The organism is Virgibacillus sp. LDC1 (genome assembly GCF_025792345.1).
In the GTDB taxonomy this organism is placed as follows: Bacteria; Bacillota; Bacilli; order Paenibacillales; family Paenibacillaceae; genus Paenibacillus_AQ; species Paenibacillus_AQ lautus.
The window spans coordinates 519,045-576,715 of sequence record NZ_JAOXLZ010000001.1 but is presented as its reverse complement, the minus strand read 5'-3'; the positions used below and the strand labels follow the sequence as shown (position 1 = coordinate 576,715).

The 57,671-nt window shown below is 50.0% G+C and carries 53 protein-coding genes (2 of these 53 cut by a window edge); 15 read left to right on the top strand and 38 right to left on the bottom strand.

Features of this window, described 5'->3' with window-relative positions; genetic code table 11:
- The 8 genes from nirB to OHJ21_RS02610 form a co-directional block, all read right to left on the bottom strand.
- A protein-coding gene (nirB, locus tag OHJ21_RS02645; protein ID WP_394056955.1) for a nitrite reductase large subunit NirB crosses the window boundary here: on the bottom strand, positions 1–571 show its start. The gene continues 1,868 nt to the left of window position 1, outside the view; 571 of the gene's 2,439 nt are visible here — the first part of the coding sequence; its start codon is at positions 569–571; its stop codon lies beyond the left edge, outside the window.
- Between the two features lie 181 nt (positions 572–752).
- Positions 753–1,430, bottom strand: coding sequence for a hypothetical protein (locus OHJ21_RS02640; protein ID WP_100536203.1), 678 nt, complete (start codon positions 1,428–1,430; stop codon positions 753–755).
- A 182-nt stretch (positions 1,431–1,612) separates the two neighbouring features.
- Positions 1,613–1,933: a winged helix-turn-helix transcriptional regulator gene (locus tag OHJ21_RS02635; RefSeq protein ID WP_071223811.1), complete on the bottom strand. Its 321-nt coding sequence runs from the start codon at positions 1,931–1,933 to the stop codon at positions 1,613–1,615.
- Positions 1,934–2,079: 146 nt separating this feature from the next.
- On the bottom strand, positions 2,080–2,748 hold the full coding sequence (locus OHJ21_RS02630; RefSeq protein WP_486019279.1) for a uracil-DNA glycosylase: 669 nt from the start codon (positions 2,746–2,748) through the stop codon (positions 2,080–2,082).
- A 176-nt stretch (positions 2,749–2,924) separates the two neighbouring features.
- Positions 2,925–3,647 carry a ThuA domain-containing protein gene (locus OHJ21_RS02625; protein ID WP_100536201.1) on the bottom strand — a complete coding sequence of 241 codons (723 nt, stop codon included), beginning with the start codon at positions 3,645–3,647 and terminating at the stop codon, positions 2,925–2,927.
- A 46-nt stretch (positions 3,648–3,693) separates the two neighbouring features.
- Positions 3,694–4,662, bottom strand: coding sequence for a sugar phosphate isomerase/epimerase family protein (locus OHJ21_RS02620; RefSeq protein WP_100536200.1), 969 nt, complete (start codon positions 4,660–4,662; stop codon positions 3,694–3,696).
- A 45-nt stretch (positions 4,663–4,707) separates the two neighbouring features.
- Positions 4,708–5,793, bottom strand: coding sequence for a Gfo/Idh/MocA family protein (locus OHJ21_RS02615; protein ID WP_100536199.1), 1,086 nt, complete (start codon positions 5,791–5,793; stop codon positions 4,708–4,710).
- Between the two features lie 172 nt (positions 5,794–5,965).
- Positions 5,966–7,066 (bottom strand): Gfo/Idh/MocA family protein, encoded by a 1,101-nt coding sequence (locus OHJ21_RS02610; RefSeq protein ID WP_100536198.1) that lies wholly within the window; start codon positions 7,064–7,066, stop codon positions 5,966–5,968.
- A 140-nt stretch (positions 7,067–7,206) separates the two neighbouring features.
- Here OHJ21_RS02610 and OHJ21_RS02605 point away from each other — a divergent pair, with 140 nt between their 5' ends.
- Positions 7,207–8,025, top strand: a complete 819-nt coding sequence (locus tag OHJ21_RS02605; protein ID WP_100536197.1) for an AraC family transcriptional regulator — start codon at positions 7,207–7,209, stop codon at positions 8,023–8,025.
- A gap of 100 nt (positions 8,026–8,125) precedes the next feature.
- Here the strand turns inward: OHJ21_RS02605 and OHJ21_RS02600 are convergent, their stop codons facing one another.
- Together OHJ21_RS02600 and OHJ21_RS02595 are read right to left on the bottom strand one after the other, a co-directional pair.
- A complete protein-coding gene (locus tag OHJ21_RS02600; RefSeq protein ID WP_100536196.1) occupies positions 8,126–8,440 on the bottom strand; it encodes a hypothetical protein in 315 nt (104 codons plus the stop codon).
- 91 nt (positions 8,441–8,531) lie between these two features.
- Complete coding sequence (locus OHJ21_RS02595) at positions 8,532–9,233, bottom strand: TerC family protein (protein WP_100536195.1); 702 nt, start codon at positions 9,231–9,233, stop codon at positions 8,532–8,534.
- Between the two features lie 518 nt (positions 9,234–9,751).
- On the opposite strand from OHJ21_RS02595, the gene OHJ21_RS02590 reads away from it, so the two are divergent.
- The 3 genes from OHJ21_RS02590 to OHJ21_RS02580 all read left to right on the top strand — a co-directional run bounded on the left by OHJ21_RS02590 (position 9,752) and on the right by OHJ21_RS02580 (position 11,737).
- Positions 9,752–10,363, top strand: coding sequence for a TVP38/TMEM64 family protein (locus OHJ21_RS02590; RefSeq protein ID WP_100536194.1), 612 nt, complete (start codon positions 9,752–9,754; stop codon positions 10,361–10,363).
- Positions 10,364–10,453: 90 nt separating this feature from the next.
- The gene (gene msrA, locus OHJ21_RS02585) at positions 10,454–11,419 is read left to right on the top strand and encodes a peptide-methionine (S)-S-oxide reductase MsrA (protein ID WP_100536193.1); all 966 of its coding nucleotides are present in this window, start codon (positions 10,454–10,456) and stop codon (positions 11,417–11,419) included.
- Between the two features lie 135 nt (positions 11,420–11,554).
- Positions 11,555–11,737, top strand: a complete 183-nt coding sequence (locus tag OHJ21_RS02580; RefSeq protein WP_071223800.1) for a DUF2188 domain-containing protein — start codon at positions 11,555–11,557, stop codon at positions 11,735–11,737.
- A gap of 66 nt (positions 11,738–11,803) precedes the next feature.
- Here OHJ21_RS02580 and OHJ21_RS02575 read toward each other — a convergent pair whose 3' ends face one another.
- A complete protein-coding gene (locus tag OHJ21_RS02575) occupies positions 11,804–12,496 on the bottom strand; it encodes a YitT family protein (protein WP_100536192.1) in 693 nt (230 codons plus the stop codon).
- Positions 12,497–12,990: 494 nt separating this feature from the next.
- On the opposite strand from OHJ21_RS02575, the gene hmpA reads away from it, so the two are divergent.
- The gene (hmpA, locus tag OHJ21_RS02570; protein WP_100536191.1) at positions 12,991–14,196 is read left to right on the top strand and encodes an NO-inducible flavohemoprotein; all 1,206 of its coding nucleotides are present in this window, start codon (positions 12,991–12,993) and stop codon (positions 14,194–14,196) included.
- 178 nt (positions 14,197–14,374) lie between these two features.
- Here the strand turns inward: hmpA and OHJ21_RS02565 are convergent, their stop codons facing one another.
- Positions 14,375–14,884: a Crp/Fnr family transcriptional regulator gene (locus tag OHJ21_RS02565; RefSeq protein ID WP_100536190.1), complete on the bottom strand. Its 510-nt coding sequence runs from the start codon at positions 14,882–14,884 to the stop codon at positions 14,375–14,377.
- 179 nt (positions 14,885–15,063) lie between these two features.
- Between OHJ21_RS02565 and OHJ21_RS02560 the strand changes: the two genes are divergently transcribed.
- The gene (locus tag OHJ21_RS02560) at positions 15,064–15,450 is read left to right on the top strand and encodes a YhjD family protein (protein WP_100536189.1); all 387 of its coding nucleotides are present in this window, start codon (positions 15,064–15,066) and stop codon (positions 15,448–15,450) included.
- A gap of 29 nt (positions 15,451–15,479) precedes the next feature.
- The gene (locus OHJ21_RS02555) at positions 15,480–17,627 is read left to right on the top strand and encodes a YhgE/Pip domain-containing protein (protein ID WP_100536188.1); all 2,148 of its coding nucleotides are present in this window, start codon (positions 15,480–15,482) and stop codon (positions 17,625–17,627) included.
- A gap of 130 nt (positions 17,628–17,757) precedes the next feature.
- Here the strand turns inward: OHJ21_RS02555 and OHJ21_RS02550 are convergent, their stop codons facing one another.
- The 12 genes from OHJ21_RS02550 to OHJ21_RS02495 all read right to left on the bottom strand — a co-directional run bounded on the left by OHJ21_RS02550 (position 17,758) and on the right by OHJ21_RS02495 (position 35,290).
- Positions 17,758–18,846 carry a glycosyl hydrolase family 18 protein gene (locus OHJ21_RS02550; RefSeq protein ID WP_486019278.1) on the bottom strand — a complete coding sequence of 363 codons (1,089 nt, stop codon included), beginning with the start codon at positions 18,844–18,846 and terminating at the stop codon, positions 17,758–17,760.
- Between the two features lie 29 nt (positions 18,847–18,875).
- Positions 18,876–20,633: a polysaccharide deacetylase family protein gene (locus OHJ21_RS02545; protein WP_326112257.1), complete on the bottom strand. Its 1,758-nt coding sequence runs from the start codon at positions 20,631–20,633 to the stop codon at positions 18,876–18,878.
- Between the two features lie 32 nt (positions 20,634–20,665).
- Complete coding sequence (locus OHJ21_RS02540; protein WP_486019277.1) at positions 20,666–22,537, bottom strand: glycosyltransferase family 2 protein; 1,872 nt, start codon at positions 22,535–22,537, stop codon at positions 20,666–20,668.
- Between the two features lie 19 nt (positions 22,538–22,556).
- A complete protein-coding gene (locus OHJ21_RS02535; protein WP_486019276.1) occupies positions 22,557–23,870 on the bottom strand; it encodes a nucleotide sugar dehydrogenase in 1,314 nt (437 codons plus the stop codon).
- Positions 23,871–25,358 (bottom strand): polysaccharide deacetylase family protein, encoded by a 1,488-nt coding sequence (locus OHJ21_RS02530; RefSeq protein WP_486019275.1) that lies wholly within the window; start codon positions 25,356–25,358, stop codon positions 23,871–23,873. It lies immediately after the preceding gene.
- Positions 25,359–25,783: 425 nt separating this feature from the next.
- Positions 25,784–26,692: a hypothetical protein gene (locus OHJ21_RS02525; protein WP_486019274.1), complete on the bottom strand. Its 909-nt coding sequence runs from the start codon at positions 26,690–26,692 to the stop codon at positions 25,784–25,786.
- 17 nt (positions 26,693–26,709) lie between these two features.
- Positions 26,710–28,071 (bottom strand): nucleotide sugar dehydrogenase, encoded by a 1,362-nt coding sequence (locus OHJ21_RS02520; protein WP_100536181.1) that lies wholly within the window; start codon positions 28,069–28,071, stop codon positions 26,710–26,712.
- A gap of 177 nt (positions 28,072–28,248) precedes the next feature.
- Positions 28,249–29,055 carry a response regulator transcription factor gene (locus OHJ21_RS02515; RefSeq protein WP_486019273.1) on the bottom strand — a complete coding sequence of 269 codons (807 nt, stop codon included), beginning with the start codon at positions 29,053–29,055 and terminating at the stop codon, positions 28,249–28,251.
- A 61-nt stretch (positions 29,056–29,116) separates the two neighbouring features.
- Positions 29,117–30,505, bottom strand: coding sequence for a glycosyltransferase family 2 protein (locus OHJ21_RS02510; RefSeq protein ID WP_207797444.1), 1,389 nt, complete (start codon positions 30,503–30,505; stop codon positions 29,117–29,119).
- Between the two features lie 22 nt (positions 30,506–30,527).
- The gene (locus OHJ21_RS02505) at positions 30,528–31,721 is read right to left on the bottom strand and encodes a HEAT repeat domain-containing protein (protein WP_100536179.1); all 1,194 of its coding nucleotides are present in this window, start codon (positions 31,719–31,721) and stop codon (positions 30,528–30,530) included.
- Positions 31,722–31,739: 18 nt separating this feature from the next.
- Entirely contained in the window at positions 31,740–33,998 is a 2,259-nt protein-coding gene (locus OHJ21_RS02500; RefSeq protein WP_486019272.1) for a hypothetical protein, read from the bottom strand.
- 770 nt (positions 33,999–34,768) lie between these two features.
- Positions 34,769–35,290, bottom strand: coding sequence for an HPP family protein (locus tag OHJ21_RS02495; RefSeq protein WP_100536177.1), 522 nt, complete (start codon positions 35,288–35,290; stop codon positions 34,769–34,771).
- Between the two features lie 148 nt (positions 35,291–35,438).
- Between OHJ21_RS02495 and OHJ21_RS02490 the strand changes: the two genes are divergently transcribed.
- Positions 35,439–36,395, top strand: coding sequence for a GntR family transcriptional regulator (locus tag OHJ21_RS02490; RefSeq protein WP_100536176.1), 957 nt, complete (start codon positions 35,439–35,441; stop codon positions 36,393–36,395).
- A gap of 152 nt (positions 36,396–36,547) precedes the next feature.
- Here the strand turns inward: OHJ21_RS02490 and OHJ21_RS02485 are convergent, their stop codons facing one another.
- The 6 genes from OHJ21_RS02485 to OHJ21_RS02460 are packed head-to-tail and all read right to left on the bottom strand — an operon-like array spanning position 36,548 to position 40,787.
- A complete protein-coding gene (locus OHJ21_RS02485) occupies positions 36,548–37,570 on the bottom strand; it encodes a potassium channel family protein (RefSeq protein WP_100536175.1) in 1,023 nt (340 codons plus the stop codon).
- A gap of 36 nt (positions 37,571–37,606) precedes the next feature.
- On the bottom strand, positions 37,607–37,999 hold the full coding sequence (locus tag OHJ21_RS02480; protein WP_100536174.1) for a DUF350 domain-containing protein: 393 nt from the start codon (positions 37,997–37,999) through the stop codon (positions 37,607–37,609).
- Positions 37,996–38,670, bottom strand: a complete 675-nt coding sequence (locus OHJ21_RS02475; protein ID WP_100536173.1) for a hypothetical protein — start codon at positions 38,668–38,670, stop codon at positions 37,996–37,998. The genes OHJ21_RS02480 and OHJ21_RS02475 overlap by 4 nt, the downstream gene beginning before the upstream one ends.
- A complete protein-coding gene (locus tag OHJ21_RS02470) occupies positions 38,671–39,870 on the bottom strand; it encodes a glutathionylspermidine synthase family protein (protein ID WP_100536172.1) in 1,200 nt (399 codons plus the stop codon).
- Positions 39,867–40,547, bottom strand: coding sequence for a hypothetical protein (locus OHJ21_RS02465; RefSeq protein WP_100536171.1), 681 nt, complete (start codon positions 40,545–40,547; stop codon positions 39,867–39,869). The genes OHJ21_RS02470 and OHJ21_RS02465 overlap by 4 nt, the downstream gene beginning before the upstream one ends.
- Positions 40,548–40,571: 24 nt before the next feature.
- On the bottom strand, positions 40,572–40,787 hold the full coding sequence (locus OHJ21_RS02460) for a hypothetical protein (RefSeq protein WP_100536170.1): 216 nt from the start codon (positions 40,785–40,787) through the stop codon (positions 40,572–40,574).
- A 330-nt stretch (positions 40,788–41,117) separates the two neighbouring features.
- Here OHJ21_RS02460 and OHJ21_RS02455 point away from each other — a divergent pair, with 330 nt between their 5' ends.
- Positions 41,118–42,056 carry an NAD(P)-dependent oxidoreductase gene (locus OHJ21_RS02455; protein ID WP_100536169.1) on the top strand — a complete coding sequence of 313 codons (939 nt, stop codon included), beginning with the start codon at positions 41,118–41,120 and terminating at the stop codon, positions 42,054–42,056.
- A 162-nt stretch (positions 42,057–42,218) separates the two neighbouring features.
- On the opposite strand, the gene OHJ21_RS02450 is transcribed toward OHJ21_RS02455, so the two are convergent.
- The 3 genes from OHJ21_RS02450 to OHJ21_RS02440 all read right to left on the bottom strand — a co-directional run bounded on the left by OHJ21_RS02450 (position 42,219) and on the right by OHJ21_RS02440 (position 44,002).
- Positions 42,219–42,458, bottom strand: a complete 240-nt coding sequence (locus OHJ21_RS02450; protein ID WP_486019271.1) for a glutaredoxin family protein — start codon at positions 42,456–42,458, stop codon at positions 42,219–42,221.
- A 23-nt stretch (positions 42,459–42,481) separates the two neighbouring features.
- A complete protein-coding gene (locus OHJ21_RS02445; RefSeq protein ID WP_486019270.1) occupies positions 42,482–43,354 on the bottom strand; it encodes a hypothetical protein in 873 nt (290 codons plus the stop codon).
- Positions 43,355–43,549: 195 nt separating this feature from the next.
- Positions 43,550–44,002 carry an IS110 family transposase gene (locus tag OHJ21_RS02440; protein ID WP_486019269.1) on the bottom strand — a complete coding sequence of 151 codons (453 nt, stop codon included), beginning with the start codon at positions 44,000–44,002 and terminating at the stop codon, positions 43,550–43,552.
- 60 nt (positions 44,003–44,062) lie between these two features.
- Between OHJ21_RS02440 and OHJ21_RS02435 the strand changes: the two genes are divergently transcribed.
- The 3 genes from OHJ21_RS02435 to OHJ21_RS02425 all read left to right on the top strand — a co-directional run bounded on the left by OHJ21_RS02435 (position 44,063) and on the right by OHJ21_RS02425 (position 48,108).
- Positions 44,063–45,007: a helix-turn-helix domain-containing protein gene (locus tag OHJ21_RS02435; protein WP_394056973.1), complete on the top strand. Its 945-nt coding sequence runs from the start codon at positions 44,063–44,065 to the stop codon at positions 45,005–45,007.
- A gap of 230 nt (positions 45,008–45,237) precedes the next feature.
- Complete coding sequence (locus tag OHJ21_RS02430) at positions 45,238–46,767, top strand: serine hydrolase domain-containing protein (RefSeq protein WP_486019268.1); 1,530 nt, start codon at positions 45,238–45,240, stop codon at positions 46,765–46,767.
- A gap of 123 nt (positions 46,768–46,890) precedes the next feature.
- Entirely contained in the window at positions 46,891–48,108 is a 1,218-nt protein-coding gene (locus OHJ21_RS02425; RefSeq protein ID WP_486019267.1) for an MFS transporter, read from the top strand.
- A gap of 613 nt (positions 48,109–48,721) precedes the next feature.
- Here the strand turns inward: OHJ21_RS02425 and OHJ21_RS02420 are convergent.
- Entirely contained in the window at positions 48,722–50,353 is a 1,632-nt protein-coding gene (locus OHJ21_RS02420; protein ID WP_486019266.1) for a cobyric acid synthase, read from the bottom strand.
- Positions 50,354–50,538: 185 nt separating this feature from the next.
- Here OHJ21_RS02420 and OHJ21_RS02415 point away from each other — a divergent pair, with 185 nt between their 5' ends.
- The 3 genes from OHJ21_RS02415 to OHJ21_RS02405 all read left to right on the top strand — a co-directional run bounded on the left by OHJ21_RS02415 (position 50,539) and on the right by OHJ21_RS02405 (position 53,089).
- Positions 50,539–51,207 (top strand): Crp/Fnr family transcriptional regulator, encoded by a 669-nt coding sequence (locus tag OHJ21_RS02415; protein ID WP_486019265.1) that lies wholly within the window; start codon positions 50,539–50,541, stop codon positions 51,205–51,207.
- 86 nt (positions 51,208–51,293) lie between these two features.
- Positions 51,294–51,857 carry a redoxin domain-containing protein gene (locus OHJ21_RS02410; protein WP_486019264.1) on the top strand — a complete coding sequence of 188 codons (564 nt, stop codon included), beginning with the start codon at positions 51,294–51,296 and terminating at the stop codon, positions 51,855–51,857.
- Between the two features lie 257 nt (positions 51,858–52,114).
- Complete coding sequence (locus OHJ21_RS02405) at positions 52,115–53,089, top strand: hypothetical protein (protein ID WP_486019263.1); 975 nt, start codon at positions 52,115–52,117, stop codon at positions 53,087–53,089.
- Here OHJ21_RS02405 and OHJ21_RS02400 read toward each other — a convergent pair.
- The 4 genes from OHJ21_RS02400 to OHJ21_RS02385 all read right to left on the bottom strand — a co-directional run.
- On the bottom strand, positions 53,084–54,169 hold the full coding sequence (locus tag OHJ21_RS02400; protein WP_486019262.1) for a Gfo/Idh/MocA family protein: 1,086 nt from the start codon (positions 54,167–54,169) through the stop codon (positions 53,084–53,086). The genes OHJ21_RS02405 and OHJ21_RS02400 overlap by 6 nt on opposite strands.
- A 29-nt stretch (positions 54,170–54,198) precedes the next feature.
- Positions 54,199–54,933, bottom strand: a complete 735-nt coding sequence (locus tag OHJ21_RS02395; protein ID WP_100536158.1) for a ThuA domain-containing protein — start codon at positions 54,931–54,933, stop codon at positions 54,199–54,201.
- Positions 54,934–55,266: 333 nt separating this feature from the next.
- Positions 55,267–56,886 carry an extracellular solute-binding protein gene (locus OHJ21_RS02390; RefSeq protein WP_100536157.1) on the bottom strand — a complete coding sequence of 540 codons (1,620 nt, stop codon included), beginning with the start codon at positions 56,884–56,886 and terminating at the stop codon, positions 55,267–55,269.
- A 43-nt stretch (positions 56,887–56,929) separates the two neighbouring features.
- Positions 56,930–57,671, bottom strand: the 3' portion of a protein-coding gene (locus tag OHJ21_RS02385; protein WP_100536156.1) for a carbohydrate ABC transporter permease. It continues 179 nt past the right edge of the window; only the last 742 of its 921 coding nucleotides appear in the window; its start codon lies off the right edge, out of view — the gene reads right to left on this strand; the stop codon is at positions 56,930–56,932.

Here is a 57,671-nt window from a genome sequence, read left to right as displayed (position 1 = left end):
CCATCGAGTCCAACTGGCTCTCCATTAAATCCTGCATGAGATGAACTACCGTCACCTCCATGCCCAGGCTGACCAATCCCTTGGCCGCTTCCAGTCCCAGAAGTCCCCCGCCAATGACAGCCGCTTTCTTGTATGCGTTAGCGGCTTGAAGCATCTGCGTGCAATCGGCAATGTTTCGAAAACCAATAACGCCTTCTTTGTCACTTCCCGGTACGGGTAAAATAAAGGGCTTCGAGCCCGTAGCTATCATGACTTTGTCATAAGGCACCGTCAATCCGTTGTCGGCTGTCACGACCTTGCGCTCTCCATCAATGGCAGTTACAGTGGCACCCGTGTGCAAAGTGATATGGTTATCCTCGTACCATTTCCAATCATTCAATACAATGTCATCCAAGGTTTTGCTGCCTTCCAGCACATACGACAGCATGATGCGGTTATAATTCGGATGAGGCTCTTGTCCAATGACGGTGATGTCAAAATTCCCCCCCAATTTAATGATTTGCTCGACCGTACTAATCCCGGCAATACCGTTGCCAATGACAACTAACTTTTCTCTCTTTATATTGGACATCGTTTGATTCCTCCCCAACACATTTATCTAGTGATCGTGGTATTCCGTTCCTTTCACATAAATTATATCGTCTGACGTCATTAATTTTTGTGATATATTTCACATAAATCGTTAAAATTTTAAACAAATATACAAAATAACCCTGTCCGCATCGGAACAAGGTTATGATGAAAAATGCTCTCTATATAATATCGGCTTCCATATAGGCTCGTTCGCCGTTAGGAACCTTCAAATAAGGACGAATCCCGGCAAACCCCTTCGCGTCCAAGTTCACCCCGGTCATCCAGTTCCCCTCCAATAAGCCACGATCCGATTGCATAATGACGGCAGGTGCCTGAATATGCTCCTGATACAGAACAATGTCGGCCTGAATGGTCTTAAAGGCCTTTCCTTGTTCCACCAACGGTACGGCGCTGATATACGTAGGCACAAAATAATTCGCGATCACATCCAGCTCTTCCCCGTCAAAAAACGGCTCACTGCCAAGGATGGGATGCAGCATCGCGATTTTCTCATAGAGTGACCAGATGATCATCTGCAGGAATCTTCCCGTTCGTCCTATATTCTGCCCGGTGGACGCATTCAATCTATCGGTTTCATAACCAATGAACTTCCATCCGCCGGGGGCTTTGACCCATTTCTGAAACATGCCTGCAGCATCGGCACTGCTTGGGTAAACGGATTCTGCAGATCCCGGGCTTGTTCCAGACACAGCTAGCCACAGGGAGTCCGGCACATACTGGCTCAGCATCCGCTTGGTTTTCTCAAAAATTTGAAGCACTTTTAATGAAGCGTTTTCAAGTTCTGAGATGTCCTCTTGTCCATAATGGAAACGGGAGATATACGTTCGCTTGGTCATGGGCTCGCCTCCTTGATATGCTGCTGGGTTTTTCACATTATATAGCAGCTGCGTCCGCTTGGTGCATGTCCACCTATTCTTGCCGTAAAGAAACAGGAATCATACTTCCATTTAGAAAAAAAACCCTGAAATGAGGATGTCTCATGCCAGGGTTTAATCATCAAGGGGAGTCTTAAGATGACTCATCTTTCGACCCATTGTTCTGCCCAGGATGCAATTTGCTCCATCACCGGACGCAGTGCTTTGCCTTTTTCAGTCAGTTCATATTCAATACGTACCGGTGTTTCCGGATAGACATGACGAATCAAAATGCCTTCACATTCCAAATCCTTCATCCGCTCAGAGAGCATTTTATCGCTCATGGACGGAATCAAATTCGAAATATCCTTAAAGCGCTTAGGCCCGCTCATCAACGTTTGAATAATCAAACCGTTCCACCGTTTGCCCAGAAAAGAAAATGCAGATTCAAAACGGGGACACATCGTAACATTTGTAACTTCCATATCCCTTCACCTCTTTACGAAGTCACCTTGTTTATAGAAACTCATAAGCTTAATCAAAATCTAGAAAACTTACGAATTGTAAGTATGTTTCATTTTAGCACATTTCCGAGAAACTGAAAACCACCTAGCCCCTTTTTCCCATAAAATCAGCGTTTGTGCCATAATATACGAGCCAAAATATCCAAATCTTCCTCGATCAAAGTGGATAATTTCCTATTATACAGTACGGCCGCTGGATGGAACAGAGGGAATATCTTATAGGTTTCCACTGAGAACATATAGCCCCCACCGGGATTCTCCGGATCTGCTGCTTGCTGGACCGGGCCCTCCATCAGTTTGCCGTGCAGCGATGTCACCGTTTCATGGCTTCCGATTAACCGGTGCAGCGCCGTATTTCCCATGGGTGCGATAATGTGCGGGCGAACCCATCGAATCTCTTCATCAAGCAAAGGTGCATGGGCCAATATTTCCGCCTTCGTCGGTGTCCGATTGGAGCGGCTGATGACACGCTCGCCCGTGGACCTCACGATTAGCTTTTCCTTATAGGGCCTGCTTCTCATGGCACTGGTAATATAGACTTGCTCCCGGGTCAGGTTCAGGCGTTCCAGGTAGGCATTCATCTCTTGTCCGGCCTGCCCTACAAAAGGTAAGCCTTCCAGAACTTCATGGGCGCCGGGGGCTTCCCCAATAAACATAATCTTGGCGAAGCGGACTCCTCTCCCCAGCAGGAAGCCCTCAACGGGTTGATGGACAAGCTTGGCCTGGCATATGGCGATGGTTGCGGGATCTACAGGTGCGCTTTGTACTTCACTCATGTGTACAGCCCCCCTTCTTGTATATCATACAATACCCCATACTTAGGTATATTCTATCCCTAGCCGGCAAAAACATTTCGGTGAACATTCACCGCCAACGATAAAACGAGCCGCTCAAGGATTGCCCCCTGAACGACTCGTTAACTCATTGCTTCTTAAAAAACGCTGCTCGTAGCTTAGACTAAAACGGGAAGCGCACGAACCGGCTGACTGTTGCCGAAGGTTTGCTTACCTGCCGTGGAATAAGCCCAGTTAATCGCATTCGTGATCACTTTCAGCACTTCGGGGTTGTAGTAGGTTGGATAGGTCTCATGCCCCGGACGGAAGTAGAAAATGTTCCCATGACCGCGCTTGAACGTGCAACCGCTGCGGAATACTTCGCCGCCTTCAAAATTGCTGACAAATACCAGCTCATCTGGGGCTGGAATATCAAAGAACTCCCCGTACATTTCCTCGTGCTCAATGATGATCGGCCCCGTAATTCCGGCCGCAATCGGATGCGTCGGATTCACGCTCCAAATAATTTCCTGTTCTCCTGCTTCGCGCCACTTCAAATCGCAGCTTGTGCCCATCAATGCTTTGAACGGCTTGGAAAAATGTCCGGAATGAAGAACAATCAGACCCATCCCATCCTGCACGCGCTTAACGACCTTGCTTACGATTTCGTCACTTACCTGGTCATGAGCCATATGCCCCCACCACAACAGCACATCGGTTGAATCCAGTACATCATCCGTCAATCCATGCTCCGGCTGATCAAGCGTTGCCGTTCTGATAACGAAATCCGGATTTTGCAGACCCTCCGCCAAAGCAGTGTGAATCCCCGCCGGATAAACGCTGCGAACCTCATCATGGATTTTCTCGTGTACGAATTCATTCCAAATGGTTACGTTAAGCATGTTGCTGTTCCCCCTAATTGCTTATTTCGGCTATTCCTCTACGCTGTTAGACCCACCACATTTCTCCGAGCGGCTCTTCGATCAGCACTTGCTGAAGGTTTTGCACCGCTTTGGAGAAGCCTTCTTCTATGGACATCAATCCATCTTCATGTTCAATGCTTACGACATAATCATATCCAACCAGACGAAGGGCACTCATCATATCCGCCCATTCCTTCACATCATGTCCGTAGCCTACGCTGCGGAATTGCCAAGCGCGATCCAGCATGTTGGCATAAGACTGCATATCGGTCAGACCGTGTTTGTTCACGTTGATCGGGTCAATGCTTGTATCCTTCGCATGGAAGTGGTGGATTGCCCCTTCGCGACCCAAAATTTGAATCGCTTGAACAGGATCGATCCCTTGCCACCACATATGGCTCGGATCCAGGTTGGCACCAATCACTTCGCCTGCGGCTTCACGCAAACGGAGCAGCGTGCCTGGCGTATGAACGGAGAAGCCGCCGTGCAATTCCAAACCAATCTTCACATTGCGATCTGCGGCAAATTTACCCCATTCGGTCCAGTAAGGAATGACCTTGTTATCCCACTGCCAAGTCAGAATCTCTTGGTAGTCGTTAGGCCAAGGTGCAACCGGCCAGTTCGGGTATTTAGCATCCTCATGGTCGCCCGGGCAGCCGGAGAATGTATTAACAACAGGTACTTCAAGCTTCTCGGCAAGTTCTACCGTTTTTACGTACGTGTCATGGAACTCTTTCGCGATTGCCTTTTGCGGATGAAGCGGGTTGCCGTGGCAGCTCAGTGCGCTAATGATCAACCCACGGGATTCTACCGCATTTTTGAAGTTTTTCAGCGCGGTTTCATTCTCCAGCAGCTCGGCCGGGTTGCAATGCGCGTTTCCCGGATAACCGCCTGTTCCGATCTCAACCGCTTTAAGTCCCTTGGATGCCACGTAGTCCAATGCATCCTCCAATTTACGTCCGCTCAGCAATACCATAAATACGCCTAATTTCATTGTATACCTCCTGGTTTATCTAAGTATTAGTTGTGATTGTAAGATTTAGTTATCGAAGTAAACCGCTTTTCCGGTCTTCGCCGATTCATAGATCGCTTCCAGAATTTGCGTTACCACAAACGCTTGCTCCGGCTTAACCACAGGGTCCTTATCCTCAATTATAGCCTCCAGCCACATTCTGGCTTCACGGTCCGCATCATTTTCCTTGGAACCGGAATAGAACGCTACGCCGCCGGCATTCAAATCCACTTTGGTTTCATACAATCTGCTCATTTTCTCGCCGTTAATACGCAAACCGTCCTTCATGTCAGCTCCGCCTTCGGTACCCGCCAGCACGGCTTTGGCTTCGCCCGTCTCAACGACGTTAAGGGCCCAGCTGGATTCCAGAATAATCGTTGCGCCGTTCTCCATCGTGATGAACCCGAATGCCGAATCCTCTACCTTGAACTCCTTCGGATCCCAAGGACCGAACGCATTCGCCGCATTCTCGCGTTGACCAAGTTTATGGAACGTGGATCCAAGCACGCTCTTCGGCTTGTAGTTGTCCATCAGCCACAAGGTCAAATCCAGTGCATGGGTACCGATATCGATCAACGGACCTCCGCCTTGCTTCTCTTCGTCAAGGAATACGCCCCAGGTCGGAACGGCACGGCGGCGAACAGCCAGCGCTTTACCGTAGTAGATCTCGCCCAGATCGCCTTCCTCACAGACGCCTTTCAGATACATGCTATCATCCCGGAAACGGTTGTTGTAACCGATGGTAAGTTTTTTCCCTGTACGCTTTGCGGCGTCCAGCATGGCTTTGGCTTCGGAAACGGTCTTCGCCATAGGCTTTTCGCACATCACGTGCTTGCCGGCTTCCAAGGATGCAACCGTAATCTCGGAGTGCGAATCGTTCGGCGTACATACATGGATAACATCGATGCTGCCGTCTTGCAGCAATTCTCTGAAATCCGTGTAAACTTTTGCGCCTTCAACCCCGTATTCGGCAGCCGCCTTCTGCGCACGCTCTTCTACGATGTCGCAAAAAGCGACCAATTCGGCCTGTGCCTGCTTCTTCAAGCTCGGCATATGCTTGCCGTTGGCGATTCCCCCGCAACCGATAATTCCGATCTTCAACGATTTCGACATGTCCATTTCCTCCCCATAGGCATTTGATCATTTTGGATGCTCTCCAAATATTAGTGCAACGCTTTCATGCGGACCATTTCCAAGAACTCACAATCCTGTCAGATCCGTCAGAAGCTGGTTTGCATGTCGTTCATAACCAGTGTACAAGAATATGAACCGGGCTGCCAGTTCGCTATTCCGGCATGTCTGCCTGCTGCGGCGCCGGAAGTTTGCCATAGCGGTATGTGCTTTGCAGAACGATATGTCGGCCCTCCAGCGAAGACTGCTGGAACGACTGCATAATCTCCAGCACGTGGTAAGCCAGACGGGCACTCACGCGATGGTCCTTCTGCTCATGAATCGATTGAATCATATCGTTGATGCCCAAGCCCCGCTCGTTCGTCCCGCATTCAAACGCAGGGTCAAGCAGCTCCCATTCCTCGGAGCCGTGCTTCCGGAGCTTCACTTCGCCGTTAAAGTAGTTCGGATCCCCGAGGCTTAAGCTCCCTTGCGTGCCATAGATCTCGATCCAAGGCAGGTTCGATCCGCCAAAGATATCAAAACTTGTGATCATGGTTGCAATGGCACCGTTCTCAAAATCCAGCGTCCCTGCTAAATGCGTTGGGGTCTGCACCGTGATCGGTTTTCCTTGGAGCGGGCCGGAGCCGATTACGCGGTCCGGAATCTGGATGCCTGTGGATGCGCTGATCCGGCTTGCAGGACCAAGCAGCTCTACCAGGGCCGATACATAATAAGGACCCATATCCATCATTGGACCTCCGCCCGACGCGTAAAAAAATTCAGGATTAGGGTGCCATGCTTCCGGTCCAGAACCCATCATGAACGCCGTTGCGGCAACAGGTCTGCCAATAAGACCGGATTCAATCGCGGCTTTGGCCGTCTGTACGCCGGAGCCCAAAAACGTATCGGGTGCGCAGCCGACGCGAAGTCCTTTTTGATCTGCCATATTTAGCACGCGGCGAGCTTCATCAAGGGTAATAGCCAGCGGCTTTTCACTGTAAACATGCTTCCCTGCCTCCAGGGAGGCGATATCCACATTGGCGTGGCTGGCCGGAATGGTCAGATTAATAATAAACTCAATGTCAGTCTGTGCAAGCATCTCTTCAACCGTGTACACGTTCGGGATGTTGAACTCTTCAGCCTTCTTCTTCGCGTTGTCCGGAATAAGGTCAGCACATGCCACGACTTCAACCCAAGGGCTGTTCTTTAAGTTCGTGAAGTATACGCCGCTGATCGTTCCGCAGCCAATTATACCTGCTTTCATTTTTTTCATCGCTGTCACTCCTTGAGCCTTAAAATGTGCTCGGACTAGTACCATGGTATTCTTTTATGCTTTCGTTTAAAATGAAGAATATGATTAAAACATGAACAATCTGGTCATTATTTTCTTATTCTTCAAAGGGGACTTTAGCAATGGATTCAAATCTTTCCAACCAAGTCGTAGCAGCGGATTTCTCATTTCATCGTAAACCTTTCAAGATGTCCCTGGCTGACGGTTTCGACACCTACTTGATGCGATGGCAGACCGATGGCAAGTGCCGCGCGAAAATTGATGACGAGCTGTCACTCGTGGAGGCAGGGGATCTGTTGATCTTCACGCCAGGACAACCCTATGAACTCCGAATAGATGACGAATATAACGCTTTGGGTGAATTAACCATCGAAAGCGGAGATTACCATATTTTTTTCAAGGGTCCCTGGGCTGACGCGTGGTGGAATTCCAAGAAACGCCCAACCAAAATTCGGGTCCCACTGGAAGAGCGTTACCTGAGTCTGTTTCGGCAAATTCTGCTGGAGCAGCGCCGCGTATCGGATCCTTATCCGGAGATTTCGGATTACACGGTACGGATTCTATGCCTCGAAGTGGATCGCCTGTTATCGGAGCAGCCATCGACCACGCCCAAGACGTATCTAGCCTACCGCATGAAAAATTACATTGAAGAGAATGCCTCCTCGATGTTCAAGCTGGAGGATGTCGCCGCCCATGTCGGCATCAGTGTTTCCCGGGCAGTCCATCTGTTCAAAGAAGCTTTTGGCACCACCATCATGCAATACACCATGGACGTTCGCCTGAGCATGGCCAAGGAACGGATTGTGTTCAGCCCTCTCTCGCTGGAGGATGTCGCCGAAACTTCCGGCTTTGCCAACTATACTTATTTTCACCGCGTTTTCCGCTCCCGATTCGGCGTTTCGCCTAAACAATTCCGCATGGCCAGCCGAACGTCAAATTGATCGGACCATTTGCGCAGTAAAAAAGCGGGTCGACCAAGGTTTTTCCTTGATCGACCCGCTTCTCTCTTGAATCACATGTAAGATATTCCATGATTCCATATTACTTCTTATCCGAGCCTAGCGTGGCCGCTGCCTCGGCTACAACGATAGCCAAGTCTTCATTTCCGAATAACGACAGGACACCAAGCAGGGTCTGATCCGGTATTTCACCAGCTTCTTCCTTGGGCACCGTTAGTTCCAGCACCCGCGCCAGCCGCTCATTGTCCGGCTGATTCGGATATGCCTTACGGTACAGTTCCACTGGGTCCAGTCCGTGATTCACACACCACTGGGCAAACACGAGGATCATCATATCCTCGTCCTGGCGGTACGACTCCGCAATCCGTTCTTCTACGGATTTTTCCGTAAATTCCATGTGTTACCCCTCCTCATGCGAAAAGGGCTTCGGAGCTCTCTTCGTTCATGAAGACATTATACCGTTTACTTGCGCTCAGACAAAGTCTAACCTAGTCGACCATCTTGACCTGTACCGGATTGCTCTTCGCTTTTTGGTCATTCTTTTTCTTCATCCAAGTTCCAAGACTGATGATAATGGCAATAACGAGAATTTCAAAACCGTACTTCAGAACGCCATTGGCGAACCAGCTGTGAATCATCGGCTCTTCCACAATCATCTTCGATGCGGTCCAGGCTAATACCGCAGCACCGATGGTGATGATAATTGGAAAGCGATCCGTCAACTTCAGGATAATGGTACTGCCCCACACCATAATTGGTACCGAAATCGCAAGTCCGATAATAACCAGCATGAAGCTTTCACCAGCAGCGCCAGCTACAGCAAGCACGTTATCCAGTCCCATCATCGCATCCGCGATAATAATCGTACGGATTGCCGCCCACATTTGGTTGCCAGCGGAAATTTCATGCTGCTTCTCATCCACCATCAGCTTGTAGGCAATCCACAACAGTGCAAAGCCACCGATCAAGCGCAAGCCAGGGATCATTAAGAGCTGTACAACGAGGAGGGTGGCCACGATACGAATGACAATCGCACCGACGGTCCCCCACAGGATGACCTTCTTCTGGTCCTCCTTCTGGACATTACGAGCGGCAAGCCCGATAACAATCGCGTTATCGCCTGCCAACACAAGGTCAATAAGGACAATCGATAGCAGTGCCATCCAAAAATCCATCGACATCAAATCCATGCATCTCCCATCCTTTCTTCATTTTCTTTAGGTTTCTACCTACCGATGTCCTCCATCCAAAAAAAACGCTGTTCCCTTAGTTTATAAGGTCTACAGCGTTTTTTGGGCGCAAAAATAGACCTCCACCTCATTCATAAATAAATCAGGCAAAGGTCTCGCTAAACAACATACTCGTTGCCAATAAAGCCGGGGATGGTTAATCCCGTAATGACGACTTTACTTACGATATAGAATTTATAAGTGATCAGCGGAACCCATGAAATTCTATATCGCAAGAAAACCTACCTTGAATCGCGGTCACTCATCCATGAAAAGGCCACGATATAGGTTTTCTTATGAAGCTACTCCCCTTTGGGAACTATTCGGTTGGACATATTATAACATATGAAAAATCGCTTGTATATTCAATTTTTCCCACCCGAAATCGAATGCTCAGCTGTCCGAAAGATGGGCAGCATTGCTGTTTTTTTGCTATTATGGTGCTATTCTGGTTGACTTTCGCAAAGTGAGGATTCTTTATGAAGAGATGGATCATACCCGCAATTTATACAACAGCATTGACGCTGGCTTTTGCATACAGACAAGAAATCATGGACTGGCTTGGAGGAAATCCCCCACTCTACCTGATGATCGTGCTGGCAACCCTGCTTGCCTTATTTCCCATTGCCCCCTACAAAGTCATCATCGCTATTCTCGGCTATGCATATGGCACCGTTTGGGCTGCAGCCATTTCGTGGTTTGGAACAACGATAGCCGCCGTCATCCTGTATGCGGCTGTACGCGCCTTATACCAGGAGCCCGGCAGGCGACTGCTCGGCAAATACGCGGCTATCCATAGGTTCACAGCCGTGGTGGAACGGCGCCCCTTTCAGTCGATCCTGCTTGCGCGCTTACTGCCCATCATACCGCAAATGGCCGTCAATATTTATGCAGGCGTCGCCTCCATTCCATTCTGGACGTACACAACCGCTTCAGCCATCGGTAAAATCCCCGCAATTCTCCTGTATGCCTGGCTGGGCAGCGGATTTGCCGATCATCCGCTTCTCTTTGCAGGAATCGCTGGCGGACTCATGCTGGTTACCGCTCTGTGCCTGGCCGCTATCCGGTGGTATAAAGGGAGACCAGCTTAAATGAGCATCATTTTGGTTTCTTTGACCAAAATGATTATAATATAGAGTAAGACTTACATTTAAATTGTTATAACGATGGAGGGATAATAGATGAATAATCGTTCAACCCCAAGTGAATTGGCTACCTTTGCGGGAGGCTGCTTCTGGTGTATGGTCTCTCCTTTTGATGAGCTGCCGGGTATTCTGAAGGTCGTTTCCGGCTATACGGGCGGTCATAAGGAAAATCCCACCTATGAAGAGGTATGCTCTGATACAACGGGTCATTACGAGGCCGTTCAAATCACGTATAACCCGGAAGTGTTCCCTTACGAAAAGCTGCTTGAGCTCTTCTGGCAGCAAATCGATCCAACGGATGAGGGCGGACAATTCCATGACCGGGGTACATCTTACCGAACCGCTATTTTTTACCATACGGACGAGCAGCGCGAGCTTGCTGAACAATCCAAGCAAGCAGTAGCTGCCAGCGGACGATTCGACGGACCGATCGTAACGCCCATCATTCCGGCCAGCACTTTCTATGAAGCTGAAGAATATCATCAGGATTATCACAAGAAAAATCCGAGCCATTACAAACGCTACCGCAAAGGTTCAGGACGCGAGGATTTCATTGAGCAGCATTGGTCGGAGCCGATGGATCCAGCCGAGCTTAAACAGCGCCTGACTCCGATCCAATATGAAGTGACCCAGAATAACGCAACCGAGCCTCCGTTCCACAATCAGTTCTGGGATCATCACGGGGAAGGCATTTACGTGGACATCGTATCCGGCGAGCCGCTTTTCAGCTCAACGGACAAATATGATGCCGGCTGCGGATGGCCGAGCTTCACCCGTCCGATACGCGAATACAACATCAAGGAAAAAATGGATCTCACCCATATGATGGTCCGCACCGAGGTAAGGAGCAAAAAAGGCGACTCGCACCTCGGCCATGTATTTGACGACGGTCCTGGGCCGAACGGCCTTCGATACTGCATCAATTCCGCCGCACTGCGGTTTGTACCGAAAGAAGAGATGCAAAAGGAAGGCTACGGCGAGTATTTGCAGCTGTTTGAATAAATCGAAGTTTCCAAGTACATTGTCCTCCGGGGGACAATGTACTTTTTTTGTGCCATTGAAACCGTTTATTCAATTTGGTTGCACGGGGTAATATACATTACATACGAATAACAGATGAAGTGGAGGGATCGTTACATGCCTTGGAGTAAACATGATTATCCGCCATCCATGAAAAATCTGGAGCCGCGGGTGAGGAATAAAGCCGTGGAAATTGCCAATGCCCTGCTTGAGGAAGATTACGATGAAGGACGCGCCATCGCCATTGCCACCGCCAAGGCTCAGGAATGGGATGAAAATCATCCCAAGGACGAGAAGTGAATCCAACATAAGCATACGAAAGAAGCTCACCCTGCATGCGGGTGAGCTTCTCTTAGTTGGACCGGATTATGATCGGCCGCTAACGGTATGCTGCGCTGTCTTCGGAGTAACCGGAGTGCTTGGGGCACGGACCGCTTTCCGAATCGGTTTCTTTTCCGTTTTCTCGGTACCGTACGTCACTGTGATGGTGATCACTTGCCCGGCAATCGATACGGCTAATATAGTATATAAGGTTTCAACCAATGGCATGTAGAATAGCGATAATAGCAGTACTACGGCATCCATCAGGAAAAATACCGTCCCTACCTTAAGCCCGCTCCACTCGCTGAACAGCACGGAGATCACGTCGTCACCGCCTGTCGCCCCGCCGAAACGGAGCACGATGCCTGCACCAAAGCCCGTCAATAAACCGGACAGCAGCGCGGCTGCCAGCAAGTTATGATTCAGATCGATAACAAGCGTGGAATACCGCTCGATCAATGCGTAGAACAAGGTGAACATGCTCGCCGCAACAACGGTATTGATAATAAACTTCCGACCTTTGATAAACAAGGCAATCAGCAGAACCGGAATGTCCATGAGGATCATACTTAATGCAGGCGGAATATCAAGCGCATATTTGCCAAGCAGCGCAAGGCCGACAAAGCCGCCTTCGGTTAAATGATTGTGAAAATTAATGTGATAATACGTAAAAGCCATTAAAAACGTTCCGAACAACATCGCCGACATGGTGATAATTGTGTTTTGTCTTTTCCTCATACAGGATCCCTCTTGTCGTAGTAGATTGGTCAGACATAGGCCAATCTCTACCTAGAGGCAACCTGGAGGAGTTCATCCTTCGAACCATAGTTCCCATCCTTTCGCAGAGACCGTCCTTGTCTTCAGACGTCCGACTTCGCTCTACGAAGGAAGCTATGTGTATGAGAGATCATAACGTTTCCAAATCGTCCTTTGGGGATTCGTCCTTCGGGGACACATGGTATCCTGATCCTTTCTCGTTTTAGTTAGACTGCTTACCTTATTATAACACAGTTGGCACGCGAGCTAAACAGCTGGCTAGAATGAACTGGAATCTATATATGGAATATGTAAAAAAACTCGCTTTAAGAACTCCCCTCCATAAACTTTCCACCATTAATACGTTGTTCACATATTCGCTAAATCCGATGTGACCAAAATCACAATTGCCCTTTCTTCCCTTGTCTATACTTAAATCGAACACGAATTCGACTTATGAATCAGGGGGAGTCTGCATGTTAAGCCAGCATACGATTGAAGTCGTTAAATCCACCGTTCCTGTTCTTGAAACGCATGGAACGGCAATCACGACTGCATTTTACCAAAAATTGTTTCATCATCATCCGGAGCTTCTTAACATATTCAACCATGCGAATCAACGAGAAGGAAAACAGCCCTTTGCTCTTGCCAATGCCGTGTACGCCGCAGCAGCCCATATCGATCGTCTTGAAGCGATCGTCCCGGTTGTTAAGCAGATCGGACACAAGCACCGGGCGTTAAACATTTTGCCCGAGCACTATCCGATCGTTGGCGAAACGCTGCTCGCCGCCATGAAGGAGGTGCTAGGTGACGCCGCATCGCCCGAAATTATCGAGGCCTGGGGCGAAGCTTACGGCGCCATTGCCGATGTCTTCATTGGCATTGAAGCTGATATGTACCATAAAGCCGCGAACGAAGCCGGCGGCTGGAGCGGATACCGCAATTTCGTAATTGACCGGAAGGTGGAAGAAAGCTCCGTCATCACTTCCTTTTATTTGGTCCCGCAGGACGGCGGCGAGATTGCCGATTATCAACCCGGTCAATACATCACGCTCCGGGTAAAACCTGAAGGTGAAACCTATTATCATAATCGTCATTATAGTCTCTCGTCCGCACCGGGCCAACCTTACTACAGAATCACGGTCAAGCGTGAGGATGAACTGGAAGGAAAGCCTGCCGGCATCGTCTCCACTTGGCTGCACCGTCATGCCGAGGTCGGGACCGTTCTCGAGGTCACTCCTCCGGCCGGTTCCTTTACGCTGGATACGGACACCGATCTTCCGCTTGTCTTGATCAGCGGCGGCGTGGGTTTGACCCCGATGGTGGCCATGCTCGAAACCGTGCTGCTGAGTCAGCCCGACCGGAAAGTAACGTTTATTCATGCGGCCAAGTGCGGCAGCCAGCATGCGATGAAGGCTCATATCGATGCGCTCGCCTCCAAGCATCCGCAGCTAACCTCTTATGTCATTTATGAACAACCGGAATCGGAGGATCAGTGCCACCAAGCTGGCTATATTGATCTTGAATTCCTTCGTAAAACCGTCGATGCGAAAGCCGACTTCTACTTCTGCGGCCCTGTTCCGTTCATGCGTGCCATGAACAGTCAATTGAAATCGATGGAGGTACCTTCAGACCGGATTCATTATGAATTCTTCGGCCCGGCGGGTACATTGGAAGATTAATGAACCGTATTACAAAATCAAAGGGTGCCTGTCTTGTATAAAGACAGGCACCCTTTTTGGATTGATTATGCTTGCTGGTGACTATGATTCAGCGAAAAAGTGAACCTTCTGCTAATTCTGTCGTGAGCATGTTATTAACATATGTATCCCGGCGTTCATATCGTCCGCAAATTCAGGGCTAGACGTGCTTGCCCTGTTCCCGCAGCAGCCGGTTTACCGTTTCTCTCCTCACGCCGATCAGCTGTCCGATCTCTTCCTGAGTCAGATACTCGGTCAAGTGTATTCCCTGTGAATACTCATCCAGCCACCGGATCAGCAGTTCAAGCCGCTCCGCAGGTCCTCCCACCGTCAAGTGATCCAGCCTCATCTGCATGAACCGCACTTTTTCCTGCAGCAATCTGGCAACCTCGAGCGGTTTCTGCGGATCCTCCGCGAGCTGGCGGTACCACGCTTCAGCCGATATGACCTCCACTTCGCTCTGGATCAGAGCGATCGCCGTTCCATGTGTCTCCTTCGGGCTGATCAGCGAATGGTGCGGCACCGTTTCACCGGGATATAAAATATTGAAAAGCACCATGTTGCCGTTCGGATGGAGACGGGTCACCTTGAACAATCCGCTCCGGATGTGATATAGATGGTCCCCGCTATCCCCTTGCCTGAACAATATTTCGCCTTTATGTAGAATCATGAATGAATCGCCTCCTGATGAATGCAGTTATCAGGAGTGTAAACGATATGCCGCCATGAATCCACTGGGATCCATAAACCATTGCCAGAAATTAATGGTTGCAGGCCGTATATTGTTGGCATACTATGTGTAAGATAGAACATATGTTCTATATATTTATGTCTGAGGATGTGTCTCTTATGATGAAGCCTTCCACTCCTCCTCCGCCTTCACCAGAAGACGAAGCCCTAATCCATGATTATCTGCTGCATCACATCATCCAGTCTGCACTCGAGCGGGATATTCGAATTCTCAAGACCCTTAAACTCAAAACGGCTGACCTCTATATCTTAAATCTGCAGCTTATTAAAAAAGGGAATTCGGATCATGCCTGGTTCATACAACAACAGATGAGAAGGCGCGGCATCCGGATTCATAGCCAGAACCGCACAGCCAAGGAAGGGCTGCAGGTTCAGTATTTGTGCCGCGGATATGAAGGCAGCCTGCTCTGCGAATGGCACTCCCTCAAGGAAGAGATAAAGGATCGGCTCGTTTCGTATCTTGGCACGGATTTAGCGGCATACTAGCACCGACTACGTACAAGACAGGAGCGCTCATGAAGAATATCTTCCACATATATTCTGCCGATATCCATAGAATCATTCGTAATTGGGCTGCAGGCGTCATCATAGCCGGGCTTGCCGTTCTTCCTTCTCTGTATGCCTGGTTTAACATTGAGGCTTCTTGGGATCCCTACGGCCAGACCTCCGGTGTATCCATTGCCGTTGCCAACCTGGATAAAGGGACCACTCTTCGCGACCAGCCGATTAATCTGGGAAAAGAAATCGTGGAGTCCCTCCATCACAATGAGAAGCTGGGATGGCGGTTTACGGAGGATAGCGAGAACGCTATTCAAGGTGTACGGCGCGGCGATGATTATGCCGCCATCATTATTCCGGAGAACTTCTCTGCCCGGATCGGCACCGTGCTGACCAATGAGCCTGTCAAAGCTCAGATCCTCTATTATACCAACGAGAAAATCAACGCCATTTCTCCCAAAGTGACGGCCCAGGGCGCATCCGGTGTCGTGGAGGAAATCAGCAAAAATTTCATCAAAACCGCCAATGGCACCATCTTTGAGATCTTCAACACGCTCGGGATTGAGATCGAGAATCAGCTCCCGGCAATTAATAAAGTACGAAGTCTTCTGTTCCGGCTCGAAAAAAGCTTTCCGGAGCTCAATGAAGCGGTGGGCACAGCCGCTAAGGATATTCAGCTGGCCAACCGATTGATTCAGCAGGCCGACACCGCCCTGCCTCGCCTTGAAGGGATTGCCACGGACGGCAAAACCATGGCCGGTGCGCTGGCGGAGTTCGCGAATCAGGCTGCGGGTGCCTCGAAATCGCTGGAGCCTGCCCTGCGTCAGGACTTGGAGGTACTGGCTGCAACCACCGGAGCGCTCTCGCAAGTGCTGGACACTCTGGGGCAAGCCGACATCGACCCGAAGGAGCTTGCCAGCCGCCTGAACGCTGCCCAGGAACGCGCAGAGACAGCAGCGCAAGCCGCGGCCCGGCTGGGTCAATTGTTCAAGCGGCTGGGCTCGATCTCCCCGGCGGCAGCTTCCGGGGCGGCCAAGCTCGAGGACATTGCAGCACGCTGGACCTCAGCTCAGGCCGTGCTCCAAACCATAGCTCAAGCCGTGGAACGGGGAGAAGAAGCACCTGCGGATTCCATCGATAAGCTGAAAAAGCTGAACGATGACATTACGGGACTGACCAACACGCTGTTAAGCCGCTACGATACGGAGATTGGTCCAGCGATCAGCAAAGCCTTCACCAAGGGCGCAGGCACGGCCAAGCGTGTTCAGCAGGAGCTGACCCAGGCGCTTGCCGCAGTCCCCGACATTCAGCGTTTGCTTCAAGATGCCCGGAAGGGGCTCAAGGTAGGGGGCGAAGAAGTGCGGCTTGCCCAAAGCCGTCTCCCGGAAGCCGAGCTACGAATTACGCAGCTGGCTAATCGGCTGCGCGAGATGGAAGCTGAAGGGGATATCCAAGAGGTTATCGATTTGCTTCAAAACAATTTTGAGCTCGAAAGCCAGTTTTTTGCCGAGCCTGTTACGCTGGAAGAGAATCGCCTGTATCCAATCCCAAACTATGGCTCCGCCATGTCTCCTTTCTTCACGACCTTATCCTTGTGGGTAGGCGCCCTGCTGCTCGTTTCCCTGCTCTCCGTCGAGGTTCATGATGAAGAGAGAAGCTTCCGCAGCATCGAGATTTACTTCGGACGCTATTTAACATTTCTGACCATTGCGCTGTTCCAAGCGCTATTCGTCACCCTGGGTGATATTTATTTGCTGCGGACCTATGTTGTGAATCCGGGCTGGTTCATCCTGTTTGCGCTGCTGATCAGCTCCATCTTCATGCTGATTGTATATACGCTGGTGTCCGTGTTCGGCAATGTCGGAAAAGCGATGGCCATCGTACTTCTTGTGCTGCAGCTTGCAGGCGCGGGCGGAACGTTCCCGATCCAGATGACGCCGCCGTTCTTCCAGGCATTGCATCCGTATCTGCCATTCACCTACGCCATTAGCATGATGCGGGAAGCCGTTGGCGGCATTCTATGGGATATTGTCATCCGGGATGTCCTGTTCATGCTGATCTTCGCGGCAATTGCGCTAATGATCGGGATTGCGCTCAAGAAGCCGATCAACCGGGCCAGCGGCGGACTTGTCCGCAAAGCGAAAGCCTCGAAGCTCATCCATTAATCCAGCCCCTTCCTGTACTTATATTCGCACAGAAAGACGGCTTGGCTGATAACATGAGTCATACCTTACGCAAAAGGACACCCCAACCGGTTTCTTAGAGCCGTGGGATGTCCCTTTTTTCGTAAAAGATTCACTTATGTTGGGATTGCTGATGATATTCCTTCAACTGTTTCAACGTATCCTCTTCCATATCCCCAAGCCGCCAGATCGCAATCTTCGAAATCCCCGAGTCTCTCGCCGCATCCACCCAGCCTGCAATGGTCATTCCATCCGCATACCACACGGTATGGCCGATGCCTTGGTCGTCCGTATATTCAAAATACAGGGCACCGCTTGACGGATCCCGACTCGGATCGTCCGAGATGGCATGGGCCAGCTCCACCGCACGCTTTTCCGTTAAAGAGACCACCTTGCCGTTCTTGGCCCAGTCAAACCCGCCAACCGACAGCGCAATGGCATGGTCTCCCGGGATCCCGTGCAGTTTGTCCGCCAGCTTCCTTATCATGGCGTGATCCGCCTTTGGACCCGGTCCGCTATGCCCTCCGTACAAGTTATATGCCATCAGGACATAATCCGGACCTTCCGGCAGCAGGTCAAAGGATGATTGGCTGATCCCCGGCTCCAGCACGATTCGAAGAGAGAAACCCTCCGCTTGTAAACGTTCATACAGCTCCTCGTACAGAGCCGAAAGATTCGCCCAATCTTCCTTGCGTACCTTCTCGTAATCCAGTTCCACACCGCTAAAGCCATGCTGGGATACCACAGCCAGAATGTGCCCGATATGCAGACTGCGGCTTTCCGGAGTTGCCACGATCCGGGAGATGAGCGCAGGATCCTTCTGGTCCGCCGTCCCATCGGTATCGAAACGATCGTTTACGATGGTCAGGACACGGCGAAGCTGTTCCCCCTTCCGGGAATTCTCCAGAAACTCAGGCAGTCCCTCCCGAAAATCCGAGGTAAAATGGAGTTCGTCTTTAGGATTGAAGTAAGCTGCAAAAAAATGGATTTCTTCAAGCTCACTACCGAGCTTCTTCAGATCCGTTATGCCCGTTTTCCACTGCCAGTCCGTAATCCAGGCAGACAGCTTCACTTCCGTTTGCGTTAACTGAGCCTGCAGTGCTTTCTCCTGCTCTCCGGTATGCAGCCACCAGAAAGAGACAGCAGCACACAAAGCCATCAATACCACAGCTCCTGCCCATTTCCTTCTGCGATTCTTCATTGTTGTTCACGTCCTACGCCATCCGAATATTAAAAAGTTTCCACAGCCCAGTCAACCGCCCGGCTCAAACTTCTCTGCACGCCTGTCAGGACACCGGTCAGTCCGGACGGCTTGTTCGTAAACAGCAGCTTCCGATCACCGCCCGCAGGCTCGGATGCAATCGTAACATCTTCAAAAATAGCGTCGTAAATATCATCTTTCTCATTCTGCTCGTGATATTGCGATTCAAACGCCACGCCCCCTGCGCCAATCGAAACATCCACAGGCTGCTGATTCAGAATCAACTGTTGATCGACACTCACGGACAGAGAATGGCCTTTCACCGAAATCTCCAACCTACGGTTTCCAAGTATGTTGACGGGATACTCATTCTCATCATCCCGGTCTCCGGACTGCGTCTGCTCCTTGGTATATACCGATGCCTTGTCGAATTGCAGATCCTCTTCCCCCCACTCGACCTTCGGCAAGGAATAAGTGAACAGCTCTTCGGGCGCTTGACCCGCTCTCTTCTGTTCCACCACCACGTTATTGTTCTCCAGAAGAAGCCTTAAGTAAGAGCCCTTCGTCCGGTCGTAACGGACATAAATGGACTGCCGTCCTACCACATTACCGAGTGCCTTAACCGAGACGGTCACGTCAGACTCTTCGCTGCCCTTCAAATAAACGGTCCCTGCCTGAGACGGAGGCGATGTGACCACGAAACGGTTATCCGCAAATTCAGCGGCTCCGCCAAGCACCTCCCACTTCTCAGCCTGCTGCTCGTCCCCCCGCACAAATTGCATAGGTTGTCCTTGGTCCTTGTGCAGCTTCATCAACAGATGATTGGTAGACCAGTAAGGAGCAGGCTGGACCCGAGTCAGATTATAAAGATCGCTGTCCTTCGAGTTGAAGGCCATTCCTTCCCGGTTGAAATTCATTTCAAACAGCTGCCTAATCTGCTCCGTATTGGCATTGGCAACAAGCTGATTCATGCCTCCGCCAAGCGCATTGGCGTGCATGATCATATACGTGCCTGGAACGTAACCAAGCGCTTCCGTATAGACTTTATTCATCGCCTCATAGTCAGCTTGGATCCGTTCTTCCATCTCCGCGCGGTTCTCGAGCGGAATCATATTCTCGTCGCGTATGAAATCCATCAAATAGTGGTTGTAATATTCCACATGGGATTTGGCGGTCAGTTCACCTTCGTCCTTAACGCCGATGTAACGGCCTTCACGATCAAAAATATTAATATAAGTCAGCCGGTTGCCGTTGGTCCCCAGCTCCCAATAACCGGTGCGGGTCATCTTCAGCATATCCTTCGGCTGCAGAAATTTCCGTTCACTATTGCCCATTTTGCCTGCATAGGACAGGAAAGTGGCCTTATAATTGTATTTCTCCAGCAGGGGCTGCGCGAATAATGCGGAGTCATTCCGTCCGTCTTCAAAGGACAGGTACAACGCTTTATCCGGCAGCTTCTTGCCATGACGATAATAATCGATAATATCTTGCTGCGAAATCGTGGTGTAGCCCTGTTCATATAAGGCCTTCAGTTGGGCATCCAGCTGGCTCTTGGATACGAGCTTGGATGTCCCGGTGCGGCCGACTCCGAAATAGGATAGCGCAATAAAGCCCTGATCCTGACGCCAGGCCGATTTGTCCGGCTCTTTAAATGTGCGAAAATCGAAAATCGCATTCGCCAGCAGGACGGCTGCTACAGCCAATACAACGACCTGTGCCGTAACTTTGATGATCTTGCGGCGATTTTTCCGCTGAACATTGAGGGCTGTTTTTTGTTTTTTACCCATTGGTCATCCTCACTTCAACCGCTTTGACACGATCAGAACGGTAATCCGAATTTTTTGCCTTTGCGCTTGCGGGCTTCCTTCTTCTCTCTCGCTTCAATATCCTGCGGCGTTTCCCGGGTCCCCCATGTCGACTTCCAGAAGGTAAACCAGGCCACCGGCATCTGCCATAACAGGACAAATTCATAGAACAGACAGAACACGAAGCCGAACACCCAGAGCCTGCTCTTGCGAAACAGCAGGTGGGCAAGACTCATCAGCAGCGCCATCAGCAGCAAGCCCATCAGGAAGGTCCCCGGAAAAATGCCGTGAACGATCGGCACGTACATCAAGTTATAGGCAACCACGACAGGCGCGGCAATCGGCACGATCAGGCCGATGTAGAAAAACAAGGCCATAAACGGCTCTTTGCGCCAAATAAAGCCTCCAGCCCGCAGCGACTCGCGCAGCCATGAGCGCTTCCAGCGCATCTGCTGCTTCAGGAACACCTTCATCTGCGAAGGGACAATCGTCGAGCATATGGCGGAATCCTGGTAACCGGTACGATGTGTTTTCAAAATAAAGTTCGTCATGCTTCGGTCATCCCCGAAAGTGGCGGGTCTGCCCAGAAACTTCTGGTTCAGCCAGGCATCCGCATGCTGCATGATCAGCTCTTTTCGATAGCAGGATAACGGGCCCGACAGGCAGGTCACGCTGTCAAACCATGACTCCGCCGCTTTCATGATCCGAAACGCAATATAATAACGCACAGTCTGCAGCTTCGTCATGTTATTGGTATATTTGTTCTCGACGTCCGTCCGGCCGGCGACGCCGCCCATCTTAGGGTCCTGAAAAGGCTGAACGAGGTGGCGAATCGCCGTCGGGTCCAAAAAGCTGTCGGAGTCCACGAACACCACCAGATCATGCTTCGCCATCTCCACACCTTTGACCAGGGCGACCCGCTTGCCCGCATTCTCCGGCAGCACCGTATAGGACAGGCGTTCGCGGGTAGCGTAACGCTCCGCCTCGGAATGAATCACTTCGATCATATCCTTGATCTGCTGTACCGACTGGTCTGTCGAACGGTCATCCACGACAATGACTTCCAGCTTATCTACCGGATAGTCCTGATTAATACAGCTCAGAATCGTACGTTTGATCCAATCCGCTTCATTGAAGCAGGGGATGATAATCGAAACCCCCGGCGTGTAATCCGGATTGATCGGCACATCGCGATATAACGACCCGAACAGGTAGCGTGTCAGCAGAAACAGGGCTGCGATTAAGCTGTACAAATACAGCACCATGTTGTATTTGAAATAGATAATGCTTTCGGCACGCATCAGTATGATGAAGAGCACCGCCATAAACATCAACGCGCTGGCAGAATACACGGAATAGCCCCACCGTTTGCGCTGAAAATATTCCGTCAGCGGCTTCTCAAATTCTAAGGCAAGCATATGTTCTTCACCGGATTCCGTCGAATTTGTTGCCCGGCGAACGACGCTTGCATCCATCCTTACGGCCGATTCGAAACCTTCGGGCATCGCGCCTGGCCGGATCCGGAATCGGGCTTTTACCTTGTCGCCCACTTCAAGACCTGAAGAAGCGTCCGGCAGCCTGAGCAGCAGGCCGGTGGCCGAAATGTCGGCAGCCTGCCCCTTGATCCCGGCCTTTTTCTTTTTCCCCTTGGGAACGATCCATACTTCAAATTCCGCTTCATAACGCAAGCTGAGCATACGCAGCTTATTTAAATACTCAGAACTGGACACATCATCCCCGGGCTGCTGTGCTCGGTTGCCTCTCCGGTCCGCGTTCAAACGGATCTGCTCCGGATCGGGTACGTAGGAAAGCGTACGTCTGTCCGTACGCGGAACCGTAAGAACTTCCTTGGTGCTCTTCGGTTGCTTTCTTTTTATAATCCTCATTGCTTTCTCCCATCGTTATCTACAAACTCCAATAATGAAAGCCGTTCGCTTCATATTCGGTTTTTGGATAAGCTCCCTTCACGTCAATCAGAAGCTTCGCCTCTTCAGCGTTAAACATGTCCTTGAATTCGGCAATCCCAAGCTGCTTGAACTCCCGGTGAGCGACGGCTACAACCGCAATCCGGATGTCTCTCAATTCGCTCATGTCCGACAGCTCGATTCCATATTCCACATAAGCCTGATGACGGTCTACGTGCGGGTCGGCGACCATCGGCTGAATCCCGTAGTCCTGCAGCTCCCGGATAATATCGATGACCTTGGAGTTGCGGATATCCCGGCAGTCTTCCTTAAAGGCCAGGCCCATTACCGCCACCTTTGCCCTCATCAGATCAATACCTTGGCGAACCGCGAGTTTAATGACATGCTGGGCGATGTATTTCCCCATTCCGTCATTGATATGCCGCCCGGCCAAAATAATCTTGGAATGATATCCCGTATCCTCGGCCTTATACGTGAGATAATAGGGATCAATTCCGATGCAATGTCCGCCGACGAGCCCCGGCCGGAACGGGAGGAAATTCCACTTCGTTTCCGCCGCCCGCAGCACGGCATTCGTATCGATATCCATCTGGTTGAACAGCATGGAAAGCTCGTTCATGAAGGCGATATTGATATCGCGCTGGGCATTCTCGATGACTTTGGCTGCTTCCGCCACCCGGATGCTTTCCGCCCGGTGGACGCCTGCATCGATGATCAGTTCATATAGATTGGCAACCGTCTCCAGCGCTTCCGGGTCATTGCCGGACACAATTTTCACGATGGTCTCGAGCCGGTGAACCTGGTCTCCGGGATTAATCCGTTCCGGGGAATACCCCACCTTGAAGTCCACGCCCAGGCGCAGGCCGGACTCCTCTTCAAGAATCGGAATGCACACTTCCTCCGTAACGCCCGGATAAACCGTTGACTCATACACAACAACCGCGCCCCGGGTCAATGCCCGGCCAACCAAACGGCTGGCATTGCGCACGAATTTCAGGTCCGGCACATTCCCGCTTTTTACGGGTGTCGGAACGGCTACAATAAAGCAGCGAGCTTCCTTGAGCTTGTCCGGATCCGAGGTGAAGGCGGCCGTACAGTTCGTAAGCGAGGTATCCCCGATCTCACCGGTAGCATCGAATCCGCTTCGATACTGCTGCACCTTGGCCTCGCTCAAATCAAAGCCGATGACATCCAATCTTCTTGAGAATGCGACCGCCAGCGGCAAGCCCACATATCCAAGACCGACGATCGCCAATTTGTCCACGCGGTCCAGCATATTTTCAAATAATTCCATCTATTCCATCTCCATTGCGGCTTTGTCCTGCAGCTGCATCATGTCCGCCATTTTTACAAACGTATATCCTTTATTCTTCAGCCCTTCCAGCACTCTGGGCAGAGCCTCAATGGTATGAATGTCATCCAGCATATGCAGCAAAATGACGCTTCCCCTTTGGGTCTTGGTCATAACCCCGTTTACAATATCGTCGGCACTATTGGAAACATCCCAATCCAGCGTAGTCACATCGTACATCGCAATGGCCGGGTAACCGGTAGCCGCCAGCGCTTTGGCCCGTTCGTCATCTACCACGCCGGTCGGCGGACGAAACAGCATCACAGGCTGCTGCTGTATGGCCTCCGTAATGACCTGGTGGGCCTTGACGACATCCTTCTGCAGCTCTTCCGGCGTTAGCGAAGTAACGACGGGATGACTGTAGGAATGGTTAGCCACATCATGTCCGCCTTCCACCATCGCCCGCGCCAAATTCGGGTTGCTTTCCACTCCTTTGGCCCGGAGGAAGAAGGTAGCTTTCACATCATGCTCCTCCAAAATATCAAGGATGCGGGTTACCGTTTTGTCGCTTCCGAAATCATCAAACGTCAGGGCAACTTCTTTTTTGTTCGTATTGACTTTATAAACCAGTTCATATTTCGCCTGTTGATAATCCGGGTTCATTCTTGCAGCGTCGTATCCCGGAATTAACTCGAGCGGTTTTCGCACGCCGCCATGCTGCACCAGCTCATCCAGCGTAACCAATTGATATCCGATATCGTCCACGGCCTGGGCTATGTATTTAATAGAAGAAATGACTTCCGGATTAACGTCGGTATTCATGGAAATAATCCCGCCTCTGGAGATGAACCTGGTCACATACTCTCCAATCTCTTCAGCACTCTGCATATTGCGGTCCTTGGGATTAATGTTATAACTTACAACGGCCTTCATTCCAAGATGTGCAGCTGCCAGCGGCACTTCGTCCGGATAATCGCCCGAGCGTGTCCGAACATAGCGGGGCTGGGCGCCCGTTTCCCGTTTAATGACATCGTTCGCGAGTTTGATTTCCTTATAGATCTGATCGTAATCAAGCTGATTCATATCGAGCTGATTGAGCGTGTTGTTCTCAATTTCATGACCTCTGGACAAAATGGCTTCCGCAATGTCCGGTTCCTCCGCCACTCTGATGCCCGGAAGAAAGAACGTCGCCTTGATTCCGTGCGCATCCAGCTCATCGATCAGTGCCATCATGGTCGCTTTATCGCCCATGCCGTTAAAGGTAAGCGCCAATTCCTTCCTGGCCGTATAAACAAACGGGATTTCCCTGCTCTTCTCTCCCGTATACCGTTCCACTTTCGGAACAGCAGCCGTCGAGCCTCCCGCTTCATCGCCGGGAGCTTGCTTACCTCCAAAAAGACCGCAACCGCCCAATAACGCCAGGGGTAACAACAGTCCGGTCATCCTCGTAAGCAGGTGTAACATTCGGGTTTTACTAGAATCTTTATTCATCTGGATACTCCTTTTAAATTTCAAACAGGGTATTTATTAAAGCCCTTACTGAACAAACCAATAGAATATAACACCAACCTATCCTAATTGCTATAACATTTCGGGAAATTTCATGGGTTTTCATCTTTTTCAAAACTTTGAATTACAATAAGGCCCCCCGGTCGTCCAGCTTATGTAATCCATTGCCCCATACTCATTCAAAACATGCTCTTACTCCCTGCCGCTCGATGATTCACATTATAGAATTCAGTTCTATACAATTTCTAAACAATTCCGATTCAACCGGGGCCTCACCCCCTTGTCAGACAAAAAAACCTTCGAAAGTCTCTTAAGACCTTCGAAGGTACGTTGAATTGTGAATGATTCATGTTGTTGTTCATGTTGTTACCATTTAACCGGAATTCGTAATTAAACCTTATGGTAAATCAAGGCTCTTCCCCAGCCATCGCGGTTCGTTTGTGAACCCAGGCCTGGTAGTGATGGACGGCCATTCCCGCAAAGGAAGAATGATCGCTGCCAAGTTTGGCGGCACGCAGGGCTTCGTCCTCCATCTCCCGTTCGCTCTTGGCAAAGAAGGTCAGGTGCTCGCCTTCCTCCGTATCCCCGAGCTCCATGCCGATCCAGACGGACTTGCCGAGTTCATCCGCCTGCTCCAGCTCTTCCTTGGACAATTCATACATCTGTTCCCCGCTGTCCCGGTACGCCATAACGGCAATCGCGTCCGTGTTCTGGATCATCCAGCGGCTGAACGAGTCGTCATCCGCACTGCGGGGTCCAGGGATCGAGTCAAGCCAGAATGGTACCGCGGCACTGAACCATAGCCCCTGACGCTTTGCCTCCTGCACCCAAACCTCCATGTTTGCGCTCCATTCTTCCACCACCTGTGCCTGTTCGCGGCCCCATCTCCGGAGCACATAGGGCTCGACATCAAACTGCACGCCCTCGAATTTCTCCTCCGGCGCAGCCGTACGATTGTACGCTTCCAGCCAGGTCAGCAGCTCCATCCCTTTTCGCCGGCCTTCCTCATAAGCCCAATCCGGCTGACCGTTCAAGGCGTGAACGCTGATGCCCTGCTGATGTGCAGCAGCTACAAAATGGCGGTACTCCTCGTCCGTAACCTCTTGTTGAATCTGCAAAAAGATCGTTGTAATGCCTTCCCTGCCGCTAAAGGCCACAATCTCCTCCGTTTCACTCCGGATCAGACTTGCATCCCACAGCCATGTAGCCTTGTTCTGATTCACCTTGCCTGACGGGAGAAGAAGAAGGATCAGCAGCAAAAGACAGATGCCGGCAACCAGGATGATCCACTTCGCTTTTGCATGTATAGGCCTCATTCTTCTCGTCCATTTCATCAGATCAAGACAGCCTCACCAGGCTCAGCTACATGCTGAACGGAATGGCCGATCTTGTAGATATGAGGCTCGGCGAACGCTTTAAACGCATTTCGTGTATCTAAGATCGGCACGCCGGTGGAAGCGATCGAATGATAATCCAGATTGCTGTGGTTTGTAATGAGGACGATGCAATCGTAACGGCTGAATTTCGCAAGATCATACTCCACGCTGTGAATCGTCTCGCCTTGCTTATCCACAAAACTGTGGGCATACGGATCGTAATAATCCACATAGGCGCCATTTTCCTTGAACTGTTCGTATACTTCAAGTCCCGGTGATTCACGCAGATCGCTGATGTCCGGTTTGTAAGCCATGCCTAACAGCAGGATACTGGAGCGCTTGATCGATTTGGCATATTCATTCAGAATCGTAGCCGTCTTGTTGATCACGTAGTAAGGCATATTATCGTTGGTGGACTGTGCCAGCTCAATGAATTTGCTGTAGAAGCGGAAGCCCTTGGCCTTCCAGGACAGGTACATGGGATCCAGCGGAATGCAATGGCCGCCGATGCCCGGTCCCGGATAGAATGGCATGAATCCGAACGGCTTGGTTGCCGCGGCATTGATCACTTCCCATACATCAATGCCCATGCGGTCGCACATCATGGCCATCTCGTTGACAAAGGCAATATTCACGCTGCGGAACGTATTCTCCAGCAGCTTGGACATTTCCGCCACTTTCGGGTTGCTAACGGGTACAACCGTCTCAACGTACTGCTTGTACAACGCTTCACCCAGCTTTAGGCAGGCGTCCGTCGTTCCTCCGATGACCTTCGGCGTATTTCGTGTATTGAACCGGCTGTTGGATGGATCGACCCGTTCCGGCGAGAAGCACAGATAGAAGTTTTGGCCAACCTTATAACCGAGCTTCTCAATCGGCTGTTGAATCAGTTCCTCCGTGGTTCCCGGATACGTCGTGCTCTCCAGCGTAATTAACAGATTAGGCTTCATATAGCGTTTGAGCTGATCGACTACCATTGTAATGTAGGAAGTATCCGGGTCCTGATTCTCGCTGAGCGGCGTCGGCACGCAGATGCTGACCGCGTCAATCACAGCAATCATGCTGTAATCCGTTGTCGGCTTAAAGCGTCCGGTCTCCATGCATGCCGCAAGCTCTTCGGACGAGATGTCCGTAATATAGGACTCGCCGCGGTAAATGCGGTCAATTTTATCCGAATCCAGATCGATACCGATGACCGTGAATCCCTGTCTTACCATTTCCACAGCCAGCGGCAATCCTACATAGCCCAGTCCCACAACACCCAGAACGGCTTTCTTATTCTCAATGGCACTCAATAACGTTTCATATTCCTCATTCACAAGTATTCAACCTCCATCGGATGTATAGTCTATTTGTCTATTTCTTTTGCCTATTTCGCCAAAAGACAGACCTCGTTTTGTTGAACTCTCTCCTTGCGATTAAAGAACCTCTCAGCTCAACTAATCACGTATCATTCATCAATTCTCTTCAAACTAAAAGCGTTAGTAACGATGTGTTTAATGAAGGCAGCGGCGGATGCGGGCATCCAGTTCCACCGGCGAGAACGGTTTGGTTACATAATCATCCACCCCGTTTTGGAAACATTGGCTGATCGTCTGCTCCACTCGTTTCTCGGTTAATACCACAATTTTGGGCGGTTCCTTCATATCCAGCTGCTGGATATGATGAATGAAAGGCAGGCCGTCGATGCCATGCAGGTTGAGCTCGGTCAGCACAAGATCCGGCTCCCATTTCGGGATGAGATCCAGCGCCTCCAAACCGTCTACTGCTTCAAGAGTTTCATAACCTTGCATGGTCAAGCGGATCTGTAAAAACTCCCTCACCGTGGCATCTTGATCCACGATGAGAATGCGGTTTTGACCGCTGTCTACTTCCTCCTGCGTAAATATATGAATATCCGAAGAGGTGCTGAGCTTGGTCGCTTCTGCCATCTGCTTCAACGTCAGCGCTGACGGCACTTCAGTAAGCGCTGCAAGCGTAATACGCGGATCTGCTTGCTCCAAACGGCCTTGCAGATGCTGCTTCAGGAGCAATGCCTGATAATGGGCGGCATCCAGCGAATATCCAGGCAAGGTAACGGCCAACACACCGGTATTGGTGTCAAGCAGTACCTCACCGTTCACGCCGGACAACTGGTCCACAAAGCTTTGAACCTCCGCCTGCCCAGCCTCCATCTCGGACGAATTGCCTGCACAGTACAGAAACAGCAACGCTGTTCCATGGCTATGGTTTCTCACTTCCTCCTCCAGGCGGCCGTAAAAATCAACGGCCTGCACGCGTTGCAATGTTGCGGATTGAGACATAACTGTAGGTCCCACCTCTCTTTATATTTTGATGCTGTTACATATGAACCGGGCCTTGAAGTCAGGCAGCCTCGTTCTTATCTTTCCAGCTCTGCCGGGTCATGGTACCCCATGAATTGTTGTTTTGCAGATATTGAATATGCCCCTGTACTCTCCACAGCACACCTAACTGGTGGTAACCCACGAATTTGAGTGCCGAGAAGAAGAGCATCTTCACCAGATCGGACAATTTGGTATACCGGCGGAAGGCCATCTCCTCCAGGATGAGAGCTCCTACGCTGAGCAGGTACCCACTTAAAAAATTGACGAGTCCAAACACGACCAGCACATGCCAATTTGTCATATCCAGCAATACATATCCAAGCAGAGCCAGAAGGCCCGTAATTCTGAAGTAAGGGTTTAGCGCTTCAAAAATAACGTTGTAGGGCATCGTCAACATGCCCATGACTTTATATTTCGGATTGAACACCATATCGCGGTTCTCGATCATGTTCTTCAAGTTTCCCCGTCCCCAGCGCTTGCGCTGATTGGACAAAATGTTGTAGCTGTCCGGCGCCTGCGTCCAGCACACCGCTTCCGGGCAAAAGGAAACGCGGTATTTGATTTTATTTTCCAGCATATAGCGGTGCAGCTTGATAATGATGTTCATATCTTCACCGGGGTAGCCTCCCCGATAGCCGCCTACCGCGATGACATAATCTTTGCGGAACAAGCCGAAGGCTCCCGAGACGATGATGAGCCCATTGAAATGGCTCCACCCGATTCGTCCACCCAGGAAAGCCTTCAGATATTCGATCGATTGGAACATCGGCCATATCCGGCGCGGCAAGGATACATCCTTAACCTCTCCGTTCTCAATCACGCAGCCATTGGCGATCCGAACATCCCCGCCGATGGCCACCGTTTCCTCGGGATTCTCCATATACATGCGGGCCATCCGGATCAGCGCATCCTTCTCCAGCAATGAATCCGCATCGATGGAAGAAATCAGCGGATAACGGGACAGGTTAATGCCCGCGTTCAATGAATCCGCCTTACCGCCGTTCTCTTTGTCGATGAGGTAAAGCTGCGGGTACTGCGGATTATAATAAATGCCCCGAACCTTGTTCGTGCTGATGTTCCCGCGGATCTCCGGATTGGGCAGCAGCGTCAAACCATACTCCTCAATCAGCACCTTCAGCGTCTCGTCGGAGGATCCGTCATTGATGACGATGACCTCGTAGGTTGGATAGTTCAGCGTCATCAGACAGCGGACATTCTCCGCGATGGTCAACTCTTCGTTATAGGCGGGAACCAGCAATGATACCGATGGAACCAGTTCCGAACCCGAGAGCGTATTGTATTTGGAATACGTAGCGCGTCTGAAAATATCCTTAATATTTCTGAAAGAAAACATCAGAATTACAAAATAAAGCGCGCTAACGATCATGACGTAATAAATCGCCACCATACCGTAAGTGAGCAGGATATCTCTAAGCAGTGTAATCTCCTCCTACTCCTGCAACCGTGCCGATCCGTTTGTTCGTTTGAACGCCGAAATAACGATCGTACACCAGTTTTCTTTTGTTAAAAGCCACCATTTGCTCAACTTGCTCATATTCGCCTTCGTTGGACATGATCCGCTCAATCCGGTACAAGGCCGTTTCCCTGGCTGGACCTTCTCCTGTCAACGCGGCTTGGCACAATGTCTCGAAGCCTTGTTCTCCCAACATGGCAAGACTCTCCGCGCTGTTGTTGCGCACATGCCAATTCTCGTCCTTCAAGGCGGAAGCCAGAATTGGAATGCTGCCTGCGGCATGAAGCCGTCCCAGCGCTTTTGCCGCTGCCGCGCGCACTTCCCACTCATGATCATTCATAAGCTCCGCAATGGTATCATCCTTCAGGGCCGGATAGGAGCCAAGATACAGCTTGACCGCCTCCGCACGGACGTCCTTCTCTTCGGACCCGACCAGTCGATCGAGTGCCGGTACGACAGCCGGAATGGCCTGCCCCCACATGGCTACAAGCGAGACCTTGACCAGTCCAGGATCGGGATCATCCAAGAGCTTGCGCATGAGGCTGGCTGAATCCAGCCGGGTTTCCAGCAAAATATCGGCAGCCATATGATGAATGGCTTTATCGTAGGCCAGCAGCTTGGACAACATTTCTCGAATCTGCTGTGACTGAACTGCGCTTTTGGCAATCGCCCGCGCAATAATGATGGTCATCGGACCATATTTCGTACGGTTCATCAGATGCTGAAGCTGCGGCACGGCCTCTTCTGCACGCATCCCGCCTAGGCGGTAGACCGCTTCAATACGGCGGTCCTTCCGCAGGCTGGATAATGCCCGAATCTCCTCTTCCACAAATCCGGCATCCCGGCATAAACGCAGGAGCTTCTCTCTGGCGTCCCCTTTGAATTGCTCGATCCACTCCATAAACTTGGCTTGAATGACCCGGCGATCAGCCGATGTCAATTTCCCAGGCGGGAGCTCCAGCTTCGTATCGTCATGCAGATGACTCTGGACATACACAAAATAGTCATGATGTTTTTCTGTTAAGCGTTCCGTTTCTCTTTGTATGGCATTGTGCTTGATCTTCATTTGGAACAACAGGATAATGCCGGCTGCAATAAGGCCGAGACATACATAGACAAAGACGTATGCCATTTCTAAATTTGAAAACATATCCGATGGCTCCTCCTTTTATTTAGCATCTGGTTCCCGCTCTTTTTCGGACAGACGGGTGAATATGTCCTGCATATCATAATAGCTTTGTTTTAATCGTTCACTGTACTTGGTAGCTTCCCATAGCTCCCAAGTATAGGGTTCGATCTCCTCCAGGTTGATGGACGCTGCCGATCCTGACGCTGATTTCCCGTTTTTCTCAGATCGCTGTGCGATCCACGGAGCCAGCCGGATCCCTTCCGCTGTTATCGTGCTGAATGTACGCTTGTCTTGAAGCGGGCTGTAATCCACCACCTGCAGCGAACTCGGATCCCCGAATCCGAGCAGCATCCATGGGATCCTCATCTCAACAAACCTGTCTTGATACTGCCAGGCCGTAAGCGAATTAAAATCCGGAGATTTCGGATCACTGGTCCCCTGCTTCAGCATCCCTACTTTCTCATCCACAAACGGATGGGAGAAGCGGGTATCCGGCGGGTTCATCAGCAGGCTGATGGCCAGCTTCCAGGCATGAAACGAACCTCCAGGCACCACAGGATCATCCTTGGCTCCCTTGGCTTCCTCTTCCGGCAGCATCCAATATCCCTCTTTACCGTACAAACGGCTGTGGAAATCGTATGATGGCGCTATGGTGACCTGGGATTCATCCTCTTGACCTAACTGAATCAAAGTTTCCAAAGCTCCACCTTGGAGCGTTCGTCCCGCCAGTTCTTTCTTCGGGATGTCGCCGCCAGGGATCGTATCTGCTCCAATGAAAAGCTTGGAACGTTCGGGATCAAATGCTTCTTCCAGTTCCATGCCGATATACAGGTAGGCTTCATCATGAGTCAGCCTCATGTTCTTGACGCCCGGAGCCGTTCCGGACCAGGTCTTGACTTCCCCTTCGGGAACTTTATCCCAATCGCTGAGATCCCCGTCGATCGTGATCTGCTCTACCTTGCCCGGCTGCATGGCGAGAACGCCGAACATTTTCTCATTCGTCAGCACATTCAACCAGAATGCCCGGCGGTCTGCCGGTATTTCAAAAGGCATCGTATTCCATGTTTTCTTAAACCATTCGTCCTGCCACATGAACAAAATCGCCCCGGAATAGCCTTCGTCGTAAATATCCTGGGTCAGCGAAACATTAACTTCGCCTTGCTCCGCTTCATCATGCCCCCCTTGATCCTTCCCTCCAGGACCGTGGTGTGAAATACCGATGGACGAAGGTACGCCGTATTCGGTGACCATAATCGGCATATCCTCGAATTCTGCCTTCAATTTTCGCAAGTAGGCTTTGTACGTGTTATAACCCCCATTCCCGTCAGGAAGGGTCTGTAGCGTTTTGTCCGTCCGGAAAAAATCCGGGTAGTACGGATACACATGGTATGCGGCAAAATATCCTGCATTCCAGTTCACCGGTTCTACATGCCTCGCATCAACAGACACCAGGTCTTCTTCAAACAGCGGTTCCCCCGGATGCTCAAGCACATCCGTTGTGACCCAATTGGTAAATGTCATCGGATGCTGCCATCCGTACTTCTGCTCCTCGGCAGCCGTATAGTCCAATAAAGATGCCAGCCAATTCTCAAAGGGACTTGCGTCCTTCGTCCCCGAGAAATAGGACCCCTCATACTGAGGAACATCCTTATGTACCGTGTTGGTGTTATCGACCATGGTTGGGTCCCACTCGGTTCCCACATGCCAGGCCATAAGGTACTTGCCTGCATTGACCTTATACTTGCCACTCGACTGTCCATGCTTGGGCTCAACGTTGATATCGCCGTAGACTGCAGCAACAGCCTTCGATATCTCCGCTTTGAACGTTTGGATGATTTCTTCGTCATACGCATCCTTACGCTCGATTAGCTGCTCCTCCGGTGACCAAATGCCCTGCATGAAGTACAAGGGGTCATCGCCTTTATCCCGGTTATATTTCACAAGCGCAGAATAAAAGACCGGATTATGCACGGTGTAGACCCTGATTACGTTCGCTCCCATGTCATCAATCTGTTTAAACCAGCGAAGGTAATCTTCCTCCGTTGCCGGAAGCTCACCGGGATAATGTCCAGGTACGGTTGCCCCAAGATTCACGCCTTTGGCAAAAACCTCTTTCCAAACTTCGTCATCCTCATATACCAGAAAGGAGGTTCCCTCTGTTTTGAATTTCATTTTCACGCCGTCCGCATCCGCATACGTTTTTAATGACGGTCGTAGATATCCTAGAATTACAGCGGCACCGCAGAGAAGCACTATAGTGAAAAGTGCTGCGATCACCCACCATTTTCGTCTGCTCATCGTCTTCGTTGCTCACCTGCCCTTTCTTTGACATGCTTGTTGCTGCACCGACATATGACGACTGAGCCATACTCGTCATTCTATAGCCGATGCGTTCCCGATACCATATTCCTTCTTTACCAACTTTTCCGATATCGATAGTAGTCAAAAAGAAGTAAAACAAACCTCTTCCACATTTTTCCCCCGATAACACTCGCCGCTGCCTCCTCGTCCCTGTCATTTGACAACTTCACAGCCTGATGTTAGTTGTGTGCAGTGAAAAGCATTGCTGCCCGAATAAGGCTGGAACCGCATGACTTCATTCCATCCGAGGAATGCAGCGAGACGACGAAGATTTTCAGAAAATTTTCGTGAATCATAAGATTAAACGCATAAAAATTGCTAAAGTTCCGGTCATTTTTACATCATTATCCATAGTTATTACAAATTTGATACCAAAGTCGTATAAAAAAACGGCTGAGAACCGCATCCTGTAAAGGTTTGGCAATATTAACCTTTTATACAAAATAAGAATAGAGTCCTGTACCGGGATTGTGTAATATTCTATAGATTTGACACCCGGGATCAAGTGGTAAGTATCGCCTATTTTTTCTGATTTCGGTTTGGATTTTCCCGGATGGTGGTATATAAATTAGTTTGGGAATTTTCAAATCTGCGTCATAACAACACAAATCAAACCCGGTCCATTGTAGATCCGAGTCTGTTGTTGACGATATTTGATTGAAGAAGTTACCATGATTACCGTATATTCATCAAAGAAAAAACTGCCTTCACCACCAAAAAGTCGGATATCTTCGCTCCTTTACCGCATTATTGACGAGCAGAGCCACAACCACGATCATGACCGACCCGGCAAGCACCGGCGTAAACAAGAATGACCAGCCGCTGCCAGCCATAATGACAACCAAGGGATCAGCTCCAGCCGGAGGATGGGTCGTTTTGGTTATACCCATCAAGCTGATCGCCGCTCCCACACCGATGGCCATGGCCCAGATTCCGTCCCCCAGAACCTCAAGCGTCACAAGTCCCGTGAATGTTGAAATGAGATGTCCTCCAATGAGGTTCCTTGGCTGTGACAGCGGCGCGTCCCAGACCGCAAACGCAAGCACGCAGCTCGCACCAAAGGGTGCCATGATCCAAACACTCCCTGCAAGTGTTGTCAGAAGAGCCAACAATCCGATGGAAACAGCCCCGCCGATAAAGCCAATGGCGATATTCATGGGACGAACGGTCAACGGACTTCTAGCCCCCCCTTTCATTTTTTGTAAATACACAGCTGCCAGATCCTTCATGATAAGCCTCCATTATTCATATTTAACTAGTTATTTAGTTATATATAAGATAATGACTTATATCCATACATGTCAATACTTTTCTTGATAATTAACGAATGATTGTGTAAAGTTAAATTACTAGTTGACTAGGAAAGAGGGTTTTGTTATGCCGCATAAACTGATGCTTCGAGTCGACCCGCACGCCACCCTTAATGTCAGCACACAGGTTAAAGAGCAATTAAAGTGGTTGATTGGGATTGGACAGATCGAACCATTCGATATGCTGCCTCCGGCCGGTGCGCTGGCGGATCTGCTGGGACTGAACCGGAACACCGTGAATCTGGTCTACAACCAGTTGAAGGAAGAGGGGATCGTCTCGATGCATAAAGGCAAAGGAACGCAGGTATTGAACAACGCGCAGGTAGAGGAGCTTAGAACTCGCAGAAAGTTAATGCACAAGCTGGTCGAGCGAACGACGGAGGAGTTAAGCTCCGTTAACATCCCGGCGAGCGAATTCTTTGCCGCATCCCTCGCCTATACGCTGCTGCAGGAGCCTGTCCAGAACACGAAGCAGCGTATTCTGTTCATCGAATGTAAGGGACATGACTATCCCTTTTATCAGACAGCGATTGAGCAAATGACGGGTGCCGAAGTGAAAACGGTATTTCTGGAGGATCTGTTGACGGGGAAGCAGGCCCTATTCGAGGCGCTGGAGTACTCAAACCACATGGTTACAACATTGAATCACGATGCCGAAGTAAAGGCTCTGTGCAGCAAATATGACAAAAAAGTAACGGTCATTGGCGCCAGCGTGGAAACATCGGTCCTGCTTGAGATTGCCCGGCTTACACCGGGAAGCGATATCAGCTTTGTCTGCTTGGGTAAGGCAGGTGCACAGTGGATGGCCAGCCGCATTCAAGAAGCCGGTATTGAGGGGCCCCACGGCCACTTGGCTGGGCTGGATAATCGGGAGGACCTACTGCAGCGGATCGAGGAATCCGATTGGGTCTATGCATCTGCTGCCGCATATGAAGAGGTTCGAGCCTTATCCCCCGAGAAGGTGAAACTGTTTCCCATGAAGCTGGAGAAGAGCAGTGAGAACATTCTAAGAGAGATGGTCTGATTCCAATAGGAAAAAACGCCCACTGTTATAAACAGGGGCGTTTTGGAGGCTGGATGTTTCTATCTGTGCCGAATGTTTAACATCTGGATACCGGTATCACTAAAACCGAAGACCCAATGTAGTTCCACCGGCCTCGCATCGATGGCCCATCTTCAGGCAAGGTTGCCTGTAATCCGCTTATAGGTCGCCTCGTCCGAGACCACATACAACCTGGCATCCCGTGGAATCGGGACATCAAGCTTGCGGTTAATGCTTAGATCGCTGCGATCGGAGATGAGCGTTGCTCCTTGCCGCAGCAGATCCTGAAATGCATCGCCGTAGGTCTTCCATGCAGGGTTCAATGCCACTTCGTAGATATCGTCGCCGTGCTGGCGGCTGAGCAGCTGCATCAGCACATCCGAGTTTCCTTCCTGGAGCGCCGCGCGTACGGCCAATCGGGACACGGCATCATGCGAAAGCACAAACTCGTTCACATGATTGTAGCGGAAATTCTGAACATGCTTCTCCTGCACGATCTCCACCGTGGTATGTACGTTCGGCGCAATCCGTTCAATGCTGGAAACAATCAGGAGCGACTTGCCGTCCACGAGAGCCGATTCATCAATCCGGGCATCCGCAAAAACAATGGCCGATTTGGCCTCCAGAATGTTGGCTCTCATCAGCACGTCATCCGCTGCTGGATCGCCGCTTACAAAATGCACCTGTTCGAGATGCTCGACAGGATGCTGACTCGAATCATCAATGACCACGATCTGGGACTTCGGCGAAAACAAAAGTATCTCATCGATCGCGGACTTTGCTTTTTTGCTCCAATTGATAATAACGACATGATCACTGCCCCGAAAATTCAACCTGCCCGCCCCTCTCTGCCGCTGTATGCTTCCAAACGATTCAATGACCCGGCCAATCACTAAACTTAGCAGCCCAATACCAAAGATATAGATAAATATCGTTAATATCTTTCCCGGCACGGTAACTGCATAATAATCGCCATAACCTACGGTTGCCATGGTGGTAAACACCCAATAAAGGGCGTTAAACCAATGGTGAAACGTTTCCGGCTCCAGCAGAAATGCCAGGGTCGAGCACAGCACCACAAACAGTACCACAATCACGCTAATCGTTGTTTTACGCAGACGCATCATTTTCAAAGATAATCTTAGAAAAAAGTGCACGTTCCTGCTCCTCTCCCGAAAATGGTGCTATTTGACCTAAATAATCAGGCTGCTGATCGCAAAGGCCGTGCCGATAAACACCATCGCAAGCAGAATGCCGATCGCGACGTTCCCCTTTTGCAGGTGCTCGGATATTCGAATACCCGGCGTAGCCAGCTCGAATACCCAATAGGCCACAATCAAACATACATATCCGACGGCAAACCACAGCATCATGTGCCAGATCGATGAGTTCGTATATGCGGATATGCCCAGAATGATGGCCGTTGCCATAAACTTGCCTCCAAATGCAAGACCCACCGCGACATTTCCCTTCTTCAGCTCTTCCATGTCGTTAAACCGGGTCATCCAGCTGAAAATCAGCATACCCAGCAATTGAAGCACGATAATGCAGATTACACTTACAACAATATTAATGACGACCGTCAATCCGCCCACCCCCGAAATTTTGCATAGGCCAAGTCGTAATCGGCGAAATCATGCACTTCCTCCAATACAACATCAACCGTGTCCTTCTTTTCCATTGCGGCATAACGCTTCTCATCAATCGGCTGCTTGATCCGGTTGCCCGTCGGCAGCTCGATGACAGCAAAATGCCTGGTGTCCTTTTTATACGTTGTTTTATAAACCCCAACCAGCTTCACGTCAGTTTTGACCGTGACTTTGAGGTTGGCTAAATCCGATTCCGCCGTCTTTTTGTCCTTGAACGACTTAATGGTCTGCCAAGACGATAAACGGATATCATTGCGCTGATTCGCATCCGTGGTTAGCTCCGCATCCATGAATTGAAGCGTCCAAATGTTGTCCCCGGTAGCATAGTTGTTATCGTTAGGCAGAAGTTCGTTGTCCGGCAAGACGGTCATATCGCCGCCTATCAAATCGCCAACGGTCCCTTCAACGATCCGGTAGTCCCAAGGCACGCGAGCAGAGGTTGAAGATACTTCCTCCGATCCGGTGTGGAACACCGTCGACCCATTGCCGGAGCAGGCACTCAGCGCCAAAACCATGAGGGATAATAGAAGTACCGCCAGAACGACCGGAGGTTTCCTCTTTCCCTTAGGAGCACCGCTATGCTGCCTTCTATCTTGTTTCAACTGCATTTATTTCACTCCCATTGCGATAAAATGGCTGGAATTCCCCGTAATCAAACCGCCCGCCCGTCCCAGCAAACCACAAGGGCTGCCATTCAGGACGAACAATCCTGTCAGTAAATGAAAATGGCCTTCCGCCGTCTCGACGCGGGCCAGGTCTGCCCTCCGCTGATAGACCGTCGGAAACATGACGCTTGTATCATACCCGTCCTGATCCTCTACCTCGAGTTGTCCGGCCTGGTCGTACAGCTTGACAGAACCACCCTCGCGGCCGAACATCGACTTCGATACAAAATTACCGGAGAATACCGGTTTGTTGTAAGTCGGCAGCATATAATTGACGATGGCTGCACGTTCCTTCTCATCGAACAAAAGACCCAGCTCATACATCCCCCACATGGCGGCAAGCAGTCCTTTGGATTGCAGTAAAATGCTGTGCGGCGAGTTGAACAGCTGCAGCCGCCCCGTCTCGATGGCATAGGCAAGCGCATCTCCGCCATCATCGACGGACATCCACTCCTTCGGATATAGGGCAAACATCCGGTGAATCTCCCGGCCATCGCCGTCCTTCAGCATGCCTTCGTCCACCCACAGATCAAGACAATCCACCAGCCGGACGTCCAGCCCGCTGTGCCGAACCAATGCTTCGATCGTACCGGAGTCCTCTTTATGCTCGCCATAAGCAATGCAGGCGGCCGTATCCGGACGCTCTACCCCCCAAGCTTGCGCGATCAGCTCTTGCATCCGTTCGTTGGGAGAGAAGATGCCAGCCTGACGGCACATCCACGGCGTTGCAATGGAAGCCTCAACATAACCTGTAGGCGTGTCCGCATTCAGCTCCAGCAGCTTGATGCTGCCGTCATGGGCAATAGCAAAATCAAACCTGGCATATCGGCTGATCAATCCCTCTTCCGGCAGCGGACATTCGTCCAGCATCTGCCACAGGACGGGCGGAATGCCAATTAAGGTGTAGATATGATGATTGCGATGAATATAACGAACGGTTTTGTCCAGCATGGCCCATAATACCGCAGCCGCTTCTTCCAGCTCACGATAGGTCTCTTGGCGTATGGTGACGATCTGGTCTATCCAGTAGGCTTCGCCTTCCAAATCCGCCCAGGTAAAGCCGAGCTCCGCGAGCTCCGATACGCGACCATCCCGATTGGGGTCAGGCTGTCCCGATACGGTGAATACGCTGTCGTGACTCATCCTCCAAAACCGCCGGATCTGGAGCTTGATTTCGAACCCGATGAACTGAACCCGCTGGAATTGCCGCCAATGCCGCCGGACTTCGACGACGTGGAGCGGCGCGTAATCGTACCCGAAGATGAAGTGGAGGTTTTCGGACGAACATTGGAGTTCACCACCGGTTTATTCTGGAACGTACCACTCGAATACGTGCGGGGTTTGTAAGGCTTGCCGTTATTCGCATAATAACCGCGATGATTGTTGTACCATCCGCTGGATGAATAATAAGAACCATTGTTAAAGAGCATGTGATAGAGCAGCAGATCATCCCAGCCGAAGCCGGAATTGTACCCGCCATAGTTGTTGACAATCGTGGTTCCGCCGCCCGAACCCGATCCTGCAGCGGCTCCCTCTACCGGCTCTTCCTGGAATTCTTCCTCACTAGGAAACGGAATGTTCCAATCCACATTCTTGTCAAAATACTTCTTCACTTCTTCTGTTGACCAGGATACCAGCTGCGGCTCTTCGGATGAGGTAACCGCTTCCGAAGCGAGGTCTTTCGCTGCAGCGCCCGATACCAGAAATGCGTTCGCCAACAAGGCGATGCCCAGCGAGCTCGACAAGACCCGAATCGGTTTGCCTTCCGGCGTCAGCCATTTGGATGTTGGCTGATCTTTTTTGTCTTTTTCATTACTCAAGATGGTTTCTCCTTTCGGACAGAATTAATCGTTCCGCATCGGAACGAGCAGCAGCTCCAGTTTGCCCGTGTCTACATTTAATCTGCCTTCAATCGTTTCGTATTCCCGGCCGCCAACAACGATATAATTCACATGCTCCAGTGCAGCGACCATGTTCATCGTCCATGACCGTTCTTCAATCTGTACCAGCTCACCGTCCGGCCTCTTTTCAAACAAAATGACGTTCATCCCATTATCCACTGTGTGTCTACCCCTTCCATCTAAGCAGTGAGTATTGATACGTGGTAAATTCCGAATCGTTTCAAAAAATCTACGATGGGCTATCAACGCTTACCGCAGCGTTCTTTTCCAAAAGACGCAACCCATATAATAACACCGCTACTGATTATTTACACCTGCGAATTGCCATTAAAAAATTGATGAAAACGAACATTCTGGCCATACAGTACCTGATTATTTACGTTTTATAAGGTGTAGCATCAAATTTCATGATGATCGTCTGTCTTGACATTGTCACTAGTGTCATACTTTAGAATCGGTATCATTCCAGTCCAGAAAGGGGTTTTACCGATGAATCCAAATCTTGATAGATCATCTCTCGTTAACCATCAGCACAATGCGAAGGCGAACAGCTCTACCCTTACTTCCGTAACCGTGATCGGATTAGGCGCCATGGGCTCCAAGCTGGCCCGAACCTTCGTGAACAGCGGATATGACACCACCGTCTGGAACCGCACACCTGAAAAAGCCGCCGAACTTGTAGGCTTGGGTGCCTCCGGCGCTACGGAGATCGCAGATGCCATCGCCGCCAGCCCCCTCGTGATCGTCTGCGTACTAGATTACGATGTCGCTCGCCATATTCTGGAACCCATAGGCGATAAGCTTTCCGGTAAAGTTGTCGTAAATCTGACAAACGGCACTCCCGAGCAAGCCCGCAACATGGAGACGTGGATGAGTAGCCTGGGCGCCGATTATCTGGATGGCGGCATCATGGCCGTCCCTTCCCTGATCGCCACACCACATGCCGTCATACTCTACAGCGGTTCAGAGACTGCGTACGGAACGTATGAACAGGTCTTGGACAGTTTAGGTACAAGTCACTATTTGGGACCTGATCCCGCCCTCGCCCCACTGAACGACCTGGCACTGCTTAGCGGAATGTATGGGATGTTCGGCGGTTTTATCCATGCCGTGGCGCTTGCAGGCACCGAGGGAGCGAAGGCTTCAGACTTCACAACCTCGCTGCTGATGCCTTTTCTGCAGGCCATGATGTCCACTCTGCCGGAGATGGCGAAGCAGATCGACACCGGCGATTATACCGCCAAGGATGCGAGCCTGGCGATGCAAGCAGCTCACGACACCATCGGGGAGGTCAGCAGGGCACAGGGCGTCAGCCCCGAGCTGTTCACGCCGATTTATGAGCTGATGAAACGCCGGGTGGAAGGCGGTTTTGGCGGGGACGACTTCGCCAGCGTAATTGAACTGATCCGCAAGCGTCCATCGTCTTGATCGGCATAAGAGAGAGATAAGCCGCATGAGGCTAATGGCACATGCAAGACACATCGCGCTTTGGTGACCATGCGATGCGCTCTGGATCCTCAACACAGAAGAAGCCTGGATCATCCCGTTGGGAACGATCCAGGCTTCTTTTTCATTTCCATGAACCTTTATTTATTCTATCAATTCCCTGATTTCCTGAAAGTTATCGGCAAATCCGATAAATACGTTGTCACCCATAACGATCGTAGGCACAATCTGTTTTCCCGTCAGACGTTTCACTTCTTCCGGATATTCCGGGTTCGTTGTACAATCATACTCCGTATACGGAACCTCCTGCTCCTTGAAGTAGCGCTTGGCATGATGGCAATCGCTGCATGTGGGTATAGTGTAGATTTTCAATGGTTCTGTCATATCGATCACTCCTTAAGCGAAATTTATTTTATCTCAACAACAAAAGGCACGGTCATCACTTCACCTTGATGCTGAAATTGTCCCCAGATTTTGTAGATGCCGCTGTGTGGAAAGGTAGTGGCAAATTCCGCTTTGGGTCCTGTGCTCTGCTCGTCCAGAGGATGCACATGGATGTACTGCTCCGCGTCTTCGGACAGAATGACAACGTGCCCGACTGCGCCCAGATAAGGCTCCAGATTGTTGATTCCTTGCTTTGTCTTTGCATCCTGAATATGATAGGCGAGCACGACCTCTTCATTCGATAAGGTATTGCTTAGGTTCAGTTCAATATCCTTGCCGTTTACTTGTTTGATGAGGCTGGCATCCGTTTGAATCGCCGACGGTTCCCCTTCTTCTCCCTCAATCTGAACCCATTCGCTAAGCGTGGCCCCTCCAGCACCTTTAGGGACAAAATCTGCGAACAATTTATATTCGCCGCCAGCCGGGAATGTCGTGTTCACGGTAAATACGCCATTCTCCTTGTAATCCGGATGAATATGGTTGAAGAAAGACAAATCGCGATTCACGATGATCAGATGCAGGAGCTTCTCATGATTGACATCAAAATCCTGGACAGGTTCACCGTCTTTATCCGTAATTTGAATCGTCAGCTCCGATTCGGCGCCTGCCCTTGCCGGTTCATTCCATGTAAACGCTGCGTTGTAATGATCTGAGGCAGTTTCATGCCCGCCAGCATGTTCACCATGCCCGTTTGTTTCCTCGCTTTCGCTTTCCTGTTCATGGTTCCCGCCATGGCCGCCCGTATCAGGGACCTGCTTCGCGTTATCGCATGCTGTCAACAATCCAAAAGCAAGTATGCCCGTTAAGGTTAGTATGGTGCCCTTCCTAATCAACATGGGCTATCACTCCAATCATTGGATATACTGCAAGATGAATTTTCATTTTCATCCGCCTCTATAATTTTAGTATACCCCCCTATCCTATTATTAATCAACTTTTTTTTCTGTTCGCTCCACGCAAATAACACCATGCAACCTGCATGGTGTTATCTTTCTATTCATCATTATTACCCGAATGATTGGATGCATTCCTTACTGTACAGCTAGATACAGTGCTCGGCGAAGTCTTTTGGATCCTCGTTTCGTGATCCGGTTGCTTGTGGCCGTAAATTTCCCTGAGCTATAAATCCCCGGATCTAGGCCTGCATAGGCAACAATCTGTTTTGCATCCTTGAATTGACTCTCATCACCAAGCTCTGCTACGATCGCAGCCGCCAACTTGTCCCCAATGCCTGGGATGCTTTTGACCAAGCTTATGTCCTGCTGGTTCAGTAAAAGCCGGTCCAATACGTCCTTCTGATCTCCACGTTCAGATATAGCGCTAACGATATAGCTTCTTGTCCAAATTGTATGATCAATCCAAACCTTCTGCATATCGACTTTCAGTTGCACCATTTTTGAACTAAGGCAAATCGATTCCTTTTTTTCGCCTACCTTCGCTTGCACAGTTCCTACTGGCGGTATGATTTTGGTCAGAATGAACACCGGTTTTGTGCTATTATTTCCTTATAATGGGTAACACAGGGGGTCATTATTATAGAAACATTGAAGTCCATCTATCAGCGATATTTCGATGAAACGTTATTTGGCCAAAAGAATGGAATATCTTATAGCCTACAATCAGAAATCGGTGCCGGGAACGCTTACAAGCTCACTACTTACAGCGGGATCCAAATCGTGTACCACGATATTCGTTATCATGAACCGTATCCTTTTTGTTTTGCTTCAAGAGGACGAATGGTTGAACTTCAGTTTACTCTTTCCGGTCAACGACAGATAATTGTATCCGGTCGAGAACATCAAACTCCGGTTGGGCGGGGTGCGCTTTCTTTAATTGAGGACTTTCAAGCTCATTTTTTTCCCTCTGCACAAGAGCAATATGTTTCACTTTCGCTGGCCATTCCGGTTTCTCTATTCGATTATGCGGCTATGCATTTGGCGACTTCACCAAATATGAATTTCGGGTTTGACCGACTAAAAGAGCAGTCATTCCGCTCCTATGATTTTGAATACGATACCAGAAGCATGGCTTTGGTAAAGCAATTAATCACTGATTTTAAAAATGACAATAGATCCCCGTTAATGATGGAAGCATCTGCATTGGAGCTTTTAAACATGCATATGAATCAATTGTTTTTTCTGACACCTAGACCAAACGGCTTTTCTAAAGGGGATATCCAAAAATTGAATAAAGCTAAGCAAGTACTTGAATCTTGTATGACAGAACCTCCGTCGCTGCTGGCATTAGCAAAAATGGTAGGATTAAATGACTATAAATTGAAGGCGGGATTCAAAGCTTGTTTTGGCATGACGGTTTTCGAATATTTAAGACATATCCGCCTTGACCATGCGATGAAGCTTCTGCATGACCAAACCGCAAATGTGACCGAAGCTGCGATGATTGTTGGCTATAGCAATGTTAGCGCGTTTTCCGAGCAGTTTTCTCGGAAATATGGTATGAAGCCGTCCGAGGTGAAAAAACTATTTTAATCCGTTTGACCGTAATTTATTCCCTTTCAAGGGAGCGGTCATGACCTAAATCCTCCTATACTCTTATCATATGAATGAATTCATTATTATTCATTCACATCTTGTTCTAGATGGAGGTATGGAAATCATGAACGGTCGCAAACTTTCAGTCTTTTAGACATAGAGACTCTGCGCAAGCTTTGGATAAATAATTCGTTTACTGAAAATACAATGTTGGGTGGAATGAAAATATGAAAATGAGAGTCATGGCAATAATCTTGTGTGGTCTGTTCATATTCCCCCTATTCATTTCGGCGCGAAGTGATGAAAACAGGCAAGTTGAGCAATCTGGAGCTTCCGTCTTCTCCGAAGTAGATTCGTATATTGCTCGTGAAATGAAACGACAACGTCTTCCGGGACTGGCTCTCGGGATTATACAGGGGGATCGTATTCTTTACCTTAAGGGATATGGCCAAGCCGATTCATCGGGGCGTCCTGTAACACCTGAAACACCTTTTGGATTAGGTTCGATCGGCAAGTCGGTTACGGCTATTGCCGTACTACAGCTTGTCGAAGCAGGGAAAATTGATTTAGATGCACCAATACAACGTTATATCCCCCCCCAATATAAAGGTGCAGAATTCATTACCGTACGTCAGTTACTGAATCAAACAAGCGGTTTCACTCAAATCTCAACTTTTAGCAACACACTCACAAGTATCAACGATCATTATCAAGATGCTATAGAGAGAAACTCCCTGTCTTATGCGAAAAAGTTTTTAAAGGACACCAAGCAAACTGAACATCCTTACAGATATTCGAACGCGAATTATGTACTGCTCGGCTATATTGTGCAACAAGTATCTGGTCAGTCCTATGGCGACTATGTGAAGAAACAAATTTTTGATCCTCTGTCTATGCATGACAGCTACGTTTCGCTCGATGAAGCGGCTGCACACGGACTGGCTACGCCCTACCGCCGGATATTTGGATACAATGTTGCCTACGATGGCCCATTTGTCTATATTGCAGGGGATTCGCCGGCGGGCTACATGTATACCAGTGCGAAGGACATGAGTCATTACTTGATTGCCCAAATGAACGGAGGGCGATTTGAAAAGGATTCCGTGCTCACTTCTGAAAGCATACGACTCATGCAGACCGAACCTGTTCCCGGTACATATGCCATGGGATGGTCATCAGGTTACATTAACGACTTGCAGGTTATCGGTTCGCCGGGTGGCTTATTAGGCTTCCAAGCCCAAGCTTTTATGGTCCCGGAACAACAACTGGGAGTTATCGTGTTCGCTAACGTACTTGACGCGATCGATGCCGCTTGGCCCAAAACGCACGTCATCACGACTACCCACATCGCCACTGGGGTCATAAACATACTGAATGAACAACCAATTGGAGGATCTGGTTTAAGCATTTCGCAGAAATACTTGCTTGTAAATGGATTAATCATCATACTCAGCATATGGTTATTATATTCGACCGCTAGAACTGCGAAGCGCTGTTTTGAGCGGAGGAGAGATGACCATTCTGTCCATACTAAAATATCTTTCGGAGTGATATCAAGAATTGTTCTGCATTTTGCACCTCTGTTTATTATCCTGTTGTTGAGTTTGACTCAAATGGTACCGCTATGGCATATTGCAACCATCTTTCAGCCGGACGTAGTCCCTTGGCTGAAGATAATGACTGTACTTATGGCGCTAAAGGGAAGTATGGAAATCATACGGTTAAAGCTGTTGAAGATTTCGATGTGGCGGAGATAACCGTCCAGGTAAAACTATTTTAATCCATTTGACCGCATTTCCATCCGTATGGAGGGAGAAGCACTGACCCAAATCGCTTATACTCCAAATCAAATGATCAATTTGAAACAAGGAGTGAAGCACATGAATAAAATTAAGGGAAGCGTCTTTTTCAGTGTTTTTGTAGCGATGCTGGGACTTATGCTCCTTGCACCGATCACACCCTCGCTTATACGGGAATTAGGACTTAAGGAAATCCACTCCGGAATCCTGATTTCAACCGGATCAATTATGATGGCTGTTATGGCTCCGATATGGGGGAATATCAGTGATGCGAAGGGGCGGAAACCGGTTATACTGATTGGGTTTATCGGCATGTCCATCAGTACTTTATTATTAACGATCACCTTTTATTGCGGTCTTAACCACTGGATTAACGGCGGACTGTTGCTGGGCCTGATGATTGCGGCGAGAAGCTTGGTCGGCATATTCATCCCGGCCATCCTGTCCTCATCACAGGCTTATATGGGCGATGTGACAGAGGGAAAGGAAAGAGGAATCGGCATGGCAATCATTAGTGCCGCAAATGGGCTTGGAATTGTTATTGGGCCAGCCATTGCCGGTATTTTCACATTAATTGGTTTGCTATGGCCTTTATATTTTGGCATTGTGATAGCCGTAGTTGCATTGGCAGTCACCCTGCTGCTGATGCCTGCAACGAAGCCGGCGATACAGAAAGGGGCTGTCAAAGTCAGTCCATTTCAATCCGGTTTGAGGCTTTATCTACTCGCAGCGTTAGTGACGATGATCGGGATCGTAACGATTCAGGTCGTCGGCGGGTTTTATTTACAGGATCAGCTCCATCTCCCCTCTGATCAGTTGGCGAGAATCGTTTCCTTCGGATTAATGCTTACGGGCATGGCAATGCTCATTTCACAAATTGTTCAGTCCAAATGGCTGAAATGGGAGCCGCGGGTGATGATCCTGCTCGGTTCCTTGATTCTCGTCGCAAGTATGCTCATATTCCTTCTTACAACTCATCTTCCATTCTACAATTTAGCATTTTTTGTTTTTGGACTCGGGTCGGGATTTATGATGACTGGATTTATGGCAGGCGCGTCACTTTCTGTAAGTAATGAACAGCAAGGTGGTGTAGCTGGTCTAGTTGCGGCCATGCAGGGAATTTCCGCCATCATTGCACCTATTCTGAGTACCACTTTATATCAGGCAAATCGATATAGCCCTATGGTCATGATAGTCATTCTGACTGTCCTCTTGGGTGCAATGATGCTGGTCCGCCCCCGAGGCCACAGGACTATTGACCAAATGAATGGCAAGGAAACTCACGCTGGCACAAAATAATCCCGACACAAACGTTCAATAGTTAAAAAATCCATTCTTTGAACAAGCTGCAAAACGTCGATTTCGACAAATTTGAAATGGCGGAGTCATCGTATCGCGATACTTCTCCGACTTCTCAAAACCGGCTTTGACAAGCTCCCCGTTCACCTGTCGAACAATGATTGATTGTAGCAGCAGATGAGCCTTCAGGACGATTTAAAAAATGGAGTGCGCCTTTCATATTCTGCAAGCTTCTCCTGCATCAAACCGCGAATTCGGCTATCCGTAACCCCGTCATAGGTCATTTGATGTGAACTTACGCTTTCGGCATGCTCAAAATAGGTTAAATAGCTGACATCAATAAAACAGCTAATGTTTGTCAAGTATTGCAACTCGAAGTCATCTCATAAATCTTGATATACTTTTATAGCAACAAATAACCTTCAATGGTGTGAAGGTTATGGATAAATATGGGGATTATGCTTTGTAGGACTCGTTTTGGATGGCGTATACGTGATGGAGAAGCTTGTTGGCGCAAGCGATCACGACCACCTTGTAAGGCTTGCCCTCTTTCCTTTTCTTCTCATTGTATTCGCTTATCCTTCGGTTAGCTCCTTTGCATATTCCACATGATTCAATGCGTATAACCGATGATTTCATATATTTTTTTCATATCCACATGGTTACGAACAACGTCCGCTACACGGTCAAATTCCGCGAATTTGCGTTCTTCTGCTTTGAACGTTTCCGAGATTGGCATCAGCCCCTTCTTCATCCGAATGCCGTTCAGCCAGGACCTGCGGAAGACATCATTGTCAAACAAGCCATGCAGATAACTTCCCCATATGCGGCCATCCGAAGTAGCTGTCCCTTCAACGTGCGGCTGAATATCTTCTGTCGCCTTTAAAGAATCTGTGCCATCTGCCTCAATCGAAAAAAGCGGTCGGTAGCCCGAGCCGTCAGCCAAGGCACTCCATTGCGTCACGCCCATATGAATTTCATAGGCCGTAATCGTCGAATCGGCCTCTGTGTCCGAAATAACGACCCTCAGAGGATGTTCCTGTAACAATTCCCCTCTCACCCGAACGGTCCTTTTATGCTTTAAAAAGGAAGTCCGAATCGGCAGCAGTTCGAGCCCCTTCGCTTCCCGAACGCTCCCTTCGACCGCATGCGGATCCGACAGCTGCTCGCCCAGCATTTGATATCCCCCGCAGATGCCAACCAGCTGCACATCCCGCTGCTGCGTCTGCCTTAAGATCGCATCGGCCAGACCCCGATCCTGGAGGAACCCGAGGTCACTGATCGTATCCTTGGTACCAGGCAAAATAATGACGTCCGGCGTGCCGAGTTCATCCGCCGATTGGACGAAGCGAACGACAACATCCGGTTCCCAGCGCAGCGCATCAACATCCGTAAAATTCGAAATGCGCGGATACCGGATCACGACAATATCGAGGTCGCGTTGTTCCTGTCTTTGAGATTGAAGCTCATCCAGCACAACCGAATCCTCTGCCTCGATTCGCATGTCCTGAATATAGGGGAGTACGCCCAGCACGGGAATGCCTGTCCGCTCTTCAAGCCAGTCCAGTCCCGGCTGAAGCAGCGCCAGATCCCCACGGAACTTGTTAATGATAAATCCTTTGACCCTGGCCGCTTCATGGGGCTCAAGCAGTTCAAGCGTACCTACAATGGAAGCGAACACGCCGCCGCGATCGATATCCGCAACCAGAATAACTGGCGAATCCGCCCATCCTGCCAAGTTCATGTTAACAATGTCCCGATCCTTAAGATTGATCTCCGCCGGACTTCCCGCGCCTTCCATAACAACGATATCGTAGCTCTCCCGTAGACGATCCAGTGCATCCAACACAATCTCTTTGGCCTTCGGCAGGAACTGTGTCCGGTAATCCATCGCACTCATCTGCATTTGGGGCACACCGTGGATCACAATTTGCGAAAACATGTCCTTTATCGGCTTGATCAGGATCGGATTCATGTCCGTTGTTGCGGCAATGCCGCAGGCTTCAGCCTGTACGCCCTGTGCTCTGCCGATCTCTTTCCCATCCGGCGTCACGTAGGAATTAAGCGCCATATTTTGCGATTTGTATGGAGCCGTGCGATAACCATCCTGTAGAAATATGCGGCATAGCGCTGTCGTTACGATGCTTTTGCCTACATCCGAAGCGGTGCCCTGCAGCATGAGTACCGCTCCTTGTCCCTTCCTGATCTTCGTGGGTGTATCCCTTATGTATTCTGCTTCATTCATCTTCTTCACCCTTCTCCCTGACTTAAACCGCTCACTCACATCATTATAGCAAACCGTCGTTAAAGGCGTTCTTCTCCCATGAAATCCAGATAAATTTCCTTGTACTTAGTCAGCCCGAAATGTTAACTATATAGAATAGCAGTTTCACATGTCCGTGCATGATAAACGAAAGGCGGAAACCAACCATGAAGCCTGAACTGAATGACAAGCAGATAACCGACATTTTCCCTTATTTAAAAGTTGTCCCCCCCGAAGAATGGATTCAAGCTAATGCTTTTACCAAACATTTTGAAGCCAAATCGAGAATCTTTCATCGAGAGGATGCCGTGATGTATGGCATGTTCCTGATCAGCGGATCGGCCCGGATCACGATTATCAACGAGAATGGCAACGAATCGGTGTTAAACATCCTATCAGCCGGTGAAGTCTGTTCGCTCCTCGTACTTAGCGGGCTAAGCGGGCAGGATTATCCCGGCACCCTCATTGCCGAGTCCGAGGTAGAGGTGCTGTATGTACTGAAAAGCTGCTTTCTCCGCTGGCTGCAGGTATACGAACCTATCCGTAGCGCTATTTTTGGCGGGCTGCTTGATGGAACGCTGCGGATGGCAAACCTGCTGCAGGAGAGACAGTCATTGCCGCTGGAGCAGCGCCTTGCCAGAACACTGCTGCGCATCACCTCGGATGAACATCCGCTAGTGCACACAACCCACCAAGAGCTTGCCGATGACATCGGCTCCGTTAGAGAGGTCGTCTCCCGTGCGCTGGGCCATTTCCAAAAGAAAGGATGGCTGGAAACAGGAAGAGGCTGGGTGAAAATTATAAACCGGGGCTGTCTAACAGAAACGGCTATGTGACCTAGTCACAGAGCAATAAAGTCCTCCCTGCTACATTGGTAATAGGCCTCACGCCTATATACCGTTAACCCAGGAGGAAATCCAACATGAACAACGTGCTTCAACCCGGAGAATATGCTCCATTATTCCAAAGGGTAGATCAACATGGAAATATGATTTCGCTGGAAACCTATCGCGGACGTAAATTACTTCTCGCTTTTTTCCGTAACGCAGCCTGCGCACTGTGCAATCTGAGGGTGCACCAGTTTATTCAACGATATCCTCAGTGGCAGCAGTATCATCTCGATGTCATTTGCGTATTCGAATCACCGGAAGTTGCGCTTCATCAGCATGTTGGTCAGCAGAATACTCCGTTTCCTCTTATTGCCGATCCGAATGCGGAGCTCTACACGCTCTATGGAGTCGAGACTTCGGCAGCCAAGACACAAGCCACCTTAGCTCAACCGAATGTGCATCAATATACGGATGAAGCCGAAGCGGCAGGTTTCAAGCTGACGCCGGAAGAAGGTTCAAATTTCAATCGGATTCCCGCAGAGTTTGTATTGGACGAGGACGGCATCATACGGATCGTGCATTACGGTCGTCTGATTACCGATCATCTGCCTTATGAAACCATTGAACGTTACGCTGCCGGAACACAGCTTCCTTAGCCGGGTTGAGCCTGTCTTCAAGCCCGCATTCAGCAGTAAAAAGAACTCCTCACATGAGACATAAAAACAAGCCGATCCGGGTGGATCGGCTTATTTGGTGACGCTATGACTATAAAGTCAACCGCTGCCTATAAACGCTTTTAAGGGATAATATTTTCAAAATGGGGGGATATATTCATCCGATAATATACTTTTTTATCTAATATTGTATTATCTTGGATAGGTGACTAGAGTTGGTTAAGGGAGGAACTGATTGAATGGTAATGCATTTCTCCAAGTTTAGCAACATCTATATTCATGTCAAATGGTTTACGGATAACTTTGAATGGGTCCCCCTGCCTTTTCCTCGCGTCGTTACACTGACATTCCTGTTTTGGTTTGCGTTTACATTGTTGATCTTATTGCTCACATGCGCATTTCACGATCCCTTGGGAAAGATGCGGCCCGTCGTGCGAATCCACGGATGGCTGCACAGGTTGAGGCCCCATACCGAGGTGATTCTGCGTTTTGGGCTGGCTATCGGGCTGGTGCTGCAGCTTCTGAGCGGCTCGTACCTCGCACCCGAATTCCGAACCAATTCCATGTGGATTATCCTCGGCCTCTCCGCAGCCGCAGCGTGCCTGCTCTATAAACGCACCTTGCCGTTGAGCGGCGCCATCCTATTCTTGCTTTATATCCAAGCCTCCTTGTCCTACGGTATGTTTCATTCCATCGATTATTTGATCTATCTTGGCATTGTGTATTATCTGTTTGTGTGCGGCACTCCTATAAAAAGAACGGCAGCCCCGGTCATGTATATATGCACAGGCATGTCCCTCGCTTGGCTTGCCATGGAAAAGCTGACCATTCCCGAGCTCGCCTGCACGGTTATGGGCAGCAATGGACTTCCTACCTTCGGTTTTACCATTGAGCATTTTGTCATGATTAGCGCTTTTATCGAAATCGGGCTGGCATGGGCGTTCATCGTAGGCATCATGAACCGGTTCACGGCGCTGCTGGTATCCTGCATTTTTGTTATGACAAGCCTTGTATTCGGTTACAAAGAAGTCATCGGCCATACGATCATTCACACGGTGCTGATCCTGTTCCTGATCGAAGGCACGGGAGACCTCCGTACTCCTTTTCAGTTCCACCGCTCGCCTGTGCTCCGCGGATTGTTTGTAGGCGTCAACTTCTGCCTGTTTCTGTTCAGTTTGATGGCACTGTATATCTGGATGGGCAAGACGTTATGACAAGCTCTGGATCCGTTGGCCGATGGATTTACCAAGCTCTACCACCGTTTTGTTCTCGTTTGATCTGACGACCGCGTCCAGCACCTCTTGATTCCGGTATCCGTCCATAAACCCGGGGACTCCGTCGGCAGGCGCTCCCCGCAATATCGCGGCAAAATCGGCATACTGCTTGACTTTGCAATGCTGCGGCACTTCCATTGTCGTTCTGGCGAGCTGCCCGGGCTCTTCTTCGCGAATCCAAACCACCCGTTCCGGATCCAACGTGCTGGCGTGGACGGTGCCATGGTCGCCGTAAATGGACACCTCATGCTGATTGCCTGAACCGAACGCATTGCGTGATGTCTGGAACACGCCCATCATGCCATCCGCCATCCGTGCCTGAAAGCTGGCAAAATCATCGACTTCGATCTTGGCCATCGCTCCCGTCACCGGGTCACGACGTTCCGGGATGATGGTATGTAACTGGGCCGTGATTTCTTCAAACTCTCCAAACAAAAAACGGGCCATATCAATCATATGCGAACCGAGATCTCCCAGTGTCCCCGTCCCGGTGATGGCTTTGTTGTATCTCCACATGTAGGGAACCTGCTGGTTCGGCACGCCAAACCCCTGCAAATACTGAATGGAGAAATGACGGATCGTCCCCAGTTTGCCTGTACGAATGAGTTCCCTGGCATAACGAAAAGCGGGCGTATAACGGTACGTAAACCCGATCATGGCTGGAACGGGCTGCTTCTCATACAGCTCCAGCAAGGAGATGGCCTCTTCAAAGACGCGCGTAAATGGTTTTTCCGCCAAGAAAGGCTTACCTGCTTGCAAGCATGCACGGATGATATCGGCGTGCACGTTGTTGGGCGTAACCGAAATGACAGCATCCACGTCAGGATCTTCTATCAAATCTTTGAAATCCGCATAGCGTTTGCCGTCCTCGATCCCCAGCTGATCGCCTACCCTGGCCACGGCTTCGCCATTGACGTCGCTCACAGCCACGAACTGATAGATTTTCTCTTCATTCATCCAGCGGATATGCTCCTGCGCCATCCCGCCCAAACCAATTAAGCCGATTCGAAATTTATTCATCATAGAACACTCCTTATATTAGTCTCTCACTAGGACTGAACGACAGGGGCGATAGGCGCCACCCGTCCATAAGCCGATTTGGCCCCTTTCACAGGAGCAGCCCAGAACACGCCATTGGCAATGACCTGCAGAATTTCGGGCTGATGGTAGACCGGGAACATTTCGTGGCCCGGCCGGAAATAAAACAGCTTCCCTCTGCCGCGCCTGTAACAACAGCCGCTGCGGAACACTTCGCCGCCTTCAAACCAGGAGATGAACACCAGCTCATCCGGCGCCGGGATTTCGAACCGCTCTCCATACATTTCTTCCCGCGGAATCTCAATATATTCACCCAGTCCCTGCGCAATCGGATGGCCCGGCTCAACGACCCATAAACGCTCGATCTCGCCATCGTCGCGCCACTTCAGCATCCCGGTGTTCGTGCCAAGGAGCCGGGAGAAGATTTTGGAGCCATGGCCGGAGTGCAGAACGATCAATCCCATGCCGTCCAGCACGCGCTGCCGAACCTTCTCCACAATGTCATCCCGGACCTCGTCATGGGCCAAATGTCCCCACCACAGCAGCACATCCGTGTTCGCCAATCGCGCTTCGGTTAAGCCGTGATCCGGCTCATCCAGTACGGCAGTCGCTACTTCCAAACCTTCCACCTGTTCGAGATGATCCGCTATCGCACGATGAATCCCATTCGGATATATGCCGGCCACCTGTTCATTATGTCTCTCATGCCGGTATTCATTCCATACCGTGACTTTGATGTTTCCCATGATTGCTGCCTCCTGAGTTCCCTAGAATTCGATTCAATTAAAGCTTATTCATCACTTCGAATGCGGATCATACTTACGATCCCTGTTGCCCCCAGATTTTTTTGCGTTTTGTTATATGTTGAAATCCGGGGATAGCATATGCTTTCGTTGCGAGCTTTCCGATGGAAAGCTTTCAGGGAACGCTTCGCTTCTCCAAAACAATTCCGCCTTCTTCGTTGAAGTCTGATACTCTAAAACCTATTGAATTCAAGTCAAACTCCATTCCCTCAAAATCACGCTGCCCCGCAGCATTTCGTTCTGCGGGGCAGCTCCTGACGATTTGCCGTCAAATCCTTATTTGACGCTGATATACCGCTGATAGGCTTCCTTGCGGATCTGTACCAGCCGCTCAAGGCCCATATCGTTCAGCTTCTTGACGTACGCATCCCATTCCGCATCGATGTTGCCTTCGGATATCCATTTTGCGCGGGTCGTGCCGACATAACCATCGATATCCGTTGTCAGCGTAGGCAGCTCCTGGAATTCTTCGGCGCTGTACATCACGTTCGGGAACGGCGTCGTTACGTAATCGCTGCCCAGCTTGTCGATGACCAGCTTCAAGCCGTCGCCCGTGGTCTCATCCAGTATGATGTTTTTCTCGAAGCTCGGGCTTACGTACTTGGGACCGAAATCCCTTACGGATTGCTCCCAGTACCAAGCATCCGCACTCGTTCCCTCCGGCGGACTCATGAGCGTAAATGTTCCGTCGTCGTTCTTCTGAATCACCGTGCCGATGGCTCCCCAGAAATTCTGAATGCTCGCTTCATTGGTGTAGAACTGATCCGCCCAGCGCGCCGAAATTTCCGGATATTTGTTCGACGTGGTAATGAGGAACTCGTTTCTTCGCAGGCTCATGCCCTGAGGCTCGCCGCCCTGGTACCTTTTTCCGTCAGGTCCGGCAATGGACGGAATCGCAATGTATTGATCCTTCCATTTCCCGAATACGGCGTCCGGTACCCATTGGTTGGAGAAACCGATCAGCGCCGCATCCGGATTCTGATGCTTCGCCGTGGACATGGTGCTGTCCTGTGTGAAGATCTCCTGGTCTATGAGGCCTTCGGCGTACAGCTTATGCGCCCACTTAATCGCTTCCTTGTAATTCTCCGTCACCGGGTAGAACACGGGCTCGTTATCGATAACCATCATGCTGTTTCCGTTGATGTCCGTGATGCCGAACGGATTCAACAGATCAATGCTGATGTTCCCCGATCCGCTGACCGGAATTTCGTCAGCCTTGCCATTGCCGTTCGGATCTCCTTCTTTGAACGCTTTAAATACGTTATACAACTCGTCCGTGTTGTCCGGTACTTCCAGTCCGAGCTGATCCAGCCAGGCTTTGTTGATGATCGGCTGAATCGATGCTTTCGGCCTTGACGGCAGCCGCGCCGGCAAGGAGTAGATTTTCCCGTCCGGGAATGTGCTCATCTTTTTCATTTCTGGCGTTTCTTCCAGCGCCGCCTTCAGGTTCGGCATGTATTGATCGATGTAGTCGTCCAGCGGGCGGAAATACGACAGGTTGTTCACGATGTCGGAATCGCTGAACACGATATCGCCGAAAATGATATCCGGCAGCGTACCGCTCGCCAGCATGATCGATTTTTGCTCGCCCCAATCATTGGAGGACATGATCTGCCAATTGATTTTGACGTTGGTCTCCTTCTCCAAATCCTTGAGCCACTGGTTCTGGAGGAACGTATCTCCCATATTGCCCCAGCGAACGGTCAGCACGTCCAGCGTAATCGGCTCATTCACGATCGGCAGGCCTTCTATGTTAAAAGCGGCTTCGGCATCCGAATTGGCGTCCTCCTTCTTGCCGCCGCTGCAGCCCGCCAGATTCAGCAGCAGGATTGCGGCCAACATGATGACGGCAGCCAGCTTCAGGCGGTGCTTCCTCTTTACATTGTTTGTTCCCATTCAACCATTCCCCCAATACTTATTTTTCATAAATTCATCGGTGTTACGACTTCACGGCTCCGATCATCACCCCCTGATTGAAATACTTCTGTACAAACGGGTAGATGCACATGATCGGCACCGTTGCGACGATAATGACCGCGTAGCGCATAATATTGGCCAGTCGCAGCGCGATGGCCGCGGCTTCTCCGGTACCCATGGCGGACTGCATCTGGTTGGTGACCAGAATATTTCGCAGGATGAGCTGTAAGGGGTACAGGTTCGTATCTTTTAAATAGATCAGGGCATTGAAATAGGAATTCCAGTGACCCACGGCCGTCCACAAGGCGATGACCGAGATGACCGCTTTCGAGAGCGGAATCACGATAGTCACGAAATATCTCAGATTTCCGCAGCCATCGAGCTGCGCCGCCTCCCATAAATCCTCCGGAATGCTGCTTTGGAAAAAAGTCCGCGCCACAATGATGTTGAAGGCGGCAACCGAGAACGGCAGCACCATGACCAGAAACGTATCGTACAGCTGGAAATCGCGGATCGTCATAAAGGTCGGAATCAAACCGCCGTTAAAGAACATCGTAAAAATAAAGAGCAGCGATATATACTTGCGGCCCACGAGGTCTTTGCGCGAAAGCGCGTAAGCTGCGGATATGTTAACCACCAAGCCGATGGCGGTACCCACAATCGTATACACAATCGTATTTCGGTACCCAATCCATATATTAGAGTGCTTCAGCAATTCTTGATAGCCTGCCAGCGTAAATTCCTTAGGCCACAGCCATACCTGT

Bases quoted from the DNA above. Each gene is read 5' to 3' on its own strand.
- OHJ21_RS02640 (WP_100536203.1), bottom strand. From the start codon at position 1,430: ATGACCAAGCGAACGTATATCTCCCGTTTCCATTATGGACAAGAGGAC.
- OHJ21_RS02635 (WP_071223811.1), bottom strand. From the start codon at position 1,933: ATGGAAGTTACAAATGTTACGATGTGTCCCCGTTTTGAATCTGCATTT.
- OHJ21_RS02630 (WP_486019279.1), bottom strand. From the start codon at position 2,748: ATGAGTGAAGTACAAAGCGCACCTGTAGATCCCGCAACCATCGCCATA.
- OHJ21_RS02625 (WP_100536201.1), bottom strand. From the start codon at position 3,647: ATGCTTAACGTAACCATTTGGAATGAATTCGTACACGAGAAAATCCAT.
- OHJ21_RS02620 (WP_100536200.1), bottom strand. From the start codon at position 4,662: ATGAAATTAGGCGTATTTATGGTATTGCTGAGCGGACGTAAATTGGAG.
- OHJ21_RS02615 (WP_100536199.1), bottom strand. From the start codon at position 5,793: ATGTCGAAATCGTTGAAGATCGGAATTATCGGTTGCGGGGGAATCGCC.
- OHJ21_RS02610 (WP_100536198.1), bottom strand. From the start codon at position 7,066: ATGAAAAAAATGAAAGCAGGTATAATTGGCTGCGGAACGATCAGCGGC.
- OHJ21_RS02605 (WP_100536197.1), top strand. From the start codon at position 7,207: ATGGATTCAAATCTTTCCAACCAAGTCGTAGCAGCGGATTTCTCATTT.
- OHJ21_RS02600 (WP_100536196.1), bottom strand. From the start codon at position 8,440: ATGGAATTTACGGAAAAATCCGTAGAAGAACGGATTGCGGAGTCGTAC.
- OHJ21_RS02595 (WP_100536195.1), bottom strand. From the start codon at position 9,233: ATGGATTTGATGTCGATGGATTTTTGGATGGCACTGCTATCGATTGTC.
- OHJ21_RS02590 (WP_100536194.1), top strand. From the start codon at position 9,752: ATGAAGAGATGGATCATACCCGCAATTTATACAACAGCATTGACGCTG.
- msrA (WP_100536193.1), top strand. From the start codon at position 10,454: ATGAATAATCGTTCAACCCCAAGTGAATTGGCTACCTTTGCGGGAGGC.
- OHJ21_RS02580 (WP_071223800.1), top strand. From the start codon at position 11,555: ATGCCTTGGAGTAAACATGATTATCCGCCATCCATGAAAAATCTGGAG.
- OHJ21_RS02575 (WP_100536192.1), bottom strand. From the start codon at position 12,496: ATGAGGAAAAGACAAAACACAATTATCACCATGTCGGCGATGTTGTTC.
- hmpA (WP_100536191.1), top strand. From the start codon at position 12,991: ATGTTAAGCCAGCATACGATTGAAGTCGTTAAATCCACCGTTCCTGTT.
- OHJ21_RS02565 (WP_100536190.1), bottom strand. From the start codon at position 14,884: ATGATTCTACATAAAGGCGAAATATTGTTCAGGCAAGGGGATAGCGGG.
- OHJ21_RS02560 (WP_100536189.1), top strand. From the start codon at position 15,064: ATGATGAAGCCTTCCACTCCTCCTCCGCCTTCACCAGAAGACGAAGCC.
- OHJ21_RS02555 (WP_100536188.1), top strand. From the start codon at position 15,480: ATGAAGAATATCTTCCACATATATTCTGCCGATATCCATAGAATCATT.
- OHJ21_RS02550 (WP_486019278.1), bottom strand. From the start codon at position 18,846: ATGAAGAATCGCAGAAGGAAATGGGCAGGAGCTGTGGTATTGATGGCT.
- OHJ21_RS02545 (WP_326112257.1), bottom strand. From the start codon at position 20,633: ATGGGTAAAAAACAAAAAACAGCCCTCAATGTTCAGCGGAAAAATCGC.
- OHJ21_RS02540 (WP_486019277.1), bottom strand. From the start codon at position 22,537: ATGAGGATTATAAAAAGAAAGCAACCGAAGAGCACCAAGGAAGTTCTT.
- OHJ21_RS02535 (WP_486019276.1), bottom strand. From the start codon at position 23,870: ATGGAATTATTTGAAAATATGCTGGACCGCGTGGACAAATTGGCGATC.
- OHJ21_RS02530 (WP_486019275.1), bottom strand. From the start codon at position 25,358: ATGAATAAAGATTCTAGTAAAACCCGAATGTTACACCTGCTTACGAGG.
- OHJ21_RS02525 (WP_486019274.1), bottom strand. From the start codon at position 26,692: ATGAGGCCTATACATGCAAAAGCGAAGTGGATCATCCTGGTTGCCGGC.
- OHJ21_RS02515 (WP_486019273.1), bottom strand. From the start codon at position 29,055: ATGTCTCAATCCGCAACATTGCAACGCGTGCAGGCCGTTGATTTTTAC.
- OHJ21_RS02510 (WP_207797444.1), bottom strand. From the start codon at position 30,505: ATGGTGGCGATTTATTACGTCATGATCGTTAGCGCGCTTTATTTTGTA.
- OHJ21_RS02505 (WP_100536179.1), bottom strand. From the start codon at position 31,721: ATGTTTTCAAATTTAGAAATGGCATACGTCTTTGTCTATGTATGTCTC.
- OHJ21_RS02500 (WP_486019272.1), bottom strand. From the start codon at position 33,998: ATGAGCAGACGAAAATGGTGGGTGATCGCAGCACTTTTCACTATAGTG.
- OHJ21_RS02495 (WP_100536177.1), bottom strand. From the start codon at position 35,290: ATGAAGGATCTGGCAGCTGTGTATTTACAAAAAATGAAAGGGGGGGCT.
- OHJ21_RS02490 (WP_100536176.1), top strand. From the start codon at position 35,439: ATGCCGCATAAACTGATGCTTCGAGTCGACCCGCACGCCACCCTTAAT.
- OHJ21_RS02475 (WP_100536173.1), bottom strand. From the start codon at position 38,670: ATGCAGTTGAAACAAGATAGAAGGCAGCATAGCGGTGCTCCTAAGGGA.
- OHJ21_RS02470 (WP_100536172.1), bottom strand. From the start codon at position 39,870: ATGAGTCACGACAGCGTATTCACCGTATCGGGACAGCCTGACCCCAAT.
- OHJ21_RS02455 (WP_100536169.1), top strand. From the start codon at position 41,118: ATGAATCCAAATCTTGATAGATCATCTCTCGTTAACCATCAGCACAAT.
- OHJ21_RS02450 (WP_486019271.1), bottom strand. From the start codon at position 42,458: ATGACAGAACCATTGAAAATCTACACTATACCCACATGCAGCGATTGC.
- OHJ21_RS02445 (WP_486019270.1), bottom strand. From the start codon at position 43,354: ATGTTGATTAGGAAGGGCACCATACTAACCTTAACGGGCATACTTGCT.
- OHJ21_RS02430 (WP_486019268.1), top strand. From the start codon at position 45,238: ATGAAAATGAGAGTCATGGCAATAATCTTGTGTGGTCTGTTCATATTC.
- OHJ21_RS02425 (WP_486019267.1), top strand. From the start codon at position 46,891: ATGAATAAAATTAAGGGAAGCGTCTTTTTCAGTGTTTTTGTAGCGATG.
- OHJ21_RS02420 (WP_486019266.1), bottom strand. From the start codon at position 50,353: ATGAATGAAGCAGAATACATAAGGGATACACCCACGAAGATCAGGAAG.
- OHJ21_RS02415 (WP_486019265.1), top strand. From the start codon at position 50,539: ATGAAGCCTGAACTGAATGACAAGCAGATAACCGACATTTTCCCTTAT.
- OHJ21_RS02410 (WP_486019264.1), top strand. From the start codon at position 51,294: ATGAACAACGTGCTTCAACCCGGAGAATATGCTCCATTATTCCAAAGG.
- OHJ21_RS02405 (WP_486019263.1), top strand. From the start codon at position 52,115: ATGGTAATGCATTTCTCCAAGTTTAGCAACATCTATATTCATGTCAAA.
- OHJ21_RS02400 (WP_486019262.1), bottom strand. From the start codon at position 54,169: ATGAATAAATTTCGAATCGGCTTAATTGGTTTGGGCGGGATGGCGCAG.
- OHJ21_RS02395 (WP_100536158.1), bottom strand. From the start codon at position 54,933: ATGGGAAACATCAAAGTCACGGTATGGAATGAATACCGGCATGAGAGA.
- OHJ21_RS02390 (WP_100536157.1), bottom strand. From the start codon at position 56,886: ATGGGAACAAACAATGTAAAGAGGAAGCACCGCCTGAAGCTGGCTGCC.